Annotated in this window: 53 protein-coding genes; 26 read left to right on the forward strand and 27 right to left on the reverse strand. The window is 67.0% G+C overall.

Annotated features, from left to right (window positions below; translation table 11 throughout):
* The first annotated feature begins 204 nt into the window (after positions 1–204).
* Positions 205–1,146, forward strand: a complete 942-nt coding sequence (locus OXM58_17185) for a LysR family transcriptional regulator (protein ID MDE0150093.1) — start codon at positions 205–207, stop codon at positions 1,144–1,146.
* A gap of 52 nt (positions 1,147–1,198) precedes the next feature.
* On the opposite strand, the gene OXM58_17190 is transcribed toward OXM58_17185, so the two are convergent.
* Positions 1,199–2,164, reverse strand: coding sequence for a tyrosine-type recombinase/integrase (locus tag OXM58_17190; protein ID MDE0150094.1), 966 nt, complete (start codon positions 2,162–2,164; stop codon positions 1,199–1,201).
* Positions 2,165–2,773: 609 nt separating this feature from the next.
* Here OXM58_17190 and OXM58_17195 point away from each other — a divergent pair.
* From OXM58_17195 to OXM58_17210, 4 genes are all read left to right on the forward strand, one after another.
* Positions 2,774–3,724 (forward strand): LysR family transcriptional regulator, encoded by a 951-nt coding sequence (locus OXM58_17195; GenBank protein ID MDE0150095.1) that lies wholly within the window; start codon positions 2,774–2,776, stop codon positions 3,722–3,724.
* 11 nt (positions 3,725–3,735) lie between these two features.
* Positions 3,736–4,032, forward strand: coding sequence for a hypothetical protein (locus OXM58_17200; GenBank protein ID MDE0150096.1), 297 nt, complete (start codon positions 3,736–3,738; stop codon positions 4,030–4,032).
* Between the two features lie 799 nt (positions 4,033–4,831).
* The gene (locus OXM58_17205) at positions 4,832–5,674 is read left to right on the forward strand and encodes a hypothetical protein (GenBank protein ID MDE0150097.1); all 843 of its coding nucleotides are present in this window, start codon (positions 4,832–4,834) and stop codon (positions 5,672–5,674) included.
* Between the two features lie 118 nt (positions 5,675–5,792).
* Entirely contained in the window at positions 5,793–7,187 is a 1,395-nt protein-coding gene (locus OXM58_17210) for a surface lipoprotein assembly modifier (protein ID MDE0150098.1), read from the forward strand.
* Between the two features lie 35 nt (positions 7,188–7,222).
* Here the strand turns inward: OXM58_17210 and OXM58_17215 are convergent, their stop codons facing one another.
* Positions 7,223–8,398, reverse strand: a complete 1,176-nt coding sequence (locus OXM58_17215) for a site-specific integrase (protein MDE0150099.1) — start codon at positions 8,396–8,398, stop codon at positions 7,223–7,225.
* A 367-nt stretch (positions 8,399–8,765) separates the two neighbouring features.
* Positions 8,766–9,584, reverse strand: coding sequence for an IclR family transcriptional regulator (locus tag OXM58_17220; protein ID MDE0150100.1), 819 nt, complete (start codon positions 9,582–9,584; stop codon positions 8,766–8,768).
* A 217-nt stretch (positions 9,585–9,801) separates the two neighbouring features.
* On the opposite strand from OXM58_17220, the gene OXM58_17225 reads away from it, so the two are divergent.
* The 4 genes from OXM58_17225 to OXM58_17240 are packed head-to-tail and all read left to right on the forward strand — an operon-like array spanning position 9,802 to position 14,198.
* Positions 9,802–10,992, forward strand: coding sequence for an aminotransferase class V-fold PLP-dependent enzyme (locus tag OXM58_17225; GenBank protein ID MDE0150101.1), 1,191 nt, complete (start codon positions 9,802–9,804; stop codon positions 10,990–10,992).
* Entirely contained in the window at positions 10,989–11,975 is a 987-nt protein-coding gene (locus tag OXM58_17230) for a pyridoxal-phosphate dependent enzyme (protein ID MDE0150102.1), read from the forward strand. The genes OXM58_17225 and OXM58_17230 overlap by 4 nt, the downstream gene beginning before the upstream one ends.
* 10 nt (positions 11,976–11,985) lie before the next feature.
* Positions 11,986–13,149 carry a DSD1 family PLP-dependent enzyme gene (locus OXM58_17235; GenBank protein ID MDE0150103.1) on the forward strand — a complete coding sequence of 388 codons (1,164 nt, stop codon included), beginning with the start codon at positions 11,986–11,988 and terminating at the stop codon, positions 13,147–13,149.
* Complete coding sequence (locus OXM58_17240; protein ID MDE0150104.1) at positions 13,149–14,198, forward strand: ornithine cyclodeaminase family protein; 1,050 nt, start codon at positions 13,149–13,151, stop codon at positions 14,196–14,198. The genes OXM58_17235 and OXM58_17240 overlap by 1 nt, the downstream gene beginning before the upstream one ends.
* 67 nt (positions 14,199–14,265) lie before the next feature.
* Here OXM58_17240 and OXM58_17245 read toward each other — a convergent pair whose 3' ends face one another.
* From OXM58_17245 to OXM58_17275, 7 genes are all read right to left on the reverse strand, one after another.
* Positions 14,266–15,084, reverse strand: a complete 819-nt coding sequence (locus tag OXM58_17245) for a formate/nitrite transporter family protein (protein MDE0150105.1) — start codon at positions 15,082–15,084, stop codon at positions 14,266–14,268.
* An 8-nt stretch (positions 15,085–15,092) separates the two neighbouring features.
* Positions 15,093–16,457, reverse strand: coding sequence for a TRAP transporter large permease subunit (locus OXM58_17250; GenBank protein ID MDE0150106.1), 1,365 nt, complete (start codon positions 16,455–16,457; stop codon positions 15,093–15,095).
* Between the two features lie 59 nt (positions 16,458–16,516).
* Positions 16,517–17,104, reverse strand: a complete 588-nt coding sequence (locus OXM58_17255) for a TRAP transporter small permease subunit (GenBank protein ID MDE0150107.1) — start codon at positions 17,102–17,104, stop codon at positions 16,517–16,519.
* 83 nt (positions 17,105–17,187) lie between these two features.
* A complete protein-coding gene (locus tag OXM58_17260) occupies positions 17,188–18,249 on the reverse strand; it encodes a TRAP transporter substrate-binding protein (GenBank protein ID MDE0150108.1) in 1,062 nt (353 codons plus the stop codon).
* Between the two features lie 331 nt (positions 18,250–18,580).
* Complete coding sequence (locus tag OXM58_17265) at positions 18,581–18,994, reverse strand: cupin domain-containing protein (GenBank protein ID MDE0150109.1); 414 nt, start codon at positions 18,992–18,994, stop codon at positions 18,581–18,583.
* A gap of 291 nt (positions 18,995–19,285) precedes the next feature.
* Positions 19,286–19,936 carry a DJ-1/PfpI family protein gene (locus OXM58_17270; GenBank protein ID MDE0150110.1) on the reverse strand — a complete coding sequence of 217 codons (651 nt, stop codon included), beginning with the start codon at positions 19,934–19,936 and terminating at the stop codon, positions 19,286–19,288.
* Positions 19,937–20,026: 90 nt separating this feature from the next.
* Complete coding sequence (locus tag OXM58_17275) at positions 20,027–20,614, reverse strand: XRE family transcriptional regulator (GenBank protein ID MDE0150111.1); 588 nt, start codon at positions 20,612–20,614, stop codon at positions 20,027–20,029.
* A 507-nt stretch (positions 20,615–21,121) separates the two neighbouring features.
* On the opposite strand from OXM58_17275, the gene OXM58_17280 reads away from it, so the two are divergent.
* On the forward strand, positions 21,122–21,457 hold the full coding sequence (locus tag OXM58_17280) for a helix-turn-helix transcriptional regulator (protein ID MDE0150112.1): 336 nt from the start codon (positions 21,122–21,124) through the stop codon (positions 21,455–21,457).
* Positions 21,447–22,745: a type II toxin-antitoxin system HipA family toxin gene (locus OXM58_17285; protein MDE0150113.1), complete on the forward strand. Its 1,299-nt coding sequence runs from the start codon at positions 21,447–21,449 to the stop codon at positions 22,743–22,745. Before OXM58_17280 ends, OXM58_17285 begins: the two co-directional genes overlap by 11 nt.
* Positions 22,746–22,908: 163 nt before the next feature.
* On the opposite strand, the gene OXM58_17290 is transcribed toward OXM58_17285, so the two are convergent.
* Positions 22,909–23,325 (reverse strand): nuclear transport factor 2 family protein, encoded by a 417-nt coding sequence (locus tag OXM58_17290; GenBank protein MDE0150114.1) that lies wholly within the window; start codon positions 23,323–23,325, stop codon positions 22,909–22,911.
* A gap of 181 nt (positions 23,326–23,506) precedes the next feature.
* Here OXM58_17290 and OXM58_17295 point away from each other — a divergent pair, with 181 nt between their 5' ends.
* Complete coding sequence (locus OXM58_17295) at positions 23,507–23,755, forward strand: plasmid stabilization protein (protein ID MDE0150115.1); 249 nt, start codon at positions 23,507–23,509, stop codon at positions 23,753–23,755.
* A 93-nt stretch (positions 23,756–23,848) separates the two neighbouring features.
* On the opposite strand, the gene OXM58_17300 is transcribed toward OXM58_17295, so the two are convergent.
* The 4 genes from OXM58_17300 to OXM58_17315 are packed head-to-tail and all read right to left on the reverse strand — an operon-like array spanning position 23,849 to position 28,911.
* Complete coding sequence (locus OXM58_17300) at positions 23,849–24,424, reverse strand: hypothetical protein (protein MDE0150116.1); 576 nt, start codon at positions 24,422–24,424, stop codon at positions 23,849–23,851.
* A complete protein-coding gene (locus tag OXM58_17305) occupies positions 24,417–27,365 on the reverse strand; it encodes a sarcosine oxidase subunit alpha family protein (GenBank protein MDE0150117.1) in 2,949 nt (982 codons plus the stop codon). The genes OXM58_17300 and OXM58_17305 overlap by 8 nt, the downstream gene beginning before the upstream one ends.
* Entirely contained in the window at positions 27,362–27,649 is a 288-nt protein-coding gene (locus OXM58_17310) for a sarcosine oxidase subunit delta (protein ID MDE0150118.1), read from the reverse strand. The genes OXM58_17305 and OXM58_17310 overlap by 4 nt, the downstream gene beginning before the upstream one ends.
* Positions 27,650–27,660: 11 nt before the next feature.
* Positions 27,661–28,911, reverse strand: coding sequence for a sarcosine oxidase subunit beta family protein (locus OXM58_17315; GenBank protein ID MDE0150119.1), 1,251 nt, complete (start codon positions 28,909–28,911; stop codon positions 27,661–27,663).
* 86 nt (positions 28,912–28,997) lie between these two features.
* Between OXM58_17315 and OXM58_17320 the strand changes: the two genes are divergently transcribed.
* The 3 genes from OXM58_17320 (at position 28,998) to OXM58_17330 (ending at position 31,840) form a co-directional block, all read left to right on the forward strand.
* On the forward strand, positions 28,998–29,978 hold the full coding sequence (locus tag OXM58_17320; GenBank protein ID MDE0150120.1) for a GlxA family transcriptional regulator: 981 nt from the start codon (positions 28,998–29,000) through the stop codon (positions 29,976–29,978).
* Positions 29,979–30,183: 205 nt separating this feature from the next.
* On the forward strand, positions 30,184–31,539 hold the full coding sequence (locus OXM58_17325) for an ammonium transporter (protein MDE0150121.1): 1,356 nt from the start codon (positions 30,184–30,186) through the stop codon (positions 31,537–31,539).
* 82 nt (positions 31,540–31,621) lie between these two features.
* On the forward strand, positions 31,622–31,840 hold the full coding sequence (locus OXM58_17330; protein MDE0150122.1) for a hypothetical protein: 219 nt from the start codon (positions 31,622–31,624) through the stop codon (positions 31,838–31,840).
* 139 nt (positions 31,841–31,979) lie between these two features.
* Here OXM58_17330 and OXM58_17335 read toward each other — a convergent pair whose 3' ends face one another.
* Complete coding sequence (locus tag OXM58_17335; protein MDE0150123.1) at positions 31,980–33,329, reverse strand: FAD-binding oxidoreductase; 1,350 nt, start codon at positions 33,327–33,329, stop codon at positions 31,980–31,982.
* 139 nt (positions 33,330–33,468) lie between these two features.
* Here OXM58_17335 and OXM58_17340 point away from each other — a divergent pair, with 139 nt between their 5' ends.
* Complete coding sequence (locus OXM58_17340) at positions 33,469–34,455, forward strand: GlxA family transcriptional regulator (GenBank protein MDE0150124.1); 987 nt, start codon at positions 33,469–33,471, stop codon at positions 34,453–34,455.
* A 123-nt stretch (positions 34,456–34,578) separates the two neighbouring features.
* On the forward strand, positions 34,579–35,151 hold the full coding sequence (locus tag OXM58_17345) for a hypothetical protein (protein MDE0150125.1): 573 nt from the start codon (positions 34,579–34,581) through the stop codon (positions 35,149–35,151).
* A gap of 44 nt (positions 35,152–35,195) precedes the next feature.
* Here OXM58_17345 and OXM58_17350 read toward each other — a convergent pair whose 3' ends face one another.
* The 5 genes from OXM58_17350 to OXM58_17370 form a co-directional block, all read right to left on the reverse strand.
* Positions 35,196–36,506: a TRAP transporter large permease subunit gene (locus OXM58_17350; protein MDE0150126.1), complete on the reverse strand. Its 1,311-nt coding sequence runs from the start codon at positions 36,504–36,506 to the stop codon at positions 35,196–35,198.
* Between the two features lie 7 nt (positions 36,507–36,513).
* Positions 36,514–37,029, reverse strand: a complete 516-nt coding sequence (locus OXM58_17355; protein MDE0150127.1) for a TRAP transporter small permease subunit — start codon at positions 37,027–37,029, stop codon at positions 36,514–36,516.
* Between the two features lie 46 nt (positions 37,030–37,075).
* A complete protein-coding gene (gene dctP, locus OXM58_17360; protein ID MDE0150128.1) occupies positions 37,076–38,065 on the reverse strand; it encodes a TRAP transporter substrate-binding protein DctP in 990 nt (329 codons plus the stop codon).
* A gap of 220 nt (positions 38,066–38,285) precedes the next feature.
* Complete coding sequence (locus OXM58_17365) at positions 38,286–40,148, reverse strand: adenylate/guanylate cyclase domain-containing protein (GenBank protein ID MDE0150129.1); 1,863 nt, start codon at positions 40,146–40,148, stop codon at positions 38,286–38,288.
* Positions 40,149–40,196: 48 nt separating this feature from the next.
* The gene (locus OXM58_17370) at positions 40,197–41,627 is read right to left on the reverse strand and encodes an aldehyde dehydrogenase family protein (protein MDE0150130.1); all 1,431 of its coding nucleotides are present in this window, start codon (positions 41,625–41,627) and stop codon (positions 40,197–40,199) included.
* A 104-nt stretch (positions 41,628–41,731) separates the two neighbouring features.
* Between OXM58_17370 and OXM58_17375 the strand changes: the two genes are divergently transcribed.
* From OXM58_17375 to OXM58_17400, 6 genes are all read left to right on the forward strand, one after another.
* Complete coding sequence (locus tag OXM58_17375; protein ID MDE0150131.1) at positions 41,732–42,961, forward strand: ABC transporter substrate-binding protein; 1,230 nt, start codon at positions 41,732–41,734, stop codon at positions 42,959–42,961.
* 107 nt (positions 42,962–43,068) lie between these two features.
* Positions 43,069–43,941, forward strand: coding sequence for a branched-chain amino acid ABC transporter permease (locus OXM58_17380; GenBank protein ID MDE0150132.1), 873 nt, complete (start codon positions 43,069–43,071; stop codon positions 43,939–43,941).
* Positions 43,938–44,984: a branched-chain amino acid ABC transporter permease gene (locus OXM58_17385; GenBank protein ID MDE0150133.1), complete on the forward strand. Its 1,047-nt coding sequence runs from the start codon at positions 43,938–43,940 to the stop codon at positions 44,982–44,984. The genes OXM58_17380 and OXM58_17385 overlap by 4 nt, the downstream gene beginning before the upstream one ends.
* A 5-nt stretch (positions 44,985–44,989) precedes the next feature.
* Entirely contained in the window at positions 44,990–45,715 is a 726-nt protein-coding gene (locus tag OXM58_17390; protein MDE0150134.1) for an ABC transporter ATP-binding protein, read from the forward strand.
* Positions 45,715–46,419: an ABC transporter ATP-binding protein gene (locus tag OXM58_17395; GenBank protein MDE0150135.1), complete on the forward strand. Its 705-nt coding sequence runs from the start codon at positions 45,715–45,717 to the stop codon at positions 46,417–46,419. The genes OXM58_17390 and OXM58_17395 overlap by 1 nt, the downstream gene beginning before the upstream one ends.
* Before the next feature lie 353 nt (positions 46,420–46,772).
* Positions 46,773–48,353: an AMP-binding protein gene (locus OXM58_17400; protein MDE0150136.1), complete on the forward strand. Its 1,581-nt coding sequence runs from the start codon at positions 46,773–46,775 to the stop codon at positions 48,351–48,353.
* 1 nt (position 48,354) lies between these two features.
* Here the strand turns inward: OXM58_17400 and OXM58_17405 are convergent, their stop codons facing one another.
* Complete coding sequence (locus tag OXM58_17405) at positions 48,355–48,822, reverse strand: DNA starvation/stationary phase protection protein (protein ID MDE0150137.1); 468 nt, start codon at positions 48,820–48,822, stop codon at positions 48,355–48,357.
* Between the two features lie 288 nt (positions 48,823–49,110).
* Between OXM58_17405 and OXM58_17410 the strand changes: the two genes are divergently transcribed.
* Entirely contained in the window at positions 49,111–49,926 is an 816-nt protein-coding gene (locus OXM58_17410) for a hypothetical protein (GenBank protein MDE0150138.1), read from the forward strand.
* Positions 49,927–50,091: 165 nt separating this feature from the next.
* Complete coding sequence (locus OXM58_17415; protein ID MDE0150139.1) at positions 50,092–50,700, forward strand: hypothetical protein; 609 nt, start codon at positions 50,092–50,094, stop codon at positions 50,698–50,700.
* 29 nt (positions 50,701–50,729) lie between these two features.
* Here the strand turns inward: OXM58_17415 and OXM58_17420 are convergent, their stop codons facing one another.
* The 5 genes from OXM58_17420 to OXM58_17440 form a co-directional block, all read right to left on the reverse strand.
* Positions 50,730–52,085, reverse strand: a complete 1,356-nt coding sequence (locus OXM58_17420; GenBank protein ID MDE0150140.1) for an 8-oxoguanine deaminase — start codon at positions 52,083–52,085, stop codon at positions 50,730–50,732.
* Position 52,086: 1 nt separating this feature from the next.
* The gene (gene cobT / locus OXM58_17425; GenBank protein MDE0150141.1) at positions 52,087–53,946 is read right to left on the reverse strand and encodes a cobaltochelatase subunit CobT; all 1,860 of its coding nucleotides are present in this window, start codon (positions 53,944–53,946) and stop codon (positions 52,087–52,089) included.
* A gap of 25 nt (positions 53,947–53,971) precedes the next feature.
* Positions 53,972–54,949 carry a cobaltochelatase subunit CobS gene (gene cobS, locus OXM58_17430; protein ID MDE0150142.1) on the reverse strand — a complete coding sequence of 326 codons (978 nt, stop codon included), beginning with the start codon at positions 54,947–54,949 and terminating at the stop codon, positions 53,972–53,974.
* A 92-nt stretch (positions 54,950–55,041) separates the two neighbouring features.
* A complete protein-coding gene (locus OXM58_17435) occupies positions 55,042–55,653 on the reverse strand; it encodes a DnaJ domain-containing protein (GenBank protein MDE0150143.1) in 612 nt (203 codons plus the stop codon).
* 67 nt (positions 55,654–55,720) lie between these two features.
* Positions 55,721–56,668 (reverse strand): DMT family transporter, encoded by a 948-nt coding sequence (locus OXM58_17440; protein MDE0150144.1) that lies wholly within the window; start codon positions 56,666–56,668, stop codon positions 55,721–55,723.
* Positions 56,669–56,816: 148 nt separating this feature from the next.
* On the opposite strand from OXM58_17440, the gene OXM58_17445 reads away from it, so the two are divergent.
* Positions 56,817–57,095 (forward strand): BolA family transcriptional regulator, encoded by a 279-nt coding sequence (locus OXM58_17445; protein MDE0150145.1) that lies wholly within the window; start codon positions 56,817–56,819, stop codon positions 57,093–57,095.
* Positions 57,096–57,671 lie beyond the last annotated feature (576 nt).

Raw genomic sequence — 57,671 nt, forward strand, 5'->3', positions numbered from 1 at the left:
CCCCCGGTCGATCCCCCGGTCGATCCCCCGGTCGATCCCCCGGTCGATCCCCCGGTCGATCCCCCGGCCGTGACAGCAGCCGGGGCGGGCGTTGGTAGAGAAACCCGGTCGCCTTGTGAAACGCATTTTCTTGCGCAATTCGATAGCGAAACTGTTATGCTAACGAGAGACCGTGATCGTCCGTGAGGAAATCCCGATGCCGTCATGCTGAAGCATTCCGCCGGGCCGCTGCCCCGGATCGCCGCCCTGCGCGCGTTCGACGCCGCAGCACGCCATGTGAGCTTCGCCCGCGCCGCCGAGGAACTGGAGGTCCACCAGCCCGCCGTCAGCCGCTACGTCGCGGAACTGGAGCGCGAGATCGGGGTCCGGCTGTTCGAACGCGACCGCCGCGCCGTGGTCCTCACGCCGGCGGGGGAGGTCTTCCATCGCGCCGTCGCCATCGGCCTGGAGCGCATTGCTGCGGGCGCGCTTTCGGCCGCGAGCCTGGCGGAGGACGAGCGGGTCGTGATCGCCTGCGGCGGCGCCACCTCGGAGATGTTCCTGAGACCGCGGCTTAGGGACGTGCATCGGGAGCTGGGCGAGAACGCGGTCGTCCGCCTGCTGCATTGCGAGGAAAGCTATCTGGAGCGCCCGAACGTGATGGAAACCGACAGGATCGACCTGCTCGCGAGCTACCATAGCGTCGACGGCGTGCCCGGCGACGAGGTGGCGGTCTTCCCCGAAGCGATGGCGCCGGTGTGCTCGCCCGGCTTTGCCGGGGCGCATGAGGACATCCTGCGCCTGCCTGTCGCGGAGTGGGGCGCGCTGCCGTTTCTCAGCTTCGCGCGGCCGAGCCTCGGCTGGGCGACCTGGGACGACTGGTTCGAGGCCGCCGGGCGTCCGGAGCCCGCGCCGCGCTACCGCAACTACGACGACTATGTCTACATGATCGACGCGGCCATCGCGGGACAGGGTCTCGCCCTGGGCTGGCGGAACTTCGTCGGCCGCTATCTCGACGCGGGGACGCTGGTCGCGGCCGGGGGCGGCTTCGTCGCGTTCGGACGGCCCTTTGCGGTCAGGCTCACCGGGTATGGCCGCCAGCGCCCGGTCGCCCGCCGCTGCCTCGACGCCTTCGCCTCGCTGGCACTCGAAACCGCGCGCGGCTGAACGCGCCGGCCCGGCCCTCCGGGCGCTCCCGCCGCGCCCGAAACCGAGCCGCTCACTTCCGGCCCTGCTTGCGGGCGAGCTTGGCGGCGGCGCTGCGCTTCGCCAGCAGCCGCTCGCCGTAGCGGTTGACCATGGATGCCGACCTCCACCGCCCGGCCTGGAGGATCGCCGGCAGTTCGATCCCGGCGGCGATCATGTCCTGGGCCGCGCCGACCCTGGCGCTGTGCCCCGAGAGGCCCCGCACCACCGAGGCCGGCAGGCCGGCCCTGCGCGCCATGCGCTTGAAGATGCGCGCCACCTGGCCCGGCGGCAGGGCGCCAAGGACCGTCCCGCCCTTGTCGAGGGAGCGGAACAGGTAGCCGTCCCCGACGCCGGCGCGCTTGCGCCAGCGTTTCACCAGCCTGAGGCTGTCCGGCCCGACCCAGACGATCTCGCCCTGGCCCTCTCCGTCGGTCTTGGAGCGGCGCACCAGCAGCGTGCCGTGGCCGCCGACCTCCTCGAGCAGGTCGGAGACCTGCAACGAGGTCAGCTCCGAGCGCCGGAGCATCGCGTCGTAGGCGACGGCGAGCAGGGCGCAGTTGCGGTCGTCGATCAGCCGGTCCCCGGCGGCCTCCAGCATGCGCACCCGGAGGGGCCAGGTCAGCCCGAGCGCCTGGGCCTGGCGGCGGCCGTTGGTTTGGTGCATGCGCTTGAGGGCGAGCTTGACCGGCGGGCTCGCAACCGTGCCGCCGGCGCCCACGGCGCGGTGAGCCAAGGCGATGGTGGCGACGTAGCGGCGCACGGAGGCCGGCGCGCGGACCTCGGCCATGGCGTCGACGAAGGCCGCGACCGTCTCCGGTGCCGCCGGCAGCGCGCGCCTGCTCTCGCCGGCGCACCAGCCCGCGTAGATGCGGAGGTCGGAGCGAACTGCCCGCCCGGTGTTGCCGACGAGCGCGTCTGCGGTCTCCCGGACGAAGTCTCCGAGCCGCTCCCCGGGCGCAGGCGCGCCGTCCGCCGCCGGCGTCCCTGTAACGTTCAACGCGGACCCTCATGCATGGGCGGCCTCCGGGACGCGGTCGGACCCGCTCCCGGAGCCTGTGGCGGCGAACCGTAGACCGACCGCCTGCCGGCGCGCGTCCCCGACATTGGGGAGAGGCGGGAAGATTCCGGCCGGGTCCCGGTCGGACCGCGTCCGGATTTAGCCCCCCGGCGGGCGGAAGGGGAAATGCCGATCCGGGGAATCTGTATGCCGCCGGGGCCATGTCGGCGGGCGGGCCGACCGCGTCCGTGCCGCCGCCGCGAATGCAACCCGCCGGCGCGCCCCGCCCCGCAAAGCCTTGCTGTCCGCCGCCTCCGGCGCATCGGCCGGGTGCGTCCCGGACCGCGAATGGGCGCCTGCGTCCGGCAGCGCCCCGGCCCGCCATCCGATCCCATAAGGGGGAAGCTGTCCGCCCATAGGAAATTCCACTTGGACACAAGCGCCGGGCGTCCGCATGTGCCGGGCAGGCCATGCGAGAGGGCTCCGGAGAAAAGCAGACTGCGGCGTACCGAATGGAAGACCACGGAACACGGGAACGGACAGAAGCGGCAAGGCCACGAGGCGCGGCGGCCCGCCGGCCCGGACCGGGGCCGGACCGTTCCCGGACCGGTGCGCGCTGAGATGTTCGAGCGGCGCAGCGACCTGGTCCGGCTCCTGGCCGTCGCCGACGCCGAGAGGATCGTCGCCGCCGCCGACCGCCTCGCCATGACCCAGCCCGCGCTCAGCCGCATCCTCGCCCGCCTGGAGCGCGAGTTCGGCGCAAGCCTGTTCGAGCGCCTGCCGTCCGGCATCCGACCCACCCGCGTCGGCGCCCTGGCGATCGACCACGCGCGCCGCATCCTGCGCGAGGTCGAGGACGGCGAGGAGGCGGTGACCGCGGCGATCGCCGGGCGCACCGGCCGCTTCCGGGTGACCGCGCCGCCGCTCTGGATGCAGGCCGTGATCGCGCCCGCCGTCCAGGCGTTCCACGCCGCCTTCCCCGAGGTCGAGCTCAAGCTGCGCACCGCCGTCTGGCGCGAGGGCGTGCACCAGCTCATCGACGGGCGCAGCGATCTCCATTGCGGCGGCATCGACACCGGCGAAGCCCTGCCGGCGCATCTCCGGCGCGAGCGCTTCCCCGACGTGACCGCCGGCGTCGTCGCCGCCAACGGTCATCCGCTCCACGCCGCCGGGCCGCAACCCCGCGACCTGACCTCCTGGCCCTGGATCGACTTCGACGAGCCGGCCCGAGGCGAGGCCCGAGCAGACCTTCCCTCCCTGGCCGCAATCCTCGACGAGCTGCGCGAACTCACCGGCGGGCCTGCGCGCGCCGTCCTCCGCGCAGGCTCTGCCGGCCTGACCCTGCTGGCGGCCGGACCGTGGCTCGCCTGGCTGCCGCTCGATCTGCTCGACCGGCTGCCCGGAACGCCGCTTCGGGCCCTGCCGCTCGCCTTCGGCCGCCGTCGCTACCCCACCGGCTTGATCGCCCGGCGCTCGGCCGAGGACCTGGAGCCGTTCCGCATGCTTGAGGCGGCCTTGCGCGACGCCATGCCCGGCCGTAGCGGCGGTACGCCCGGGTAGGGCGCGCGGCGGTGACAAGCCCGCGTCCGACCGGCGCCGGCCGGCAGCGGATCGAAGCGCTGGAACGGGAGAACCGGGAGTTGCTCCGGGCCAACGACTCCCTGCTCGCCGCCCTGGAGGAGGTCATGCGCGGAACGCAGCCGGCGCCCGTGTCGCCGCGATCCGGCAAGGGCCACACCGTGGGCGCGCCGGCACCTGCGTCGATGGAGAGCCGCACCCGGCCGGACGAAACCGCGCAACGGGATGCGGCCCTCGACGGAGAGGCGCCCTGGGAGACCGTGCTCGTCCCGCGAGGCACGTCACGGTGACGAGCGATCGGGAGAGCCGCCAACGCCTCAGTGCGCCAGCCCGACGATCGCCCCGAGCCGAAATGCGGCGGGACATGCCGGTTGTGGATCAGTGGCTTTGGTCAGCGAGCTTGTCGGAGCAAAGACCGATCGGCGACGCAATCACCCCCGGCGTCCTGACCGCCGCCTTGCCCGGCTCCCGGCTCATGGCGAAATCCTCGCCGGGCCGGACCGCGCCCGTCTTCGCTGACAAGTCGCTGATATGGCCCCGTGCTGCGACCGCGTTTCCCGCCATCCTCGACTGCGCTACAGGAAGCAGTGTCCGGGCGGAATGACGCCGGGCGCGATGATCTCCAGCCGCCGCCCGTCGTCCCCGTCCCGGCAGAAGAGTCGGCGACGGGTCAGGCCCGCTGGCGGCCCGGCCGCACGATCTGCAATGCCGATCGGGGCAATCCGCACGCCGGTCGGGCCATCGCGGCGGGCCGGCCGGCCTCGCCGGCGCTCCGCTGCGGATGCCGGCGGCCGCCGTGCCGGCCCCGCGAAGCCCTGCTGTCCGCCGGGTCCGGAGCCCGGGCCGGGAGCGTTCCGGCGTCCGCGTCTGCCGGAACCCCGGACCGCCGTCCGGCCCCATAAGGCGAAGCTATCAGCCCATAGGAAAAACCTCTTGGACACAGCTTCCGGGCGTCCGCATGTGCCCGGCAGGCCAGCCGAGTGGGTTGCGACCGCAAAGCGGCCGACGGGCGGTGGCCAAGGCTGCGCAGGAGGATCGAAAATGCGGCGTTCACGGAATGCAGGAATCGCAATGGTTGCAGCGGCCGCCATGGCGGCGGCAGCGCTCTCCGGCTGCGGCGGCGGTTCGACCGTTTCGTCCGCCCAAGAGTCGGTTTCCAGCCCCTTCAGTCGGGGCGCCAGGGGGATTACGGTCGAGGTCAGCCGCGCGAGCGGCGAGCCGGCCGCCTTCGTGTTCTCGAAGGGTGGCGCGCCCTTGACTGCGATCCCCACCCAGGACACTCACCGGCTTCTCGGGTTCTCGACGTCGGCCACGAACACGGCCTGGCCCGGGTCTGTCCGGCGAAACGACGCCTCCGTCCGTCCGAGCGAACGCATCGTTGCGTATTCCGACATCGAGGCGGAATCGGGCGGCACGGCGGACGACGACTACCTCCTCTTCGGCTACTGGAACAGCATCGGCGGCACCCGTGAGGTCGCGCCCTTCTACTGGGGACCGATGCCTTACACCGCCGATCTGCCGACGGCCGGCGCCTTCAGCTACAGCGGCGGCGCGGCGGGCCAGTACAGGAGCAGCCAGGCGAACTCGGTCGGGCACTTCACTGCGGACGTCCGGCTGGCTGTGGATTTCGGCCGCGCGGGCGGGCCGGTCCTGGATCTGGCCTTCGACAACTTCGCCCTCAGGAAGATCACGGCCCTCGACCCCCCGAACGCCGCCAGCTGGTCGTTCTCGTCGCGCAGCGTCCCCCTGACCGGCCCGAGCTTCGACCGGGCGGCCTTCTCCGGCGACGGCGGCACGTGGAGCGCAAGGTTCTTCGGTCCGTCCCGGGCCGCGCCGACCGGCGTCGCGGGCGCGTTCCGGGACGTGCCGATACCCGCCAGCATCAACCCTTCCGGCTTTTCGATAACCGGCAGCTATGCCGCAACCAGGTAGCCGCGGGTCCTGCGGCGCCGGTACAAGGGGGAGGCGGCGGTCCCCCCGACACCGTTCCCGGGGTCATCCCGGCGCGCCGCCAGCGACCGGGCGGGCGGTTGGAGGCCCCCGCCGGACCTTGCGGCCGCTGCTCGCCGTCCTGCTCGCCCTGGCGCTGCTGCCGGCCGCGGTCGCGACCGCGTCAACGGACCGCCCGCACCTCTCCGTCGACCCGGCGGTGAACCGCGCCCGCACGCTCATCAAGGCCGGCAGCCACGAGGCCGCCCTGGCGCTGCTGCGCCCGCTCGCCGCCGCGGCGGCGGGCCGGGCCGACCGCACCGACATCCGCTTCCTCACCGGCCTCGCCGCTACCCGCGCGGCGCAGCGGCCGGGAAGGCCGGAGACGGACCGGGACGCCCTGCTCGACGAGGCGATCGCCGCCTTCCGGGCCATCCTGGTCGAGCGGCCCGGCCTGGCGCGGGTGCGCCTCGAACTCGCCCGCGCCTTCTTCCTCAAGCGCGAGGACGGGCTGGCGCGAGACCAGTTCGAGCGCGTGCTGGCCGGCAGGCCGTCGCCGGCGGTCGCCGGCAATATCCGCCGCTTCCTGAATACGATGCGCGCGCGCAAGCGCTGGAGCGCGCATTTCGGCATGGCGCTCGCCTCGGACAGCAACCTCAACGCCGCCTCGGCGGACGACACGATCCACCTCCCCATATTCGGGGTGACGCTCCCCTTCCGCCGCGCCGCGGACGCCGGGCCAAAGGCGGGCCTCGGCGTTGCCGTGCGGGGCGGTGCCGAATACCGCTGGCCGCTGGGCGATCCCGTATCGGGGCGTCTCAGGCTCCGGCTCGGCGGCGACTTCTCGCGGGCCGAACACGGCCACAGCGCATTCGACCGCACCACCCTCTCGGTCCATGCCGGACCGCATTGGCTGGCGGACGCGGACACCGAACTCGCCCTGCTCGCCAGCCTGCGCCGGCACTACGCCGCCGGCGAAGCCCACAGCCGGGAGGCCGGCCTGCGCTTCGAGGCCGGGCGCCGGCTCTCGCGCCGGCTCACCGCGCAGGCGCGGGCGTCGTGGCACCGCCGCGTCCACGCCGATGCCGGAAGCCGGGCCCTCGACGGGCCGGTGACGACGGCCTCGCTCGGGATCGCCTGGCTAGCGACGCCGCAGCTGCGCTTCGATGCCTTGGCAGGCTGGGCGCGCGAACGCGCCCGCTCGGAACGCTACCGCAACACGCGGCGCCGGGTTCGGCTCGGCGTCTCCGCCGCTTTGCCCTGGGGCTTCACCCTGGGAGGCGGGGCCGAGTGGCGCAGCACGGACTTTGACGGCCGCTGGTTCCTGCTCACGCTGGACAACGTGCCGCGCAGGGACCGTACCCGCGTCCTCTCCGCCTCGCTGTTCCACCGCGCCTTCACCCTGGGCGGCTTCAGCCCCCGGCTCACGCTGGTCCGGGAAACCCGCCGCTCCAACGCCCAGCTCCACGGCTACCGCCGCACCCGCGTCGATCTCGGCTTCGTGCGCCAATTCTAGGGCGGAGTGCGACCGTGAGGGAACCCGAGTTTGGATCACTCTGGTTGAGTCCGACTGAGGGCATCCAGTTTCGAAGCAAAGTGTTCCGCCGCTGCCCGGAGCGGTGCATCTGCTAAATGAGCGTAGCGCTTCGTCGTCGTCGGTGTCGTATGCCCCAGCAAGCGACCGACAATCTCCAGGCTCAGCCCGCTCGATACCAAGTGCGAGGCGTGCGTGTGCCGATTATCATGCAGCCGGTAGCCCTCGAGGTTCGCCTCGCGCTGCACTGAGCGCCAGAATTTCTTCAGCTCCGTAAGCGGCTTCCCAGGCACCTCGCCTGGAAAAAGGAACGGAACGTCCGGATCGGCATCGCGCCGCATCGACTGGAGCAGTGCAAGCGCCTGACCACTCAACGGCACATATTCGGTTCGCTTCTGCTTGGTGTGGTGCGATGGCTTTATCCAGACTCCACGATCGAAATGGATGTCGCGCCATTCCGCGTTGAGCACCTCGCCGATCCGCGCTCCTGTCAGGAGTTGCATTCGAACAGCGTCAGATGCACGCCTGTTGGGGTGCTCGCTCAACACGCGGAGCAGGCGCGCCAACTCCTCGTCGGAAAGCCAGCGCTCACGCCTGTACTCGACATATCTCGGCACACCCTTTGCCGGGTTATCGGCCCGCCAACCCCAGTCGACGGACAGCGAAAACATCTTTGAAAGCAGGGCAAGCAGTCGGTTGGCCTGATAAGGTCGATCTTTGAGCGATGCGTGCAGCACTGTGATATCGCGACGAGAAACACTCTCTACTTTCTTGTTGCCAAAATGGGGAAGGACATACTTGCTGATCAACCCCCGGTCGTGCCGGACGCTTTGTGGTCGCTTCTTCGGAATAGCGTGCCGGTCCATGTATTCTACGGTAAGCTGCGCCACCGTCGGCGCTTTACGTTTCTCCTGCCGGTCCCTTGCCATGTCTCCGCCACCAATGGCATCTCCAAGGACACGGCGGGCTTCCAGCTTTGCCTGATGGAAGGTCAACAGCGGACCGTGCTTGCCCAGGGTCATTCGTCGGGACTCACCCGTTTCGCGATTCCGATACTGGCAAACGTAGCTGCGCACCCCGGACGGCTTTACCCGTACCCCGAAGCCCGGCAGATCGATGTCCCAATGGATGACGTCGGCCGGCGCCGGTGCGATCCGATCCACATATGTCTTCGTCAGTTTCGCTTTGGGCATGGCATTTCGGGTAAGCACGGGGTAAGCATGGGGTAAGCATGAGATAGCGAAAATTAGCGCGTTCCTGTCGGCGTCGTCAATATGAATATCCAAACTAACTGACTGTTATTATTTGATAAATCACATTCTTGGTAACAGAGAGCGCAAGTCTGTCAATCGGTCCAAATGCGACTCTTAATCAGCGGGTCCGGGGTTCGAGTCCCCGATCGCCCTCCAACTAACTCAATGAAATCGACCTGAAACAGAAGGTTACAGGATATCGCCGGTCGGACGGCGGCTGGCGCGCCCGGCGCATCGGCCGGCGCTCGACCCCGGCGGCGCCGGGCGGTCCGGGCTTCCGTATCGCCTCGGCCACTGCGCCGCTGCGCTATGCCGACCCGCCGATGCGTTCGGTCAGATCGGCCGCGGCCCGGCGGACTGCGTTGCCGTAGAGGCCGATATCCCGGTCCGTAAAGCGGGCGGTCGGGCCGGAGACCGATACGCCCGCCACCGCGTCGCCCCGCGCATTGAAGACGGGCGCCGCGATGCAGCGCATGCCCTCATAGCGTTCCTCGTCGTCGAAGGCCCAGCCGCGGGTCCGGATCGTGTCGAGTTCGGCGAACAGGAGTTGCGGTTTGGTGAGGGTGTTGGGCGTGAACTCGGCCAGCCCCTTCCTCTGGAGCAGTTTCTCGATGTCCCCGGGCGCAAGCTGCGAGAGCAGCGCCTTGCCGGCGCCGCAGGCATGCATCGGGCTGCGGGCACCGGGGCGGAAGAAGGCCCTGATCGGGTTGGAGGTCTCGACCTGGCTTATGAAGACCATGTCGCCGTCGTCGGGGATCGCAAGGTTGGCCGTCTCGCCGGTCTCGCTCATCAGGCGCTGCATGATATCCCGGCTGGCCTCCACCAGGTCGATGCGCTTCAGAAAGCCGGAGCCGGCGCGGAAGGCCTCGACCCCGATCATCCACTCCTGGGCGTCCTCGTCGAATTCGGCAAACCGGTGTCTCTGGAGCGTCGTCAGGAGCCGATGGGCGGTCGACGGCGGCATCCCGGCCTGCATGGCGAGGCTGGTCAGCGCGATCCGGTTTTCGCGCGCGAGCAGGCGCAGCAACTGCAATCCGCGGTCGAGCGCCCGCACCGTTCCCGTATCGGCGTCGGATATGGCCTTGCGCGGGCGGCCACGCGGACGTTTCGGAGGAGCCCGATCCATGAGCGGCGTTTCTTCCTGGGCGAAACCGAGGCAGAATCCCAGTGTAAACGAAAAAAAAATTTCGGCAATTTTTTCCGACAGGAAATCTGGAAAATACAACGCATTGTTAATTAACGATATTCTAATATAAAATAAAAATGGAATATTTTTCTGAAAAAATTGACAAATTTGATGCACGCTCTAGATTTCACGGCAGCGGCGACGAGGAGGACGCGTCATGCCCGGACAGAATCCCGTCTTCATTCCCGGACCGACCAACATTCCGGACCGATTGCGCCGGGCGATGAACGTCCAGACGGCCGATCATCGCTCGCCCGGCTTCGCGGCGCTGCTCGGGCCGTTGCTGAGCGATCTCAAGACGGTCTTCAAGACGGCGTCCGGGCAGGTTTTCCTGTTCCCCGCCTCGGGCACCGGCGGATGGGAAGCGGCGATCGCCAACACGCTTTCTCCCGGCGACAAGGTCCTCGCCGCCCGCTATGGGACATTCTCCGACCGCTGGATCGACCTTTGCCGGCGGCACGGCATGGACGTCGAGGCGATCGAGTGCGACTGGGGCACCGGCGCACCGGCGGATCGCTTCGGCGCGCGGCTGGATGCCGACCGGAGGCGCGAGATCAAGGCCGTCCTGGTGACCCACAACGAGACGGCGACCGGCGTCAGGTCCGATGTCGCCGCGGTCCGCCGCGCGATGGATGTCTGCGGCCACCCGGCGATGCTCTTCGCGGACTGCGTCTCCTCGCTGGCCTCGATGGATTTCCGCATGGACGAGTGGGGCGTGGATGTCGCCGTTACCGGCTCCCAGAAAGGCTTCATGCTGGCGACCGGCATGGCGATCCTGGGCGTCAGCCGGAAGGCGCTCGAGGCCGCCGGAACGGCCGGGTGCGCCCGCTCGTTCTTCGATTTCAGCGAGATGGCCGCCGCCAACGCGGCGGGCGGCTTTCCCTACACGCCGCCGCTGCAGCTCATGCACGGCCTCCGCGAGAGCCTGGACATGCTTTTCGAGGAAGGGCTGGACAATGTCTTCGCCCGGCACCGGCGCATCGCCGAAGGCGTCCGGCAGGCGGTTCATGCCTGGGGGCTGGACCTGTGCGCCCGATCGCCGGACCTCTACTCGGATACGGTCAGCGCGATCCGCGTACCCGAGAGTTTCGACGCCGAGGCGCTGACCGACCACATCCGCGAAACCTACGCCGTGTCGTTCGGCGTCGGTCTGGGCCCGCTGGCCGGCAAGGTCTTCCGGATCGGCCATCTCGGCGCCATGACCGACGTGATGGCGCTGTCGGGAATCGCCGCCGTCGAGATGGCGATGGCGGATCTCGGCTATCCGGTCGAAACGGGTTCGGGCATCAGAGCGGCCCAGGAATACTACCGCCGGACCGCCCGCCCCGCGCTGCGGGCGGCGGCGTGACGGCGCGCATCATGAAGGAGGCCGGCGACATGGACATTCCGACCTACGACGACGTCGCCGCCGCGCACGAGCGGATCGCGCCGCATATCCACCGGACGCCGGTCATGACGTCGAGTTGTATCGACCGGCTCGCCGGGGCCGCGCTGTTCTTCAAGTGCGAGAACCTCCAGAAGGCGGGCGCGTTCAAGGTTCGCGGCGCGTCGAACGCGGTGTTCGGGCTCGACGACGCGCGGGCCGGGCGCGGGGTCGCCACCCACTCCTCCGGCAACCACGCGCTCTCGCTCTCCTACGCCGCCGGCCGGCGCGGCATCCCGTGCAACGTGGTCATGCCGCATACGGCGCCTGAGGCGAAGAAGAGCGCGGTGCGCGGCTATGGCGGGATCATCACTGAGTGCGAACCCTCGACATCGTCGCGCGAAGCCACGTTCGCCGAGGTGCAGGCCGCCACCGGTGCGGAATTCGTCCATCCCTACAACGACGCCCGCGTCATCGCCGGCCAGGCGTCCTGCGCAAAGGAGCTTATCGGCCAGGTCGACGGGCTCGATGCAGTGATTGCGCCGATCGGCGGCGGCGGCATGGTTTCGGGCACCTGCCTTGCGCTGTCGAGCCTGGCGCCCGGCACCGCGGTCTACGCGGCCGAACCGGAGCAGGCCGACGACGCCTGCCGCAGCCTCAGGGCAGGCCGCATCATCGCGGACGACGCGCCGGAGACCGTCGCGGACGGGCTGAAGGTGCCGCTCAAGGAGCTGACCTGGCACTTTGTGGCGAACCACGTCACCGACATCCTGACCGTGAGCGAGCGGGAAATCGTCGACGCCATGAAGCTCGTCTGGAAGCGCATGAAGCTCGTGATCGAGCCGTCGAGCGCGGTAACGGTCGCGGCCATTCTCAAGCACACGGATACGTTCGCCGGCCGCCGGGTCGGCGTCATCCTCACGGGCGGCAACGTCGATCTCGACGCCTTGCCGTGGACGCAACAATAGGAGGACATCCATGGACATGCCCATCGGAACCAAACACCCGGAAGTCGGCTACGACCTGCCGGCCACGGTCGGGATGGACGAAAGCGAGATCCAGACCCCCTGCCTCGTGCTCGATCTCGACGCGCTGGAGGACAATATCGTCAAGATGGGCGAATTCGCGAAACGGATGGGCGTGCGCCACCGGATCCACGGGAAAATGCACAAGTCGGTCGATATCGCCCTGCTGCAGGAGAAGCTCGGCGGCAGTTGCGGCGTCTGCTGCCAGAAGGTGAGCGAGGCGGAAGTCTTCGTGCGCGGCGGCATCCGGGACGTGCTGGTTTCGAACCAGGTGCGCGATCCGGCCAAGATCGACCGGCTCGCGCGGCTGCCGCGCCTGGGCGCGCGGATCGTCGTGTGCGTCGACGACATGGCAAATGTCGCCGAACACTCCGTCGCGGCGGCGAAACACGGCACGCAGATCGAATGCCTGGTCGAGATCGATTGCGGCGCCGGCCGATGCGGCGTCACGGAAACGTCCGAAGTCGTCGCGATCGCCAGGGCGATCGACGCCGCCCGGGGCCTGAAATTTTCCGGGCTCCAGGCCTATCAGGGCGCGATGCAGCATCTCGACCTGTATGCCGACCGCAAGGCGAAGATCGACATCGCGGTCGACATGGTCCGGGCCGCGGTCGAGGCGCTGAAGGCCGAGGGGCTCGACTGTGACATCGTCGGCGGCGGCGGCACCGGCTCGTATTATTTCGAGGGCAGTTCCGGCGTCTACAACGAGCTCCAGTGCGGCTCCTACGCGTTCATGGATGCCGATTACGGCCGCATTCTCGACAAGGACGGAAACCGCATCGACCGCGGCGAATGGAAGAACGCCCTGTTCATCCTGACATCGGTCATGAGTCACGCCAAACCCGACAAGGCAATCTGCGACGCCGGCCTGAAAGCGCAGTCGGTCGACAGCGGCCTTCCCGTGGTGTTCGGCCGCGATGACGTGACATACGTCAAGTGCTCGGACGAGCATGGCGTGATCGAGGACCCGGCCGGCGCGCTCGCGATCAATGAAAAGCTGCGCCTCGTGCCCGGCCATTGCGATCCGACCTGCAACGTCCACGACTGGTATGTCGGCGTGCGCGGCGGCAAGGTCGAGACGGTCTGGCCGGTGAGCGCCCGCGGCAAGGCCTACTGATGCCGCCGGAACCGGCCACGCGGGCCGGCCGGCCGGATCCCGCGGGACACGCCGCGGCTGCGGGCGCCGCAGCGAAGGTCCGGATCCCGGTCCTCTCGGACGAGGTCTGCGCCCGGCTGGTCAGCCGGCAGGACGCGTTCGAGGCGGTCGAGGCGGTCTTCGCCGCCACCGCGGCGGGCGCGGCCCGGAACTTTCCGGTCGTGCGCGAGGCGATCGGCCATGGCGATGCGCTCTACGGCTTCAAGTCCGGCTTCGACCGGTCGCGGCTCGTCCTGGGCGTCAAATCCGGCGGCTACTGGCCCGGCAATTCCGACCGGGGCCTGGCCAGGCACCAGTCGACGGTCTTTCTGTTCGACGCCGATACCGGGCAATTGAAGGCATTGGTCGCCGGCAACCACCTGACCGCGATCCGGACGGGCGCTGCTTCGGCCGTTTCCATCGCGCAGCTGGCCCGCAAGGATGCCCGTGTGCTGGGCATCGTCGGCGCCGGCCACCAGGCGCCCTTCCAGCTGCGCGCCGCGGCCGAGCAGCGCGATTTCGAGCGGGTGGTCGCCTGGAGCCCCCATCGCAGGGCGTTGCCGGAGCTGGCCGGGGTTGCGGAGGAGGCCGGCCTGCCGTTCGAGGCGGTCGGCGCCGAGGAGCTTGCCGCCCTGGCGGACGTCATCGTCACCATAACCTCCTCCTTCGCCCCGCTCCTGAAGGCGGACTGGATCAGGCCCGGAACGCATCTGGCCTGCATGGGGACCGACACCAGGGGCAAGCAGGAAGTCGAACCGGCGCTGCTCGCAGCCGCCTCCGTTTTTACCGACGAGGTCGCCCAGTCCGTCTCGATCGGCGAGGCGCAGCACGCCTTCGCCGCGGGGACGATCGCCGAGAGCGCCATCACGCCGCTCGGCGCCGTGATCGACGGGACGCATCCCGGCCGTACGTCGGACGCGGAGATCACCCTGTTCGACGGCACCGGCGTCGGCTTGCAGGACCTGGCCGTCGCCGATCTTGCGCTGAGACGGAGCGCCGGCCAGGGCGGCATCGCGTTCGTCGAATTGTAGATCCGTAAAGCGCGCTACGGGACAGCGCCCGCCGCCGGCGCTCGCTCCCGGGCCAGCCAAACCGCCGTTAAAGCCGGTTCCTGTCGCCGACGGGAACGACCGCAACCGGGGCCCGGCACCGCGCCACCCGCCGGTTCGCCAGCCAGTAGCAGAAACTCACGAAGACGCATCCGGAGACGATGTTCCCGAGCGTGACCCAGAACAGGTTATGGGCCATGCCGGCGAGCGGATCGGAAACCGCCGGACCGGTCAGCAGCGCGATGCCGAAGATCGCCATGTTGGCCACGGAGTGCTCGAAGCCGCTGGCGATGAAGGCCAGCAGGCACCAGAAGATGACGATGCATTTTGCCGTATCGCTGGCCGTCCGGACGCTCATCCACAGGGCGAGGCAGACCAGCCAGTTGCACAGGATCGCGCGCGCGAAGAGGGCGAGCGCAGCGCCGTTCATCTTGTCGGCGGCGACGCCGTTCAGATAGTCGGCGCCGGCGGTCGCCACGGTCGTCCCGCCGGCGACCAGCAGCACGCAAAGAACGAAGGCGCCGGCGAGGTTTCCGGTCCAGGTCACGGCCCAGGACGCCGCCAGGTCGCGCAGCGGAATTCTGCGCTGGAGAACGCCGATGGTCATGTACATCACATGACCGGTAAACAGTTCCGCGCCGGCAAAGACGACCAGTGTCAGCGCAATGCCGAAGCAGGCGCCCATCGCCAGGCTTCGCCATGACGGATCCGCGACATGCCCGATCGTGAAGATCAGGGCAATGCCAAATCCGATGTAGCTGCCCGCCAACATCGAAGACACGAAAAATCCCAGAGGATTGGACCTCAGGAAACCGATCTTCGTAACGGCGACATCGGATAGCTGCTCAATCGTATTCTGCTTGGGCATCGCCAATCTCAATCAAGTATCGTGTTCGGCAGCCAAAGGGCGATATCGGGGAGAGCGATGACCAGCAGGAGTCCGATGATCTGCAACAGAACGAAGGGGATAATGCCCTTGTACACATCCGTTATCGCGATGTTCGAAGGCGCGCATCCCTTCATGTAGAAGAGCGTTATTCCGAATGGCGGCGTGAGAAAGGACGTTTGCAGATTGATCGCGACGAGAAGCGCGAACCAGTGCATCATGTTGGCTTGCGGAACATGACTGCCGAAATCCAGCTGCGCGATGATCGGCGCGAAAATCGGGAACACGATCAGGGTTATTTCAATCCACTCAAGGAAGAATCCGAGAATAAAGATGATCGCCATGATAATAAAAAGGATCGACCAGGGTCCGAGTTCCGCGGAGCCGACGAAGTCTTCGAACAGGAAGTCGCCGCCCAACGACCTGAAGACGTAGGCGAACGCCGTCGCGCCCAGGAAGATCAGGAACAGCATCGCGTTCGTCAGCATCGAGCGGTGCAGGACGCTGGTCAGGACGGAAAGGTTCAGGCGTTTGTTGAGGATTGCCAGCAATGTTGCCCCGAACGCGCCGACCCCTGCCGCCTCGGTCGGAGTCGCCCAGCCGAACCCGATCGATCCGAGAACGAGGAACATGAGAAGCAGCGGCGGCAGGAAGCTTTTCAGGACGAGGAGGGCAATGTCGCCGATCTCGGTCGGCCCTTCGTCCCGATGCATCATCGGCGCCTGTGCCGGTTTCAATGCGCCGATCGAGAAGATGTAGATCAGAAAGAGACCGGACAGCATGAGGCCCGGAAGCAGGGCCGCGACGAACAGCGTGCCGACCGACGTGGACAGAAGGTCGGCCATGATGACGAGCATGATGCTGGGCGGAATCAGGATGCCCAGCGTCCCGGCCGCGCCGATCGTCCCGGTTGCCAGCGGCGCCGAATAGCCCCGGTTCAGCATCACGGGCAGCGCCATCAGCGTCATCATCACGACCGTGGCGCCGACGATCCCCGTCGTGGCGGCCATGATCGTGCCCATGATGGTGACCGCAAGGGCCAGCCCTCCGGGGACGCGCCGCAGAAGAACCTGGAGACAGTACAGCAGGTCCCGCGCGACGTTGCTGCGCTCCAGCATCGTGCCCATCAGGATGAACATCGGAATCGCCGTCAGAACGAGATTTTCTCCGACACCGCCATACAGTCTGACGAGGATGTTGAAGAACTCCTTGGTCGAGAACACGCCCAGCAGGTTGCCGACGCCGGCGAAGAGCAGCCCCACGCCACCGAGAACGAATCCGACCGGAAAGCCACTGAACAGCAGGACGGCCAGGGCCATGAACATGAAGGCGGGCAACAGATCGACGAAGGTCATGGCTTGGTTCGCTTTTCCGGCTGTCGCGTGACGTACGCGTGGTGAATCCGGCGCTCGCTTCAGTGTCCCGGAGCGTCGGTTTCGTCCGCGAGGCGCCCGGCGTCCCTGTGAAGACTTTGTGCGATGGCAGCTTCGGCTTCGGCCGGTCCGAACAGGATAAGGAACTGCCGCAGCGCGACCGATATTCCGGCCAGCATGAGCATGCCCAATCCGATTGCGAGGGCGGACTTAATGATCCAGCGGTCGGACAGCCCGGTGCCGGCCGACGACACTTCATTGCTCACAAAGGATTCAACCGCGAACCCGATTCCGTTGTAGACCAGGATTCCGCAATAAGGGATTACGAAACAAAGACATCCAACCAGTTCGATCCAGGACTGCATCCTGTTCGAAATCCGGCTTCGAAACAGATCGATCCGGACATGGGCGTTGGCGAGGAAGGCGTAACCGAGGCAAAAAATGAAAAGTACGGTGTGAAGATGCCATTCGAGTTCCTGGAGCTTTGTCGATCCGAGTACGAAAAAGCGCCGGGACACCACATCGAAGATAATGACGATCATGAGGGCGAGCGCCATCCACGTCGCCGCCCTGCCGACGTAACAGATGATGCGATTGAGTCCGATGCACGCTATTTGCAGAATAATCATCGTCCGGTCTCGTTCAGGCATGAATTAAAAAAATCGGAGCTCCGAAATGCCGGAGCTCCTTAATTTTCCTGTGCCGGAGATCTCTAGCGGTCCAGATAGCCGATATTCAGCCAGGTGCTGTATCTCTTCTGCCACGCCGTCAGGGAGGTGTAGGCGTGTTTGAAGGTCTCGTCTCTTTCGGAGAGATCCCGCGCCACGTCGCGCCACGTCGATTCCAGAGAAGCCAGGATTTTGGGGCTCCATCTGCGAATCTTGACGCCCTTGCCCTTGTGGCGCGTCAGGGCGGCCGGCTGCATCGCCTCGCCCTGGGCGATCGCCTGCCGGACGTTGTCGCCACAGACCATTTCGAGCTGCGCTTTCTGGGTATCGCTGAGCGCGTTCCAGCGGTCCAGGTTGATCATGATGTCGTAGATCGTCGCCGGCTGATGCCAGCCGGGGAAATAGTAGTTCTTCACGATCTGGTAGAAGCCGAGGTTCCAGTCGACCGAAGGCGCGGCGAACTCCGTCGCGTCGATCGTGCCCAGTTCCAGCGCCGGAAAGATGTCGCCACCGGCCAGCAGCTGCGTCGACGCGCCGAGGCGGTCGAGAACCAGCGCGCCCAGTCCGAGAAAGCGGATCTTCATGCCCTTGAAGTCGTCCACGGACGTGATCTCTTTCTTGAACCAGCCCGACGCTTCCGGAATCATCCCGCCGCAGTGGATCGCGTGCATGTTGTGCTTGCGATAGAGCTTTTCGTATATCTCCTTGCCGCCGTGGTAGTTGAACCACGCCAGAAGCCCCGGCCAGTCCGGACCGAAGGGCGCGGCCGAAAAGAGCGCGAACGCCGGCTCCTTGCCGTACCAGTAGGCCGGCGTCGACCAGCAGGCGTCGACCGATCCGTTCTTCACCGCATCGAAACATTCGGCGGGCGGAATCAGGGCGCCCGGCTCGAAGAACCGGATCCGGAACTTGCCGCCGGAAACCCGCTTGATTTTCGTCTGGATGTCCTTGCCCGTCGATCCGGCATGAGGCGCTTTGCTGGGGAACCAGCTTTGCATCTTCCACCGTACGGACTTTTCGGCGGCGGGCGCCGCAGTCGCAAACGCTGCCGCGAAAAGGACGATTGCGCCGACTGCCGTCAACGCTCTGGAATTCGAACTCGTCATGGGTGCCTCCCACTGGCTCCGGCGCCCTCGGCCCGCAATCCGGCCCCTGCGCCGATTTCGATTGGCATGTTGTCCCGACCGGCCGGCGCCGGGCTCGCGCCCGCATTTGACCCGGCACGGTCATTTGGTCAACATAGTTTCTTAATATGACACAAAAGAAATGTATAATTCAACATATTTTCTTTATTAGCAGAAAAATTCAGTAAATTGGGAAACATCAAGGGGTTGCGGGGCGGGACGGCGCCGGGACACCGCTCGTCGAGCAGGTCCCGGACCGGCCGGCGGTCCTGCCCGCCGGAGCGCCCGTCCCCGCCACCACCGTTCCGGCCGGTCAGCCGTCTCCGAAGCCCTTGGCCGCGGAATCCTTGTAGAAGCCCGCCGTATTCTGGAAGACGTTGGGCTTGCGGTAGACGGCAAGCAGGACGCAGCCCTCGTCGGTATGGGTCTGGTGAAACGACCCGGGATGCCGCCAGACGAACTCGCCGGCGCGGCAGATCCCGTCGTGATCGTAGAACGACCCCTCGATGACGTAGGACTGCTCGATCTCAGGGTGCTTGTGAAACGGCAGGGATGCGCCCGGCTGCCACTTGAGCAGGCAGGTCATCTCCCCTTCCGCCTTGTTCTCGTAGAGAACCTTGATCTCGATGCCGTCGAACTGGCTCGGCGCCCATTCGATCGTCTTCGGGTCGACATATACCGAGCCGCCGATCGTCGGTTCGACCTTGGGCTTTCGTTTTGCAGTCATCGCGCTCTCCGATAGCTAAGTTGTGCAACATGGTTTCCCATGAAAGCCTGAATAGGCAACATATTTAAGAAAGTCAACTATGTTTCCCAAATAGATGCTGCAGACGGGGCACGCGGCAGGCGACGGCGGGCGGACGGCGCGCGCACCGTTCCCCTCCTCGGAGGCAGCGAACGATGCGCGGCCCGGCGCCGCCGGGGCGGATGCCGGCAGCCCGCTCGAACACGCCTTACGGGGTGGAATTCCTGCGCCGATCCTGCCGCCGGCGCGGTCTGGACGGGAAAATGCCCGGGCTTATGCGGCGCCCGGCTGCGCAGCCGGACTCTCGCGGACCACGTCGAGATGCCGCGCGTTCGCCGCCAGGGCCCGGTCGTATTCCATCAGGGCCGCCGTCCTGTCCCGGAGCCCGGTGCCGAAGAAGCGCTCCAGAAGGTGAAAGGTGACGTCGATGGCCAGGGTCACCCCGCCGCCGGTGACGACGCTGCCGGTGTCGACCAGCAGCGCCTCTCTCGGTCTGGCGGCCGGCGCGCGGTCGGGCAGCAGGTCCAGGGGCGCCGTTTCGCCCGGCCCGCTCCGGCGGCGCGTTGTCACCGCGCGGCCGTCGGCGAGGCCCGCGGCCGCCAGGATCATCGCGCCGGTGCAGACCGATACGACGGTGGCGCGCCGGCTCGCCCGTTTGACGAAGTCGACCGTTGCCGGGGTCCCGGCCTGCCGGATCCATCCGGGCCCGCCCGTCACGATCAGGACATCGAAGTCCGGGCAGGTGTCGTAGGCATAGTCCGCGATTGCGCGCACGCCGCCGGCGAGACGCACCTCGCCCGCCTCTTCGGCAACGCACAAGATCTCGATGCTGTCCTCGAAGCGGCGCGCCATGGAGAGGACTCCCGCCGTCCCGCCAATGTCGATCGGCTCGACGTCGTCATAGATCAGGATCGCGAATTTCATGGCGTGGCTGTCCCTGGCAGCGTCCGGTTCGGCCCGGCGGCCGGCCCGTCGGGGAAACAGGCGGCGCGCCCTTCGTGGGGTTTCGTTCCTTCAGGATTCGGCGTTTGGCTGAAAGATCACGACCAGGGCCTTCGCTTCGCCGCCGACCGCGCGACCCCGATGTTCGACGATGGCGTCCATGTAGATGCAATCGCCGGGAGACAGGATGGCGCTCTTGCCCCCGACCTCGAATTCGACGGTGCCGCTCAACACGAACACCATCTCTTCGCCCTCGTGGGAAAAGTGGGTGTCGTCGTCGAAGGATTCGGGAAACGTGAAGACGAAAGGCTCCATCGACTTGGCGATTTTCTTGTACGCGATGCTCTCGTAGTCGTAGCCGAAGGACGTGCCGCCCCGGACGATACGCTTGCGCTCCTGCGCCCGCACGATGGAGAAGCTGTCGTCGTCGTCCTCGATATCCTCGTCCTTCTGGAAGAAATATGCGATGTCCGTGTTCAGGGCGCTGGCGATGCGTGACAGCGTCCCGATCGGCGGCAGCTTTCGCCCGTTTTCGATCTTCGAAAGATAGCCCTTCGTGAAACCCGTTTGCGCGGCGAGGCTTTCCAGGGTCGCGCCCCTGATTGCACGCAACTCCTTCAGGTGCCTGGCGATCAGTTCTTCCAGGTTTGCGTCGCTCACTTCGCTTGCCCCGTTCGCAGGATTGGCTCGGCAGATCCCGGTATCGGACTTGCCGCCCGGATCGAATTGCGGTCCGGCCGCATCCGACGCTTACATTCAGCCCGGTAAATATGGTATCCCTTTTCGGATCATATTATAGCGGTCAGGGAAACCTGCCGTCAACTATCGAGCGGCGGGCGCAAACGGACATGGTTCCGGAGTTGCTCCGCAAGCAGCGGAACGTGGCGTATCGGATGGGGGATACCGGGACTCGCACCCCCGAGACCGACATTACACCGGGAAGGCGTTCTCCTTCGGTCTCGTTCGGGACGCGGGGGCAAAGCGGGCCGGGATGTCATCGATCCGGCCTCGAAGCCATTGTTGAGACAGGTGCAAGTGCCACGAGCCCTTGGACACGATCCGGAGTGCAGCCTGGCAGCCTCCCGCAACAACAGAATTTGATAAGTTATTGACCGATAAAACAGTCAAATATATCTTTATGACCGATTTTACAGTCAATACATTGCCATGCCGAACACGCCGCGCTCCTACTCGCGTCTTACAGAAGAGGCGCTCCTTCTCCTGGGCAAGCAGATCAGGCTCGCCAGGAAACGCCGGCGCATGTCCGAACACGATCTTGCGGCCCGCATAGGCATCGCCAGGAGCACGTTGCAGCTCATCGAGAAGGGCAGCCCCTCCGTGGCGATCGGCCTCGTGCTGGAAGCCGCCACCCTGGCCGGCGTCGATCTGTTCGTTCCGGAAGCGACGACTCTCGCGCCGCAGGTAGAGCGGACCGACGACAAGCTCGCCTTGATGCCCGGCTCAATCCGCAAGCCCCGCTACGAGGTCGACGATGACTTCTGACGCGGCTCAGCCCGGCGAAGCGTTCGTCTGGATCTGGCTGCCGGGGAGGACCGCGCCAGTGGTTGCGGGCCGCATTCACGCGGAACACGACCACTTCGTCTTCACCTATGGCCGTTCCTATCTCGCCAGAGACGACGCGATCCCGATCTATGCCCCCGAATTGCCCCTGCGCCGCGGCGCCATCGTGCCCGAGCCGCCGCTTGAGATCGCCAACGCCCTGCGCGACGCCTCACCCGATGCCTGGGGCCGTCGTGTGATCGCCCATCGCCTCGCCGGCGGCCACGGCGGAACGAACGGGTTCGCCGATCTCGACGAGCTCACCTTCATGCTTCGGTCCGGCTCCGACCGCACCGGCGCGCTCGACTTCCAGGCATCCCCCGGGGAATACGTTCCCCGCGAGGCCGACAACGAGACTCTCGAACGCTTGCTTGACTCGGCCGACCGGGTCGATCGCGGCCTGCCGCTGGCGCCGGATCTGGCCGAAGCGTTGCAGCACGGCACGGCGATCGGGGGAGCGAGACCGAAAGCGCTCATCCGGGACGGAGACGCCAAATATGTCGCCAAGTTCTCGTCCTCGACCGATACCTACAGCGTCGTCAAGGCCGAGTTCATAGCCATGCGCCTTGCAGCCCTGTCAGGGCTGAACGTTGCGCAGGTCAGTCTCGCCCGGGCGATGAACAAGGATGTGCTGCTGATCCGGCGCTTCGACCGTGAGCGTGCAGCGAACGGATGGACACGGCGTGCCCTGGTGTCCGCGTTGACCCTGCTCGGCCTCGACGAGCGCATGGCGGCTCACGCATCCTACGAAGCGCTCGCCGATATCGTGCGGGCGCGCTTCACCGACCCTGCCGAGACCTTGAGAGAACTGTTCGCGCGCATGACTTTCAACATTCTCGTCGGCAACACGGACGACCATGCCCGGAACCACGCCGCCTTCTGGGACGGCGACGGCCTCACGCTCACGCCGGCCTACGACATCTGCCCGCAGTCGAGGACCGGACGCGAGGCCTCTCAGGCCATGCAGATCCACGGCCTTGAGCGGCGCAGCCAGCTCTCGTTGTGTCTCGCCGCAGCAAACAAGTTTCTTCTCTCGGAAGAACGCGCCCTGGCGATCATGGCGGACCAGGTCACGGCGATCGTGGCCAACTGGCAGGCGGTCTGCTCCGAGGCTCAAGTCAACGATAACGACCAACGTCTGATTTGGCGGAGGCAATTCCTGAACGGTCTCGCATTCGAGGGGCTGGAGAGTGTGCTCAGCGACGCGATCGTGAGTCTGCCCAATGCGTAGCCGGAACAGCATCCTCTCCCGCTGTACCCGACACCCGCGGCAGTCCCGTCCGCTCAGGTGGCGATAACCGCCTCGTCGCCATACCGGCGGAACTCTGTGTCCGGTCCCCGGCTGCGGCCGATCGGGATAAAGTCAAGAGACGCTGCGGCCCGGCAAGCAGCCGCTACGCCCAGCCGAGTTGTCCAAACGCCCAGCCGTCGTTCCAGATCTTGGTCATGTGGGCGATCTTGCCGTCGCGCATGTCGGCCACGTAGACATAGTCGGATTCGGTCTTCTTGCCGGTCGGCGGAACCGGGCCGCCGTCGGCCGTGTGCGTTCCTGTGAAGACGCCGTAGATCGTGACCCTGCCGTTCTCCTTGTCCGTCCCGACCGCTTTGAGGTCGTAGTCGGCGTCCGGCATGATCGTCACGACGCCCGCCATCCAGTCGCAATAGGCCTCGAGCGTGTTCATCTCCGCAATGGCGCCGGCCTGGGCGGAAAACCCGGCGTCCGGATGACAGTATTCGGCGCAGGCCGACCAGCCCTTGCCGGCTTCACAGGCGTGGTAGAACGCCAACGCCGTATCTTTCGAATCACCCATGAAACCCTCCCTGTTTCTGGAGCAAAAATGTATCGGTGAGTGTAGGTCGGCGGCCCCGCCGGTACAATCGCATTCGGGCGGCGCCATCCGGGCCGGCCTGCGGACCTCATTCCGTTACAACCGCGCGACTGACTGCAACGCAATCAATGCTTAATTCTTCAAAAATGCGAGGAAGCAAGCACTGCCCAAGACGAGCATCACGATCAGCAACCTCGACGACGGGCTGAAACGCCGCCTGCGCGTGCGCGCCGCCGAGAACGGCCGCTCGATAGAGGAAGAAGCCCGCGACATCCTCCGGCGCGCGGTCGGCGAAACGCCGCCGCCCAGAAATCTGGGCCGCGCCATTCACGCCCGCTTCGCCGCCTTGGGCGGCGTCGACCTGGAGCTTCCCGAACGCGGCCCGATGCGACCGCTACCCGACTTCGGATGATCGGGCGGGCGTGGTCTCGGCAGCGATGCGGCTGACCCCGGACCCCGCGGTCATGGCCTCATTCTCCAGACAGGACAGCCCCTTAAACCCGCCCTACCCCGCTACATTCCGGATCGACACCTCCACCGCGTGCAGGAAGGAGCGGGCGGAGGAGCGCGGGCTCATCAGCAGGAAGCTGTCGGCGCCGTCACGCAGGATGATGACGGCGAGATGCTCCATGACCGTGCGCGCCACCCGGCCTTCGGGGAAGGCGGCATCGTCGAGGTCGAGCATGCAGATGCGCTCCAGCGCCGGTCGGACGCCGGCGCCCGCGATGCGCAGCATGGCCCAGCTGTCCGACTGGTCGGTGACGTAGGCGTCCGGGCCCAGCGCGTCCGCGACGGTCTCCGCCGCCCGGTCCGGGTCCGGCGCCTCGAACAGGATGAAGATCTGGTCCGGCTGCATGCCGAGCAGGCACGCGCCATAACGGTCGCCGGCGACGGAATCGCCTGTAACCGGCCGCGCCGCGCCCAATCCTTCCGCCAGCGCCGCGGCGAAGGCGTCGTCCCCGCCGTTGGGAACCGCCGCCGACACGAGCGCCAGGCCGGTCACCTCGGCAAGGGTGACGCTGCCGAAGGTTTCGGCGTAGCCGCCGAGCGGCGAGCGGGGCGCCAGCGCGAATTCAGCCACGGAGCCGCTCCCCGTCCGGATCGAGGAAATGGGCCGAGACGATCTCGACCGGCACGTCCCGGCCGCGCACGCCGTCCCAGGCGCGCACCGTTTCGCCGATCCGCGCGTGCCCGTTCCGGATGAAGCCGAGGCCGATCGCATGGCCCAGTTCCGGCGACCAGGCGACCGACGTCATCCAGCCCTCGTCGTTCGCCGTCGCCGGCTCGGCGCCGGGCGCCAAGAAATGCGCGCCGGACGGCAGGTCGTGCGACCGGTCGAGCGGCCGGAAGCCCATCAGCTCCAGCCCGTCCTCCCGGTTCATCCCGGGCCGTTCCGACAGGATATTGCCGATACAGTCCTTCTTCTTCGACACCATGCGCTGCATCCCGAGCATGCGCGCCGTGGTCTGGCCGATCAGTTCCGGACCCGCGGCATGGCCCTTCTCGACCCGCATGACGCCGAGCGCCTCGGTGCCGTAGGCGACCGCGTCGAACTCCTCGCCCGCCGCCATCAGCGCCGCCATCAGGGCTTCGCCGTAGCGCGCCGGCACCGCGATCTCGTAGGCCAGCTCGCCGGAGAAAGAGATGCGGAACAGCCGCCCCGGCGTGCCGCCGCACACGTTGACCGCGCCGCAGGCCATGAAGGGGAACGCCTCGTTGGAGATGTCGTATTCCGGATCGACGATCTTGCGCAGCAGGGCGCGCGAATTCGGGCCGGCGACGGCGAACTGCGCCCACTGCTCGGTCGCGGAGATCAGGTGAACGTCGAGGCCCGGCCACAGGCACTGGCGCGCGAATTCCATGTTGCGGAAGACCAGGACGGCGTTCGCCGTCGTTGTCGTCATGACGAAATGGGTCTCGCCAAGCCGCGCCGTCGTGCCGTCGTCGTAGCAGATGCCGTCTTCGCGCAGCATCAGCCCGTAGCGCACCTTGCCGACCGCCAGCTTCGCGAAACCGTTGGCGTAGACCTTGTTGAGGAATTCCGCCGCGTCCCGCCCCTGGATGTCGATCTTGCCCAGGGTCGTGACATCGCAGATGCCGACCGAGCCGCGGGTCTGCAATACCTCCCGGTCGACCGACTGGCGCCAGTGGGTCTCGCCCGTGCGCGGGAACCACTGGGCGCGCAGCCACATCCCGGCCTCGACGAAGACGGCGCCCCGTTCCGCCGCCCAGTCGTGGCTCGGCGTCAGCCGGGTCGGCCGGAATTCCCTGCCGCGCGACCGGCCGGCGAAGGCGGCGATCGGCACCGGCGTGTAGGGCGGGCGGAACACGGTCGTGCCGGTGTCGGCAATGGTCCGGCCCGTCTGCTCGGCCATGATGGCGAGCGCCGCGACATTCGCCGTCTTGCCCTGGTCGGTCGCCATGCCGAGCGTCGTGTAGCGCTTGAGATGCTCGACCGAGCGGAAACCCTCGCGGTGCGCCTGCACGACGTCCTTGACCGTCACGTCGTTCTGATGGTCGAGCCAGGCCCGGCCGCGGCTTTCCCTGACGTGCCAGAACGCCGAAACCTCCGTAGCCTCGTCGCTCGCGCGCGGCGGGTCGCCGGCGTCGGCGGAATAACCGAGTTCGCCCACCGCCGCCACGGCCGCGCCGTGCCCATCGTTCAGCGCCGCCGCGGTCATGAAATTGCCGTTGGCGGCGCCGGCGACGGTCATGCCGGCCGGCAGGTTGCCGCCGGGCACGAAGGCGGCGATATCCTCGCGCCACACCGGCTTTCCGCCGTGATGGCAAGTCAGGTGGACGTTCGGGTTCCAGCCGCCGGAAACGGCGAGTCCGTCCAGGGCGATCCGCTCGCCGGTCGCCAGCTCGATCCCCTTCAGGCCGCGGCGGCCCCAGGTCGCGGCCACCTTCCCGCCCATCAGGATCCGCGCGCCGGGAACGCCGGCAGGCGGTGCGCGATCGCGAACGTCGACGACCGCCGCGACGTCGACGCCCGTGTCTGCGAGGTCGGCCGCGGTGCGCCAGCCGTCGTCGTTGTTGACGAACAGGCCGATGCGCCGCCCGGCGCCGACCGCGAAGCGGTTGGCATAGGCCCGCACCGCGCCGGCCAGCATCACGCCGGGCCGGTCGTTGCCGCCGAAGGCGATCGGCCGTTCGGTCGCCCCGGCGGCGAGGATCGCCCGCCTGCTGTAGATCCGCCACAGGATCTGGCGCGGATTGCCTCCGCTTTCCGCCAGATGGTCGGTCCGGCGCTCCATCGCGCCGTAGACGCCGTGATCGTAAGCGCCGATGACCGTGGTCCGCAGGAGGAGACGGACCCGGTCCATCGAGGCCAGTTCGCGGACGGCGTCTGCCGCCCAGTCCGCGCCGGACCGACCGTTCACTTCATGGGTTTCGGCGTTGAGCCGCCCGCCCATGACAAAATCCTCGTCGGCCAGGATGACCCGGGCGCCGCTGCGCCCGGCCGCCAGCGCCGCGGCAAGGCCGGCCGGACCCGCGCCGACGATCAGCAGGTCGCAATGCAGGAAGCCCTTGTCGTAGCTGTCCGGATCGGTGTCGCCGGACAGGCGGCCGAGGCCGGCCGAGGCCCGGATCGCCGGCTCGTAGACCTTCTCCCAGAAGGACTTCGGCCACATGAAGGTCTTGTAGTAGAAGCCGGCCGACAAGAAGGGCGCGATCAGGTCGTTTGCCGCCAGCAGGTCGTGGCGCAGCGAACCCCGGTAGTTCTGGCTGAACGCTTCCAGCCCGTCGAACAGTTCGGCGACGGTCGCCCGCGTGTTCGGCTCGCGGTGGGCGCCGGACCGCAGCTCGACCAGCGCGTTGGGCTCTTCCGAGCCGGCGGTGAAGACGCCGCGCGGCCGATGGTATTTAAAACTCCGGCCGACCAGGCGGACCCCGTTGGCGAGCAGGGCCGAAGCCAGAGTATCGCCAAGATGGCCGATCATCTTCCTGCCGTCGAACCGGAAAGAAAGGATGCGGCTGCGGTCGAGCGCGCCGCCGTCGAGCCGGAACGGGCCGCTCACCGGTCCCGCCCCCGCGCAATGGCGACGTCGCGCGCCAGTTCGACCTTGACGACCTCGTGGGTCAGCGTGTTGCGGGTCACGACCAGCCAGGAGCGGTCGCCCTGTTCGTGGAACCACAGTTCCCGGTGTTCACCGGCGGGATTGTCGCGCAGATGCTGGTAGTCGTGGAACCGCTGCGCGGCGTCCTCGGCCTGCCAGTCCGGCCGGTCGATCAGGGACGCGTCGCCGAGGATGACGAATTCCTGCGCGTCGCGCGGGCCGAGGAGCGGATGGTCGATGAGCATCCTGCGCGCCCCTAGTGCAGGTTCGGCTGGGCGCCGACGCCCTTTTCGTCGATCGCGGCGCCGCGCGCGAACCGGTCCAGCCGCATCTCGGCGGCGACCGGGTGGGGTGTGCCCGTCGCGATCAAATGGGCGTAGCAATAGCCGCTCGCCGGCGTCGCCTTGAATCCGCCGTAGTTCCAGCCGCCGTTGAAGAAGAGGCCTTCGACCGGGGTCCGGTCGATGAAGGGCGAGCCGTCCATCGACATGTCGACCAGGCCGCCCCAGATGCGCAGGACGCGCGCCCGGCCGATCATCGGCATCAGCGCCATGCCGCCCTCGCAGACGTCTTCCAGGGTCGGCAGGTTGCCCCGCTGGGCATAGGAATTGTAGCCGTCGATATCGCCGCCAAAGACGAGGCCGCCCTTGTCGGACTGGCTGACGTAGAAATGCCCGGCCCCGAAGGTCATGACGCCGGGGACGGCCGGTTTCAGCCCTTCGGTCACGAAAGCCTGCAAAACGTGGCTCTCGATCGGCAGGCGCAGCCCGGCATAGCCCATGACCCGGCCGGAGGAGCCGGCGACGCAGACTGCGACCCGGTTCGCCGCGATCGTGCCGCGGTTCGTCTCGACGCCGTGGCAGACGCCGTTGCGGATGTCGAAGCCGGTGACCTCGCAATTCTGGATCAGGTCGACGCCGCGGCTGTCGGCGCCCCGGGCATATCCCCAGGCCACCGCATCGTGGCGCACCGTGCCGCCGCGCGGCTGCCACAGGCCGCCCTTGATCGGGAAACGTTCGTTATCGAAGTCCAGGTAGGGGCATTTCTCCTGCAGCGCGTCGCGCTCCAGCAGCACCGCGTCCGCCCCGGCCAGGATCATGGCGTTGCCGCGCCGGGCGGCGGCGTCGCGCTGGGCGTCGCTGTGGTACAGGTTGATGATCCCGCGCTGGGAGACCATGGCGTTGTAGTTGAAATCCTGCTCCAGGCCTTCCCAGAGCTTCATCGAGAGCTCGTAGAAGGGCTGGTTGCCCGGCAGCAGATAGTTGGAGCGGATGATCGTCGTATTGCGGCCGACATTGCCGGAGCCGAGCCAGCCCTTTTCCAGCACCGCGACATCTCTCAGGCCGTGCACCGTGGCCAGATAGTAGGCCGTGGCCAGCCCGTGCCCGCCGCCGCCGACGACGATAACCTCGTAGCGGCGCTTCGGATCGGGCTCGCGCCAGACCGGCTTCCAGCCGCGGTTGCCGGTCAGGCCTTCCTTGAGAATTCTGAGAGCGGAATAGCGCATGGCGTGCTCAGGGGAACGCCGGATTGATGCGCCCGATTTCATTTTCGCGCTTTCCGGAACGGGACGTATTCTTATAAAATCAAGACATGCCCGATTCGACCTTCCCCACCCACCGCATTGCCATCCTTCTGGTCGAGGAATTCGCGCTGATGTCCTTCGCGGCGGTTACGGAACCCCTGCGCGCCGCCAACCTGCTGGCCGGGAGGCGGATCTACGACATTTCCTTTTTCGCCGCCGGTCCGGCGGCATCGGCGCTCGTGAACAGCTCGTCGGCAGCGTCGGTACGGGTCCGGGATCTCAGCGACGCGAACGGACCGTTCGACCTTGCTCTCGTCGTGGCTGGTGGCGATCCCGTCGGCTTCGAAGACCCGGTTACACTGCAATGGCTGCGGCGCCAGGCGCGCCACGGCGGCACGATCGGCGGCGTCTCCGGCGGCCCGGCGATCCTTGCCAACGCCGGCGTCATGGCGAACCGGCGCATGACGATCCACTGGGAGCACGCCGCCGCCCTCGCCGAGCGCCATCCCGGCCTCCTCCTCGAGCGGACGCTCTATGTCGTGGACCGGGATCGCCTGACCTGCGCCGGCGGCACCGCGCCGCTCGACATGATGCACGCCCTGATCGCCGAGCAGCACGGGCCGGATTTCGCCCGCAAGGTCAGCGACTGGTTCATGCATACCGAAGTCCGGCCCGCCGGCGGCCCGCAGCGCGCCGGCCTGGCCCAGCGCTACGGCACCAATCGCCCCGCCGTGCTCTCCGCTATCGAGGCGATGGAAAACCATATCGCCGATCCGCTGCCGCTCGCCGACCTCGCCGGGGTCGTCGGCGTCAGCGCCCGCCAGCTGAACCGGCAGTTCCGGGCCGGGCTCGGCCGCAGCGCCGGCGCGTTCTACCGGGACCTGCGGCTCGACAAGTCCCGGGAACTGGTGCGCCAGACCGACCTCGGCCTCGTCGATATCGCGCTCGCGACCGGTTTTGCGAGCGCAGCCCATTTCGCCACCGCGTTCAAACGGCGCTTCGGCGACTCGCCGTCCCGCCATCGCCTGCGGCCGGCCAAACCGGTCTGATTCGGGGAAGATCGAAAAACCAATTCAAACCAATAACATGCATATACATCCAAGCTTGTTGACAGCGATTTGCAGATAGCGCCATGCTGCGCAGGCGCGGACAGGTGCCGGCCGATTTTCGGCCGGATGACGGCGGCATTGTTGCCGTCCCGGTCCGGTCCGGCGCCATCACATACTGTTTGGAGTGTCCAGGGGAGCCAGAGCCATGGAAGGCAACCTTAACGCCATTACGACGGTGTTCACCGAGTTCTATTACTGGGCGACGATACCGTTGATGTTTTTCATTCATATCGGATTCTGCATGTACGAAGTCGGCGCCAGCCGGCGGCGCAACCACATGCACACGCTGATGAAGAACACGATGCTGATCCCGCTGGTCACCATCACCTTCTTCTTCTTCGGCTGGTGGATTTACTGGGCCGTGCCGAACGGACCGTGGATCACCGGCGGGCTCCTGCTCGGAGACGCCGCACCCAACGCGCCCTGGTCGGAAACCATGGGGCCGAATACGAGCGACCGGATCACCGGCGTGTTCTGGGCGGCCTTCCTGCTGTTCTCCTGGACGGCGGCCTCCATCGTCTCCGGTTCGGTGATCGAGCGGATCAATTCCGGCGCGTTCTGGATTCTCGCGGTCGTCATCGGATCGGTCGCCTGGATCATCGACGCGGCCTGGGGCTGGCACTATGGCGGCTGGATGGTGCAGCTGCTCGGCTATCACGACGCCTACGCTTCCGGCGTGATCCACGCGATCGCAGGCGGCTTCGCCCTCGGAATCCTGGTCGTGCTGGGTCCGCGGCTCGGCAAGTTCGCCAAGGACGGCACGCCACGGGACATCAATCCGCACAATCCGTGGATGGTGTGCCTCGGCCTGTTCTTCATTTATGCCGGCTTCTGGGGCTTCTATGTCGCGTGCAACGTGCCGCTGATCGGTCCGGAGGGAATCGACGGCCAGATCAAGGGCGATACCTGGACGGCGACGACGATTTACCTGACGCCGACGACGCTCGGCGCGATCACGGTGAACTTCCTGATGTCGCTTTCGGGCGGCCTGCTGGTCGGCTACCTGGTGTCCAAGGGCAATGCCTTCTGGACCTACTCCGGCGGCCTTGCCGGCATCATCACGGCCTCGGCGGGCAACGACCTGTACCACCCGATCCAGGCCATGATCATCGCCGGCTTCGGCACCTGGTGCGCCTACAAGCTGCACTATTGGGTGGAGCGGAAGTTCAAGATCGACGATGCGGTCGGCGCCGTGGCGGTCCACGGCTATGCCGGCTTCATCGGCCTGGTGATCTGCGGCTTCGTCCTCTGGGGCCACCCGAGTTCGCCGTATGAGGGCTATGCCACGATCAACCCGCTCGGCCAGTTCGTCGGCGCGATCATCATGTTCTTCGTGCTCGGCATGCTGCCCGGCTGGGTCGTCGCCAAAATCCTGGCGGCGGCGAACGTACTGCGCATCCCGAAACAGGTCGAATTGCTGGGTCTCGACTTTGCGACCAACCGGGACGAGCAGGCCGCGGCGGACGATGTCCGCGCCACCGAGAAGGCGGCGGCCGCCTGACCGGCCGGTACCGACCCGATACGCCCGAAAGCCCGCCGGCCGGACGATGCCGGCGGGCCGACGGCAGAAAGGAGAATGAAGCATGTCAACGACAGGCATCGAGAGTTGGGCGGTCGACCTGAAGGATGTCGGCGCCATTTACCCCTTCCAGGGTGCGGAAGGACTGTTCGTGATCGTGGGCGTCGTCCTGTGGATCGGCTGGCACGTTCTGCAGATGCGGGCCGAGAACAAGGACTACGAAGACCAGATCGGCAAATTCGGCGACGACGCCACGATCGCCGAAGCCCTCGACGGCGATTAGCCGCGACCCGAGTACGATAACGGGGGGCGCGATAACGGGGCGCGATACTCCAGCGCCCTGCCAATCGCCTGAGTAAAGAAAAGCCCCCGCCGGTTTCCGGCGGGGGCTTTCTCGCGCCCGTTGCATGGAGGGGGGAGGGTCAGCTCCAGGGGAACGGGCTGTTGCTCAGCGGATGCAGCCTGCCTTCGGCGTAGCGGCTGAACCGGAACGGTTCGAGCAGGGCCTGCTTCTCGCCCAGCATCTCGTCGGCGACCAGATGGCCGACGCCGATCATCTTGTAGCCGTGGTTGCTGTCGGCGACGATGTGGACATTCTCGCAGAAGGTGTCGAAGACCGGAAAACTGTCCGGCGTGAAGCAGCCCAGGCCGCCCGACGGCTCCTTCCTGAACTTGCCGATCTGGCCGGAAAACCGCTCCTGGCAGAAGGCGAGCGCCGAGCACCACATATGGGCGAAATCGTCCCCGACGATGAATTCGGGCGATTCGGGTCCGTAGGGGTCGATCGCCACGTCGTCGGCCGGGGTCTTGACTTCGTAGGGCATAGCGCCGCCCTGGACGCCGCCGAAATGGAAATCCGGCTTGTAGTAGATGCCCCAGGGTTCCTCGGTGATGACCGAGCCGTCGACGTCGGAGTGCAGCGGCGCATCGGTATCGACATGGATGACCGGCGGCATGCCGCCGTCGTTGAGCTTCTGATAGTCCGGGTCGACGCCGACGACGCCCTCCTCCAGGCACCAATAGCGCCAGGTCGGGATGCCGTCGTGCATCGCGCCGTCGGGGCCCTTGATCGAGACTTCGCGGGGCAGGTCGAGCATGTCCCAGATCGTCTTGACCCAGGGCCCGACCGCGACGACGACCTGATCGCACTTGATCGTTCCCCGGTCCGTGACGACGCCGGTGACCGCGTCGGAATTGCTGCCGCGCTCGAAGCCCGTGACCTCCACGCCGGTCATGATGCGCACGCCCTGGGCCTCCGCCTTGCCGGCCAGGCCGTAGACGGAAGCGGTATTGTTGGCGTAGCCGCCCTTCTTCTCGTGCAGGACGGAGGTGATGCCCTCGGCCCGCCAGTCGGACAGCAGGCCCTTCATGTAGGCCATGCAGTCCTTCCCGCCCTCGATGAAATCGGACTCGTAGCCGATCGCCTTCTGCTGCTCGTAGATGCTGGTCACATCCTCGCGCATCGCCTCGTGGCTGATCTGCATGTAGCCGACCGGGTGGTAGCTGAACGCCTTCGGATCGGATTCCCAGACCTTGACGCTGTGCGCCATCAGCTCGCGCATGGCGGGCTGGAAATAATTGTTGCGCACGACGCCGCAGGCGATGCCGCTGGCGCCGGCGGCAATCGCGGTCTTGTCAAGCACCAGGATGTCGGCGCCGCTGCCCCGGCCGTTGCTCTTCGCTGCAAGGCGTTCGGCCAGCCGCCACGCGGTGGACAGGCCGTGGATTCCCGCGCCGATGACGACATAGCGGGCGTGTTTCGGGAAACTCATCGGAAGCCTCTCGATAGAGGATGACCGTCACGATTTCGGGCGCATCCTGCGCTTTTCAATCCGGCCGAAAAACAATATACCGGACGGAAAAGAGCATTATTCCGACGCAAATCGCGCGCATTCCCGGAAAGTCCCAAGAATGGCGATGAGGGAGCCTGTTCCGGTCGAATTCTTTCTGGTGCCGGGCTTTTCGCTGCTGGCCCTGTCGTGCGCCGTGGATGCCCTGCGGGCGGCCAATTTGGTGCTCGGCAGGCGCGCCTACGACTGGCGCCTGACGGCCGATCCACGCGACCTGAGCGATTCGCCTTCGGGAGACGGGGTGGCCTCCTCCAGCCATATCCGGCTGCCGGCCGAGCCCCTGCCGGACGGCGGCGCATCGGCCGCCGGGCCCGACCTGTTCGCGGTGGTCGGCGGCGAACGGTCCCATACCTACAAATCGGCGGCCCTCGACGCATCTCTGGCGCGCGCCGCCGGCCGCGGCGCCCGCATCGGCTCGATATCCGACGGCGCCTTCCCGGTCGCCGCCGCCGGACTGTTCGACGGCTACCGCTCGACCATCCACTGGAAATGCCTCGACGCCTACCGCGAACGCTTCCCCGGCCTCGATATCCGCACCTCGATCTTCGAAATCGACCGCAACCGGTTCAGCTGCGCCGGCGGCACCACGAGCCTCGACCTGATGCTCACCTTCGTCATGGCCGCCCACGGCGCGGAAACCGCCTCGTTGGTCGCGGAAAATTATGTCCACGACAGAATTCGCGAGGCGGCGCAGGAACAGCACGTCACCGCCGCCATCCGCATGGCCGGCCGGAACCGGCACCTTGCGGACGCCATCCTCCTGATGGAACGGCATCTGGAGGACCCGTTGCCCGTGGACCGGATCGCCGATGCGGCCGGCCTGTCCGGCCGGCAGCTCACCCGCCTGTTCCGCAGCCATCTGCGCCAGCCGCCCGGGCGGTTCTATCTCGACCTGCGGATCGACCGCGCCGCCAGCCTGCTGCGGCAGACCGGCATGAGCGTCTCCGAGATCGCCGTCGCCTGCGGCTTCCAGTCCGCGTCCCACCTCGGCCGCCATCTCAAGCGCCGCCACGGCGCCACGCCCGGCCAGTGGCGGCGTGGCGCCTAGCCTGCGGGTTCCATCGGTTTTGTAGGGGAAGGTTTCAAACCCTCCGCTACAGTTCGGGCGACAGAGCGCAGGCCGTGACAATCGCCGGAAATCCGGTCTAACGTCTCCGCCGGCAATCGAAACATGTCCGAAATCGTGACCCCCGAAACCCTGCGCCAACAGTTTCTCACCTGGCAGTGCCGCATACGCCAGATCGCCATGCGCGAGGACGGCGGCCGGCCGGCCGAGGGCATGCGGCCGAAAATCCTGGCGGCGGACGGGCGGACGCTTTCCGAGGGCACGATCGTCCTGCTGGTGCGCAGCGACCCGGAAGAAAGCACGGATTTCTTCGAATTCCAGGTCAGGAAGAACCACGATCCCAACGAGGTCTACCAGAAGGGGCTGACCTTCCTGCAATCGACCCATTATCACCGCGCCAACCGCTTTTCCGACGAGATGACGGCGCTGTTCCTGCCGGAATCCCGGCTCGCGGCGCTGCTTGTCGATATCGGGGCCTGCCGCCTCGATTTCCGCCAGTTCAGCCAGTCCTGGCGCCTGCCCTGCGCGGTGCGCGCGATGGCGCCGGACGAGCCGGCCTACCGCAACACCCTCTGGCACAACCGGCTGTTCAACACCCGGCTCTCCGACGATGTCGCGATACTCGGCTTCAAGCCGGACTGGATCGCGGCGGCTTCGCTCCTGCTCGAGGCGGATTGACCGGGCTCATGGAATGATCGGGCGGCGCGCGCCCGTCCGCCGGATCACTCCATCAGGCCGGGCAGGAACAGGGCGATGGACGGGAACACGACCAGCAGGACGAAGAGGATCAGGTCGCAGACGACGTAGGGCGCGGCGGCTTTCGCGACGTCGCCCAGGGTCGTGCCGCGCGGCGCGACGCCCAGCATGACGAACAGCCCGAGCCCGAAGGGCGGCGTGACCATGCTGATCTCCAGGGTGAGCAGCATGACCAAGCCGAACCAGACCGGGTTGTAGCCGAGCGACTGGGCGAGCGGGAAGAAGATCGGGATCGTCAGCAGCATGATCGAGACCACGTCCATGAACATGCCCATGACGAGCAGGATCAGGAACATGACCAGCAGCAGGAGCAGCGGCGCCAGCTCGATCGTGGCCACCGAATCGACCAGGGTGCGCGTTGCGCCCGACAGCGCGAGGATCTGGGTGAAGGCGTAGGAGGCGATGACGATGAAGAGCACCATGCATGTGACGCGCAGCGCGCCGGTGAGCGCCCGGATCACGGCGCGCAGCGTGAGCGTGCGGAAAACGGCGGCCAGCACCAGCACGCCGAGCACGCCGAAGGCCGCGGACTCCTCCGGTGTGGCGATGCCGAGCACGATCAGCCCGATCACGGCGAAGATGACGACGCCCATCGGCAGGAGCTGGCTCGCGATCAGCAGGAGCTTGCGGCCGAGCGAAACGGGCACGACCTCATATTGCGGCGCCGCCTCCGGATCGATCCGGACCTGGATGGTGATCAGCAGGGCATAGAGGCCGGCCAGGATCAGGCCGGGAAAGACGCCGGCGATCAGCAGCTTGCCGATATCGATCATGGCGAGGCTGCCGAGCAGCACGCCCAGGCCCGACGGCGGGATGATCATCGCCAGTCCGCCGACGCCGAGGATCGGGCCCATCGACATGTGCTTCTTGTAGCCCCGCCGGGTCATTTCCGGCACCAGCAGCGAGCCGAGCATCGCCGTATTGCCCATCGAGTTGCCGGAGAGCGCGGCGAAGGCCGTGCCGCTTGCCACCGTCACATAGGAGAGCCGGCCCGGTAGCCGGCCGAACAGCGCGTCGAAGGCGTCGAAGACCCGGCGGGCGACCCCGGTGTGGAAAAAGAGCTCGCCCATCAAAAGGAAAAGCGGGATCGGGACGAAGGCGTAGGAGGAGATCGACGCCGGCGCGTTGACGGCGATCTGCTCCAGCCCCGGTTCGCCGGAAACCCAGAGGGCGCCGAGGGCGCTGACGGTGAAGAAGGCGATGGCGACCGGTACGGACAGCCCCATCAGCAGCACGACGAGGCCGATGGCGATGGCGGCGGTCCAGTACCACTCCATCGGCCGGTCAGATGCCTTCCGTATCGATGTCCGGCCCGCGGTCGTACATGTCGTCGACGCCGAGCAGGAAACGGCCGAACTCGACGGCGCACAGGAAAAAGCCGACCGGCAGGGGCGCATAGAACGCCCATTTGGCGATCACGATGGACCGGATATCGAGCTCGCCGCGCTCCCAGTAGTCGAGCGCCGCGCGCAGGCCGTAATAGGCGAGGCCGAGGCAGACGACGATGCAGAGCACGTAAATGCTCCGCCGGAGGCCCCGGCGCACCTGTCCCGGCAGGCTACCGGCCAGGAATTCCACGAACACATGGCCCTTCTTGCGCAGCACCCAGGGGGCGGCCAGCAGGGTCATGTAGAGCATGGCGTATTCGCTGAGCGCGCTGGTATGCGCCGGCGGCTGGTAGCCGAGCGCGCGCACCGTCACCTCGTAGACGATCATGACGAACACGCCGGCGAGCATGGCGCCGGCGACGGCCGCCAGCGCCACGATCAGCCTGTCATAGAGCCGGACGAGGTGGCGCACGCCCGCTGCAAGGCGTCGGCGTTGCTCCGCCGTCCAGTTGACCGGCCTAGTTGACCGGCGACGGCGGGAACTTCTTGCGCAGCTCGTCGTATTCGTTCGGCGCCAGCTTCTTCACCTGGTCCCACTGCACCTTTTCGGCCGCCGCGATGTAGCGCCGGGCTGCCGCGCCGGTGAGTTCGAACGACTTGACGCCCTGCTCGCCGAGCTTGGCCCAGCGCTCGGCGACCAGCTTTTCGTAAAAGACGTGCGCAATCGGCTCGTAGGCGATAACGGACGTCGTCATGGCATCGCGCTGCGCCTGGGTCAGCGAATTCCACTTGTCGAGATTGATCCAGATCAGGTTGTCGAACTGCCAGACCATCGGGTCGACCCGGAAGTTGACGAACTTCTGGAAGCCGAAGCCCATAATGCCCAGGCCGGGCCAGGCGGCGCCGTCGACAAGGTTGCGCTCGAGCGCGTTGTAGATGCCGGGTGCGGGGACGCTGATCTGGGTCGCGCCCATGGCCTTGAGCCATTCGCGGTGCAGGCCGGCGATGCCGCGGATCTTCATCCCGCTCAGATCCGGCGTGCCGTCGGCCTTGACCTTGGGCTTCTTCTTCAGCCACAGGTTGACGCCGACCCCGCCGGCGACCCAGCCGAGCACATGGGCGTTGGCCTTCTTGCGATAAATTCGGTTGAGCAGTTCGAGGCCGCCATTCTTGCGCGCTTCCATCGGCGTGATCTTGGAGCCGTAGATGGCGAAGGACTCCGGCACCGCGCCGAGATAGTAGCCGGCGGCGCCGAACAGCATGTCGAAAACGCCCTTGCGCAGCGCGGTCAGCTGCTGCAACGGCGGCGTCACCTCGCGCCCGCCGATATACTTGATGCTGATCTTGGCCGCCCTGGCCGCGGCGCTCTTGTTGAATTCCTCGGACCACTCGATGGTGCGTTTCACCGAATAGAGGTTCTTGCCCCAGTTGGAGACGAAGCGCAGTTCGGCCTCCTTCGCCGCCGCCGGCGCGGCGAGACTCGCCGCCAGCAACCCGGCCGCGGCCATAATCGAAGTTCCGGACAAATGAATTGCGCGCATGGTTCCCTCCCACAGATTAAGCGCTATGGGTCGATTCCTGCGCCGGATGCTGACGCCGACCGCCGCTCTTCAGCTCAGGATCGACGCTTCGGAGTGTAAGGGCCCGGCCGATTGATTGCACGCACACATTTTCGGCAAGGTCCGGCTGCCTGCTTAAATCTGCGGAAGGCGGCATAGGCGGCGCGGATCAGCCCTGCGTGCCGAGCAGCCGGTAGACCTCCACCGGCGCGGCGCGGCCCTTGACCGCCATTTCGCCGACCGGCTCGAAGGCGAAGGCCGGGCCGGCGTCGGCGGCCGTCGCGGCGCCGACGACGATGGCGACCTCGTCGTCGGGCGAGACCTGCTTGCCGAGCTGTTCCAGCCGCTGGGCGATGTTCACGGTATCGCCGATCACCGTGTAGTTGAGCCGGCTGCGGCTGCCGATGTTTCCCGCCGTCGCCTCGCCGGACTGGATGCCGATGCGCACCCGCACGGGCTGCTCGCCGGCGGCGGCGCGCTGTTCGTTGTCCGCAGCGATGCGGCTGCGGATCGCCAGCGCCGCGCGGCAGGCATGGACGGCGCGGTCCTTCTGCTTTTCCGGCGCGCCCCAGAACGCCATGACGCTGTCGCCGATGAACTTGTCGACGGTGCCGCCTTCGGCCTCGATCTCCTCGGTCAGGATGGAAAAATGCCGGTTGAGCAGGGCGGCGATCCCGGTCGCGCTCTTGCCTTCCGATATCGTGGAATATCCGGCGATATCCGTGAACATCACGGTGACGTTGCGCCGGTCCGATTCCAGGCCGGCCAGGTTCCCCGCGCTGAGCAGCTGGCGCACCAGCGCCCGCGGAACGTAGGCCTCGAACCACCGCAACGCGCCGTTCATCGCATTAAAGGCGCTCGACTGCTGGTCGAGTTCGCGCACCCGGCTGGGCGGCAGGTCGCGGATGTCGTCGAGGTTCATCTGACCGATCAGCCGGGCGGCGGCGGACAGGCGCATCACCGGCCGGGCCAGCCGCCGGCCGATGAAGACGGCGAGGAGGATCGAGGCGGCGATGGCCGCGAGCCCGACGACGATCGCATCGCGCAACCGTTCGAGTTCGCCGGCGACGACCGCACTCCTGAAATGGGCGCCGGCAAAGATCGGCACGGCGGTAAAGGCTTCGATCTTTCTGTAGACGAAGACGTGATCGGCGCCATCGATTTCGGCCGCGTGCCCTTGCAGCGGCGGCTCCAGATCGATCCTCAACGGCCGGATCGAATCGGACTTCCACATCGCCGCGAGAATCGGATCTTCGAACCCGGCGACCGGGGGAAGCGGATTCTCGACCGTCAGACCGGGATACCCCTCCGCCATCAGGCTGTGGGCGAGAACCCTGTCCTTGCCGTAGAGCACGAAGACGTTGCTTCCGAGAGTCCCGAAGGCGCTCTTCAGGCGCTCGGACAGGCTGCCGACGCTGATGACCGACGCCAGCACCCCAAGAAACTCTCCGTTTCGCCGGATCGGCCGTTCCAGGGTGAGGATCGTCCGTTCGATGTCCGGGCGATAGGCCGGCGGAAGCCAGACGGGCCGGACATTGCTCCGTCCGTACCGGAGGCCGCGTCGAACCAGCGGGTCCGCACCGAGCTGCGCCCTGTAGTGCCGCGCCGGATCGGCCAGCCGGTCGACGACTTCGGCTTCGCCGTCGGGGAAGACAAATGCGATGGCGCCGATCGCCGGATCGGCCGCCATGGCGCCGAACATCAGGGTTGCCAGCCGGTCCCGGTCCGCGACGTCGATCCGGCCGCTCTCGACCATGCCGGCGACGAACGATGCCTGGTTCCCGGCTGCCTGGAGATGGGTATCCACCTCCTTCGCGATCAGGGCGATGCCGAGTTCCGCACGTTCGCGCAGCAGATTGACCGTATTTCGGGTCGCACCGACGATGGTGAAGCCGAGGACGAGCAACAGCGCCACGGCGATCAGCGAGCCGAAGCTGAGACTCAGGATCGACGACATCGACAGCCGCCAGCGCGGCGAGGCCTCCGTGGCGGGCGTGTCGGGTTTCGGATCGGGTCGTTGCAGATCGGCCATGGACGGTTTGGGATAACGCTCTGCGGCCAGGCGCGCGGCTGGCCCGGCCTAGGGGAAATGCAGGATTTTCGTTTCCTGATAATCCTCCAGCCCCCAGATGCCGCCTTCGCGGCCGACGCCGGATTGCTTGTAGCCGCCGAACGGCGAGCCGTACTGGTAGACGCCGCCGTTGATATGGACGGCGCCGGCCCGCAACCGCGCCGCAACGCGCTCCGCCCGCGCGGCATCGCCGGTCTGGACGAAGGCGGCGAGGCCGTAGGGCGTGTCGTTGGCGATTGCGATGGCCTCGTCCTCGTCGTCGAACGGCATCATCGCCAGCACGGGGCCGAAGATTTCCCGGCGCGCGATCGTCATGTCGTTGCGCACGTCGCAGAAGACCGTCGGCCGGACATACCAGCCGGTCTCCAGGCCCTCGGGCCGGCCGGGCCCGCCGGTCAGCAGCGTCGCGCCCTCCTCGATCCCTTCGCGGATCAGCGCCTGGACCCGGTCGAACTGGATGCGGTCGAACAGCGGGCCGAGGCGCTCGCCCTCCTCGCCGGGATCGCCGACGACCGTGGCCTCTGCCGCGGCCTTCGCGATCGCCTTCGCCTCCTCGTAGCAGCCGCGCTCGACCAGCATCCGGGTCGGCGCGTCGCAGGACTGGCCGGTGTTGTAGAAGCATTCCATCACCGAATTCACGACCCTTTCCTCCAGGTCGCAGTCGGCGAAGACGAGGTTGGGCGACTTGCCGCCCAACTCCAGCGTCACCCGCTTCACGGTGTCGGCTGCGTCCTTCGTCACCGCAACGCCGGCCCGGGTCGAACCGGTGAACGACATCATCTGGACGTCCGGATGGCGCGACAGGGCGGCGCCGGCGACCGGCCCTTCGCCTTGGATCAGGTTGAAGGCGCCGGGCGGGAACCCGGCGGCATCGATGATCTCGGCATAAAGGACCGCCGACAGCGGCGTGTGCTCCGACGGCTTCAGGACGCAGGTGCAGCCGGCCGCGAGCGCCGGAATGACCTTGAGCGCGATCTGGTAGATCGGCCAGTTCCACGGCGTGATCAGCCCGCACACCCCGATCGGCTCGCGCACCAGGATTTCGCCGTTCGGCAGGGTCTCGCGCTCCTCCTGCTTCTCCAGCGCCTCGATGAAGGCCTTGAGATGGCCGACCGCGGCATCGGCCTGCGCCTCGCGCGACATGGTAATCGGCGCGCCCATCTCGGCGGTCATCGCCCGGGCCAGATCTTCCAGCCGGGCGGCCGATTCCGCCAGCAGCCGGTTCAGGAGCGCCAGCCGCTCCGCCTTCGTCGTCCGCGAATAGCCCTCGAACGCGGCGGCGGCGGCGGCGACGGCGCGGTTCACGTCGGCCTCGTTGGCCAGCACGATCGTGCCGATCCGCGCCTCGCTTGCGGGATTGAAGACGGGAAATTCCGCGGTACTGTCCGGCTGCACCCATTCGCCGCCGATGAAGAAGGCGCGCAGGTCGCGATCCGACATCCGGTTTCCTCCTGTCCCGCGTCTGTCGCCGGTCTATAGACCTACCAGAGGCGACCGGATACACTCAATTCGTCCGGGAATTGCCTTGCACGAGGGAGGAAATGATGACGACGAAGAAAACATCGGCGGTGAGCCGCCGCACCGTTCTGGCCGGCGCGGGCGCCGGCGCCGTCGCCGCGGCCGTCCCGCTGCGTCACGGTCTGGCAGCGAGCAAGATCAAGGTCGGCATCCTGCTGCCGAGGTCGGGACCGCAGGCGCAGATCGGCATCGATTGCCAGCGCGGCGCGGACGTGGCGCCGGAAGTGCTCAGCGCAATGGGCTATCCCGAAATGGAATACATGCTGGGCGATACCGAGACCAAGGTGGACGTCGCCCGCGCGCAGGCGGAGAAGCTCATCAATGCCGGCGCGCACGTTATCGTCGGCGCCTTCGATTCCGGCCAGACCATGGCCGCGGCCCAGGTCTGCGAGCAGAAGAACATTCCGCTGGTGGTCAATATCGCGGCGGTCACGAAGCTGACGGAGCTCGGCTACAAGTGGGTCTTCCGTAATTTCCCGACCGGCCCGATGATCGTCGGCGATGCGTTCAAGAACCAGAAAAAGCTGTTCGCCATGGGCGGCGCGACGCCCAAGACCGTGGCCCTGCTGCATGTCAACGACACCTTCGGCACCAGCCTGTCCGGCGCGTTGATGGCGCTGACGCCGAAGTTCAAGATGCCCTACAAGATCGTCGAAAAGATTCCCTACGATCCCTACGGGCGCGATTTCTCGGCCGAGGTGCGCAAGGTCAAGGGCGCCAAGCCCGATGCCCTGTGGGCGGTCAGCCGGCTCAACGACGCCATCGCCATCACCAAGGAGCTGGTGCGCCAGCGCGTCGACCTGATGGGCGTCCTGTCCACCGGGCCGGGCTGGTACGAGGACCCCTATCTCAAGGCGACCGGCAAATACGGCGACGACGTCGTCAACCTCGTGCCGTGGGTCGACTACAAGAAGGAAATGGCGCGCAAGATGCGCGACGCCTATCAGAAGAGGTTCCCCGGCCGCAGCATCACGGCGAACCAGGGCTATACCTTCGATGCCATGCTGATCGTCGCCGACGCGTTCAAGCGCGCAGGCTCGACAAAGAACACCGACCTGCAGGCGGCGCTGCGGGCGACGAATATCAGCAATAACACGACGATCGGCCACGGCATCAAGTTCAACGAGAAGGGCCAGGTACCCTATGTGCCCTGCGGCGCGGTGCAGAACCGCGGCGGCAAGACGCTGGTCGTGCTGCCCGAGTTCGCCGCGGTCGCCAAGCCGATCTGGCCGATGCGGCCCTGGAACAAACGCTAGCAGGCTGCAACCGCCCCCGCCGGCTGCAAAACACGCCGGCGCGGGCGGCGGGACGGCACGCGAAACCCGGTCTGCTCTCCCCTTAGGCCGGGTCGGGGGACTCTGACTTGGATTTCTGGACCCTGGCCAATGCGGTCGCGAGCGGTCTGCTGATCGGGCTGGTCTACGGCCTCAGCGCGCTCGGCCTCTCGGTCATTTTCGGCGTCATCCGCATTGTCAACTTCGCCCATGGCGAGATCATGGTCATGGGCATGTTCTTTGCGCTGCTGATGTTCCGCTGGCTCGGGCTGGACCCGCTGCTGTCGGTGCCGCTGGCGGCGGCGCTCATGTTCGGTTTCGGATACGTCCTGCAGCTTGTCGTGGTCAGCCGGGTCTCGCACCTGCCCGAGCACATGCAGTTCCTGCTGCTGGCCGCCATTGCGATCATGATCGTCAGCGCCCTGCTGCTGATCTTCGGGCCGGACGCTCAGGGCGTGGAAGTCGATTATGCGTGGGACAGCTTCGCGGTCGGCGAGCTGATTATCGACTATCCCAAGATGTTCGCCGCGATCGGTGCCGTCATCGTCGCCTCCCTGCTGCTCGCCTTCTTCAAATACACCGCGACCGGCAAGGCGATCCGCGCCTGCGCCGACAACCGCATGGGGGCGCAGGTCGTCGGCCTCAACGTCAGCCGGCTCTATGCGCTCACCTTCGGCATCGGCGCGGCCTGCCTCGGCGCGGCCGGCGCGATCATCCTGCTGCTGTTCGAGGTCCATCCCTACCTGGCGCCCGGTTACACCCTGCTCGCCTTCGTGATCGTCATCATCGGCGGCCTCGGCAGCCTGTTCGGCGCGCTGGTCGGCGGCATCCTGATCGGGGTGTCGGAAGCCCTTGCGGCAGTCCTGTTCCAGCCGTCGATGAAGACCGCCTTCAGCTTCGGCCTGCTGATCCTGATCCTGCTGCTGCGGCCCCAGGGCCTGCTGGGCAAGGCCGTCCGATGACGCCGGTCCGCCGCTTCTTCGGTCCGCTTTCGCCGGCCGGGCTCTGGCTCGGCGGGGCGTTCCTCCTGCTGCTCCTGCTGCTGCCCTTCTGGGGCGGGTCCTATGTCATGACGGTCGCCATAACCGTTTTCTACCTGGCGTTGATCGGCCAGTCCTGGAACCTGATGCTCGGCTTCGCCGGGCTGCTCTCGATCGGCCACGCCCTGTTCGTCGGCATCGGCGCCTACACCGCGGCCTACCTGTTCGCGGCCATCGGCCTGCCGCCGGTCGTCGGCATCGTGCCGGCGGTCGGTCTGGCGGTCCTGATGGGGCTGCTCATCGGCTATCTGGGTTTCCGCTTCGCCATCGGCGGGGTCTATTTCGCGCTGCTCACCATCGCCTTTGCCGAGTTCGTGCGCATCGTGATCGACCATGTGCCGTGGCTCGGCGCCACCGAAGGCTTCTTCCTGAAAGTGTCGGAGGCGGACCGGCACGGCATCGACCTGGCGAACCTGCGCGGTGCGCCGGAGATGTACTACTACCTCATCATGGCGCTGGCCCTGGGCGCGCTCGTCCTGTGCCGTTTCCTGCTGCGCAGCCGGCTCGGCTACTACTGGCAGGCGATCCGCGACGATGCCGAGGCCGCCCAGGCGCTCGGCGTCAACATCCTGCGCTACAAGATGTACGCGGTGGCGATCTCCTCCGGCATGGCGGGCGTGGCGGGCGTCTTCTACGCCTTCTACCAGAACAGCCTGTTCCCGGAGATCGTGTTCAACATCGAGCGCTCCATCGAGGCCACGCTCGGCTCCATCGTCGGCGGGGTCGGCACCCTGTTCGGCCCGATTTTCGGCACCTTCATCCTGACGCCGCTGGGCGAGATCGTGACCGAGGCGATCGACCTGCTGAAACACTGGGGCGTGATCGATCCGCAGATCAAGCTGGACGGGCTGAAGCTGCTGATCTGGGGCTTCATCGTCGTGCTGATCGTGCTGTTCAAGCCGAAAGGCCTGTGGCCCTGGGTGTGCGCCCGGCTGCGCCTGACGCGGCCCGGGGCGGAGGGCTGAGCGGCATGGCTGCGCTGCTCCGGGTCGACGGCGTGAGCAAGAGCTTTCGCGGCCTGCTGGCGTTGAACAACGTCTCCTTCGAGGTGTCGGAGCGCGAAATCGCCGCCCTGATCGGGCCGAACGGCGCCGGCAAGACGACCCTGTTCAACGTGATCGCCGGCGTGTTCCACCCGGACAGCGGATCGGTCCAGCTGGGCGGCGCCGACATCACCGGCCGGCGGCCCGACGAAATCTGCCATGCCGGGATCGGCCGCACCTTCCAGATCGTCAAGCCTTTCGCCCAGATGACGGTGCTGGAAAATGTCACCGTCGCGGCCCTGCACGGCGCCGGCACCGTCGCGGAAGCCACGGCGGCGGCGCGCGGTTTCCTGGAAATGCTCGAACTCGATACCCGGGCCGCCCAGCACGCCGCCAACCTGACCCTGCCCGACCGCAAGCGCCTGGAGGTCGCAAGGGCGCTCGCGACCGGCCCGCGCCTGCTGCTGCTCGACGAGGTGATGGCCGGCCTGCGGCCCTCGGAGACCGACCGCATGGTCGCGACGCTGCGCCGGCTGCGCGACGATACCGGGCTCACCATCCTGCTGATCGAGCATGTCATGCGCGCCGTGATGGCGCTGTCGGAGCACATCACCGTGCTGCATCACGGCGAGAAGATCAGCGAAGGTGCGCCGGAGCGGATCGTGCGCGATCCGGCGGTGCTGGAATGCTATCTCGGGGACCAGGACCTGTGATTCTGAGCATCAGCGGCCTGAACCTGTTCTACGGCGACGCCCAGGCGCTCGACGACGTGTCGCTGGAAGTCGATGCCGGCGACATCGTCGCGGTCGTGGGCTCGAACGGCGCCGGCAAGAGCTCGCTGATCCGCACCATCGCCGGGATCGAGAAGCCGCGCTCCGGCACCATCGTCTACAAGGGCGAGGACATCACCGGCTGGCCCAGCCACAGGATCTGCAACCTCGGCGTCGGTCAGGTTGCCGAGGGCCGCCAGATCTTCGCCGGGCTGACGGTGCGGGAGAATCTGGAGGTCGGCGCCTATCTGGAACGCGGCCGGCGGAAAAGTGCGGAGACCATGGAGCGGGTCTTCGCCATGTTCCCGATCCTGCTCGAGCGCGCCGAACAGCAGGCCGGCACCCTTTCGGGCGGCGAGCAGCAGATGCTGGCGATCGGCCGCTGCCTGCTCGGCCAGCCCGAGCTGATCATGTTCGACGAACCGTCGCTCGGCCTGGCGCCGACCATCGTCCAGGAAGTCTTCGGCATCGTCGAGCGGCTCAATGCCGACGGCACGCCGATCATCCTGGTCGAACAGAATGTCGCCGTCTCGCTCAAGATGGCGAACCGCGCCTATGTGCTGGAGAACGGCCGCATCGTGCTGAGCGGCCCCGGCGAGGACCTGCTCCAGGACGACCGCGTCCGCGAGGCCTATCTGGGGCTTTAGCGCCTGAATGCCGGGGTTGGCTTCTCAGGCGCCTTATAAAGCCGGAGACCGGGAACCCACCCCGAGCCTGTCGAAGAGGCCACAGGCAGAGGACTGGCGGTTCGGCCCCCAAACCTCGACCCACCCTCGATTGTCACCCCGGACGGAGCGCAGCGGAGATCCGGGGACCAGGAGCCACAGGCAATCGCCTTGCGGGTCGGCCCCTGGGCCCCGGATCGGGGTCCGGGGCGGCATAATTGGTTATATTGACCATCGGCGAACGAGCGGTGTTTGCGGGAGGGGCGGCGCAGACGGGCTTGGCAAGCCTGGCGGGGCCGCCGCATATTCGGGCCGAACCGCAGGGAGCTGCACCGATGAAACCCGGCTATCCGCACTTCGATTACGTCGAGGGCGACCCGCGCTATCGGACCGTCGTCGATGCGCTGGACGCCGCCGCCGAACTGGAGCCGGACCGCATCGCGCTGATCTGCGGGGACCGGCAGATCACCTTCGCCGAATACCGCCGGGCCGTCGCCGGCATGGCGCATCACCTGGCGGGGCGCTACGCGCCGGGCGACCGGATCGCGATGGTCATGGGCAACGGGATCGAGACGGCGGTCGCCCTGATGGGCGCCTATGCGGCGCGCATGCAGACGGCGCCGCTCAACCCGGGCTACACCGACCGCGAGCTCGGCCGGCTGATCGCCGATGTCGACCCCGCGGCGATCGCCTGTTCGCCGCCCTTCGCGGAGCGGCTCCGGGCGCTTGCCGGCGACGGACCGGAGGACGGGGGGCCGGACGTGCTGACCGTCGGCGACGGCGGCATCGACATCTGGCCCTGGGCGGCGGACGAAAGCCTGTCGCTACCGGAGGAGCGGCCGCGGCCCGAGGACCGCTGCCTGATGTTCTTTACCGGCGGCACGACCGGCCTGCCCAAGGGCGCAGAGCATATTCACCGTTCGCTGGATTTCTTCTGCCGCCAGACCCGCACCATGTGGCAACTGGAATATGGCGGCGAGACCGTGCTGAACGTCGCGCCGATGTTCCATATCTGGGGGCACGATTTCACCCTGGTGTTCCCGCTCTACATCCGGGCGACCATGGTGATCGTGCCGCAATACCGGCCGGACCTGGTGATCGACGAACTGGTCCGGCATCGCGTCACCGTCTTCGCCGGCGGGCCCGCGGCGATCTTCCTCGGCCTGCTCGGCTCGGAGGCGATCGCCGACGCCGACCTCAGCGCGCTGCGCCACAGCATGGGCGGCGGCTCTCCCCTCCCCGCCGACCTGCTGGAGCGCTGGCACGCGCGCACCGGCAACGAGATCATGGAAGGCTACGGCATGTCGGAGGGCGCGCCGATCTGCCTGAACCCGACCCACGGGACCAAGAAGCGTATGTCGGTCGGCGCGGTGCCGCCCGAGACGCGGATCGAGATCGTCGACCTGGAAACCGGTACGCAGGTCATGCCGGTCGGCGAGCGCGGCGAAGTCCGGCTGCGCGGCCCCCAGTTCACCATCGGCTACCGCAACCGGCCGCAAGAGACCGCCGAGGCGATCCGCGACGGCTGGCTCTACACCGGCGACGTCGGCTACCTGGACGAGGACGGATACCTGTTCCTGGTCGACCGCAAGAAGGAGATGATCCTGGTCGGCGGCTTCAACGTCTATCCGCGCGAGGTCGACGAGGTGATGATGAGCCACCCAGCGGTCGCCGAAGCCGCCGCCATCGCCGTGCCCGACGATTTCCTTGGCGAGGCCGTGTGCGTCTATCTCGCCCTGCAGCCCGGCGCGAAGGCCGGCGTCGAGGACCTGCTGCGCCACGCCGAGGCCAACCTGGCGAAATACAAGCGGCCCAAGATCGTCCGCATCGTCGAGGCCCTGCCCAAGACCGGCCCCGGCAAGATCAACAAGCTCGGCCTCAAGGCGATGGAGGCTGAACGGGCGGAGGCACCCTGACCTACGACACCATGCTGCGCAGCATCCAGGCGGTCTTCTCGTGGACCTGCATGCGCTGGGTCAGCAGGTCGGCTGTCGGCTCGTCGCTCGCCGCCTCGGCCGCCGGAAAGACCGAGCGGGCCGTGCGGACGACGGCTTCCTGGTCCGCCACGAGCTGCCGGATCATGTCCTCCGCCGACGGCACGCCGGTCTCCTCGCCGATCGAACTCAGCGCGGCATATTGCGAATAGCTGCCCGGCGCCGGCTCGCCCAGCGCGCGGATGCGCTCGGCGATCTCGTCCACCGCGGTCGCGAGCTCGGTGTATTGCTGCTCGAACATCAGGTGCAGTGTGTTGAACATCGGGCCCGTCACGTTCCAGTGGAAATTGTGGGTCTTCAGGTAGAGCGTGTAGGTGTCGGCCAGCAGCCGGGACAGGCCGCCGGCGATCTCCCTGCGCGCTTCGTCGTCGATGCCGATGTCGATCTTCATCGGGGATGCTCCTAATTTAGAAAAGTTCTAAGATAAAGGATATATGGGTATCGCGGTTGTCATTTCAAGCCCTGTTCGCCTCTCGCAGTATGCGACGGTCTGGCCTCCGAGTGTCTAGCATGACTGGGGGGTTCCTACCCGGAGTTTCCCGAGGCCGCGGTGCGGCTCGAAGCTTCGCGCGCCGCAAATCGGATCGTTCTCGAATCCGGCGATCGCTTTCGTCGGTTAGGCGGCTGACTGACCGAACTGAACAAGGGTATTCTCTGTGACAGGGATAGGAGAATCCTTGTGTCAAATCCCGGTTATCTGCACGAGAAGTGGAAAAGAACGACCGGTCTCGCCGCTTACATCGCCGGGATCGACGTGAACGCACTCTGCCGCGAATACGAGAAGATCGTTGGGAGTGCGCCCCAGCGGTCCGCCCGAAGCAAGAGTTATTTTGTTGGGCACAGCGGCGTCACATCCTCAGGAAAATCGAGCAACCGGAGGGAGGAGCATTACGCGATCGCCCTCCGGAACATTGATGTGGCGTGGCCTCAACCCGGTGGAGGAGAGTTCCGCCTGCTCGACTACCAAGTTCCTCTCAACGCCCGGCAATCCGATCATGGGGTCGGCAAGATCGACCTCGTTGGCGTTACCGACCGCGGACGGCTCATGGTCATTGAGGTGAAAGTCGCACCGGATCGCGGCAGCGGCCGAGGCGACACGCCGGTTCTGGCGCTGATGGAGGGGTTGCGGTATGCGGCGATCGCCTGGGCGAATGTCGATGCGATCGCCGCGGAAGCGAAGAAATGCTTCGGGACGGCGATCGTGAAGGAGCCGCCGGTCGTTCAAATCTTGGCCGACAGCGCTTGGTGGCGCGGCTGGCTGCATATGGCCGGGAGCACGCGGAACGCTGCCGGCGATTGGGAGGCTCCTTTCGCCCACCTCGTTCGGGCCTCGAACGACAGGCTGGGCATTGAGATTCAATGCTTGGCGCTGGAAGATGCTAACCTGACCCTGGGGCTTGAGGGCCGTCCCCCAGTCCTCGACCGGGACCCCGCAGCCCACGCAGTTGACATCGAGCGGCGGGTCATCGGCGCGAAGCTTCACAGGCCGGGGTAGACGATGACCGGACGGTTCCTGCCCGGCGTTCCGGGACCGGAGATCGAGGCCACTTTCAATGCGGCCCCCGGAAACGAGATCGAGTCCGGGAAGTTCGACAGTCCGGAATCGTCCGCCGCCCTGGCCGCCAACGCCTTCGGTTTCTTTCTCCTGCGACCGTCGGAATTGCCGGCGCTGCCGGGTTGCGAAGGCCAAATCTGGCCCGCCCGGTCGCTGAATCTCGAAACGACTGTCCGCTTCCCGTGGTCCGGCGGGCGGCATCCCGTTCTCGACTGCCTCGTGACGACTCCGTCGGCGCTTATCGGCATCGAGTCCAAACGATTCGAGCCGTACCGGACGAAGCGTGCGCCTTCGTTGAGCGACGCCTACTGGCACCCGGTCTGGGGCGAAAACATGAAAGGATACGAAAGCATCCGTGACTATCTGCGGAGCGAGCCGATGCTGTACAACCACCTGGACGCCGCGCAGTTGTTCAAACACGCCTTCGCGCTTCGGACCGCAGTTCACAGCGACGGCGCCTACAAGGGCCTGACGCCAGTCCTGTTTTATATCTATGCCGAGCCGGCCGTATGGCCGAAAAGCGGAAATCCCGTGAACAACGAAGCGAAAGCCCGGCACCGGCAGGAAATCGGCCGTTTCGCCACCGCGGTTGCCGGAGACGAGGCGATCTTCGTTTCCTGCCCCTATCGGCGCCTTCTCGATTGGTGGCGAAACCACGATGACGATGACATTCGCGCCCACGCGGACGCCGTGGCTGCACGTTTTTCGCCCTGAAAGCCCTGCCGATCCGGCCGGGCGGCCCCTCACCGCCCGTCGATCAGCTCCCGCGTCAGCCGGCGGTGCTCCGCGAGCGCTTGGGCCATGTCGACCGTGGCGATCCGGCCTTCGCGGACGACCGGCTTGCCGGCGATGACGGTCCAGGCGGCGCGCGGCGGGCGGCAGAAGACCAGGGCCGCCAGCGGATCCCACTCCGCCCCGGCCATTGCCGGCTGGTTCAGGTCGTAGGCCGCGAAATCCGCCGCCCTGCCCGGCTCCAGGCTGCCGATGTCGTCGCGGCCGAGGACCGAGGCGCCGCCCCGCGTGGCGACGCGCAGGGCTTCGCGCGCGGTGAGTTCCGCAGCATTCCCCTTGACCCGCTGCAGCAGCATGGCCTGCCGCGCCTCGCCCAGCAGATGGGCATCGTCGTTGGAGGCCGAGCCATCTACGCCGAGGCCGACCTTCACCCCGGCATCGAGCCAGGCGCGCAATGGCGCGATGCCGCTGGCGAGGCGCATGTTGGAGCCGGGGCAATGGGCGATGCCGGTGCCGGTCCGGGCGAACAGCGCGGTCTCGGTCTCGTCGAGCCGGACGCAATGGGCGTGCCAGACATCCTCGCCGGCCCAGCCGACATCCTCGATATAGTCCCCCGGCCGCATGCCGAAGCGTTCGAGGGAATAGTCGATATCCTCGACATTCTCGGCCAGATGGGTGTGCAGGCGCACGCCGTATTGCCGGGCGAGGACGGCCGATTGGCGCATCAGGTCCTGGCTCACGGTGAAGGGCGAGCACGGCGCGACGGCGACGCGCACCATCGCCATCGGCTCCGGATCGTGGAAGCTCTCGATGACCCGGATGCTGTCCTTCAGGATGAAGTCCTCGTCCTCGGTCAGGCTGTCCGGCGGCAGGCCGCCCTCGCTCTCGCCGATGCTCATGGCGCCGCGGGTGGCGTGGAAGCGGAAGCCGAGGTCCACCGCCGCGCCGATCTGGTCGTCCAGCCGCGCGCCGTTGGGAAAGAGATACAGATGGTCCGACGAGGTCGTGCAGCCGGAAAGCGCCAGCTCCGCCAGCCCGACCAGGGCGGAGATCCGGATATGGTCCGGCCCCATGCGCTGCCAGATCGGATAGAGGGTCTGCAACCAGCCGAACAAGGGCGCGTTCTGCGCGGCCGGCACCGCCCGGGTCAGGTTCTGGCACAGATGGTGGTGCGTGTTGACCAGGCCGGGAACGACGACATGGTCGCTCAGGTCGATGATTTCGTCCGCCGTCTGCGGCAGGTCGGAGGACGGCCCGACCTGCTCGATGACGCCGTCGCGGCAGAACAGGCCGCCGTCGGGAATTTCCGTCCCGGCGTCGTCCATGACCGCCAGGACGCGCGCATTGCGGGCCAGCAGGGTCGGCACGTTACGCCGCCCGGCGCCGCGTCCGTACCGGCGCCGCAGAATCCTCGTCGAACAAGGCCGTCAGCTCGTCCATGATGGTGCCGCCGAGTTGTTCGGCATCCACCAGCGTCACCGCCCTGCGGTAGTAGCGGGTGACGTCGTGGCCGATGCCGATGGCGAGCAACTGCACCGGCGACATGGCCTCGATCCACTGGATCGTGTCGCGCAGATGCTTCTCCAGATAGTTGCCGGGATTGACCGACAGGGTGGAATCGTCGACCGGCGCACCGTCGGAAATCACCATCAGGATCTTGCGCCGCTCGGGCCGGCCGATCATCCGGTTGTGCGCCCACAGCAGGGCCTCGCCGTCGATATTCTCCTTGAGGATGCCCTCGCGCAGCATCAGGCCGAGATTCTTGCGCGCCCGCCGCCACGGCGCGTCGGCCGCCTTGTAGACGATGTGGCGCAAATCGTTCAGGCGACCGGGATTGGCCGGCTTGCCGGCTGCGAGCCACGCCTCGCGCGCCTGTCCGCCCTTCCACGCCCGGGTCGTGAAGCCGAGAATCTCCACCTTGACCGCGCAGCGCTCCAGGGTGCGCGCCAGGATGTCGGCGCTCACCGCCGCCACCGAGATCGGCCGGCCGCGCATCGAGCCCGAATTGTCGATCAGCAGGGTGACGATGGTGTCGCGGAACTCGATATCGGTCTCCTGCTTGTAGGACAGCGGATCCATCGGGTTGATGACAACCCGGTCGAGCCGCGCCGTATCCAGGATTCCCTCCTCGAGGTCGAACTCCCACGACCGGTTCTGCTTGGCGAGCAGCTTGCGTTGCAGCCGGTTGGCCAGCTTTGCGATGACGGTCTGCAGATGCTGGAGTTGCTGGTCCAGATTCTGCCGCAGGCGGGCCAGCTCCTCCGGGTCGCACAGATCTTCGGCGGCGATGACCTCGTCATGCGCCGTCGACCACACCCGGTAGGCGTTCCGGTCGTCCGGGTTGAGGTTGTGGTCGTGGCGCGGAACCTGGCTCGGGCCCGCCGGCTCGTCGTCGCCCTCGTCCGACATGTATTCGGCGTCGGCGCCGTCGGAGGTGCCGTCGGCGTCGTCGGTCTCGTCCGACTCCATCGCTTCGGTCGGAATGCTGGCATCGGCCGAATCGTCGCCGTCGTCGCTGCCCTGGCTGTCGCTCTCGCCGCCGCCCTGTTCCTGCTCGTCGTCGTCCTCGCTGTCCTGATCCCGGTCGGACGGCTGGGCGTCGTCCTCCAGATGCAGGTCGCTGATCAGCTTGCGGACCAGCCGGGCGAACTCGTCCTGGTCCTCGACCAGGTCCGAGAGCCGGTCGAGGTTGCGGCCGATCTGCCGTTCCAGCGTGGCGCGCGCGAGATCGACCATCGTGCGCGCGGCCGGCGGCGGCGGCTGGCCCGTGAAGGCCTCGCGCGCCAGATAGCCGAGCACTTCCGGCAGGTCCTCTTCGCTGCGCTCGGTGATCCGGTCGAAGCCTTCCTCCCGGCAGCGCTGCTGGTGGGCCGCGGCCAGATTCTCGCGCAGGCCGACCATCCGGCGCGCGCCGATCGCCTCGCAGCGCGCCCGTTCCACGCAATCGTAGACCTGCCGGGCCACGTCGGTGCGCGGCATGCGGCGGATGTGGGTCTCTTCGTCGTGATAGCGCAGCCGCAGGGCGATCGAATCGCTGTGGCCGCGCATTTCCGAGACGTCGATATAGTTCAGGTCGCGCGGCGGCGGCGCCAGGCGCACCTGGTGGCCGGACGCCTGCGGTCCGTCCTGCGCAAAGGTGACGTTGAGCTCCGGTTCCCGGGAAATGGCGCGCATCGCCGCGCCGGTTACCTGGAGCAGGACGTCAAGCGGTTCGTTCGGATCTCGCACGGCTTCCGGCTCGCATCCCGGCTGTCTAGGCCAGCCCCGCCTTGACCGCGCTCTCCGGCAGTTCCGAGCCGAAGCAGCGCTGGTAGTATTCCGCGATAGTCGGGCGCTCGACCTCGTCGCACTTGTTGAGGAATGTCACCCGGAAGGCATAGCCCAGGTCGCCGAAGATGGTGGCGTTCTGCGCCCACATGATGACCGTCCGCGGCGACATCACGGTCGAGATGTCCCCGGCCATGAAGCCGGAGCGGCTGAGGTCGGCGACCGCCACCATCGCGCCGATCTTCTCCCTGCCCTCCTTCGTGTCGTACTCCGGCGCCTTGGCGAGGACGATCTTCACCTCCGCCTCGTGCTCCAGGTAGTTCAGCGTGCCGACGATCGACCAGCGGTCCATCTGGCCCTGGTTGATCTGCTGGGTGCCGTGATACAGGCCGGTCGTGTCGCCGAGGCCGACCGTGTTCGAGGTCGAGAACAGGCGGAACGAGCGGTGCGGGCGGATCACCCGGCTCTGGTCGAGCAGGGTCAGCTTGCCCTCGACCTCCAGCACCCGCTGGATCACGAACATGACGTCCGGCCGGCCGGCGTCGTATTCGTCGAACACCAGAGCGGTCGGCCGCTGGATCGCCCAGGGCAGGATCCCTTCGCGGAACTCCGTGATCTGCTTGCCGTCGCGCAGCACGATGGCATCCTTGCCGACGAGGTCGATCCGGCTGATGTGGCTATCCAGGTTGATGCGGATGCACGGCCAGTTGAGGCGCGCCGCGACCTGCTCGATATGGGTCGACTTGCCGGTGCCGTGATAGCCCTGGATCATGACCCGCCGGTTGTGCGCGAAGCCGGCGAGGATCGCGAGCGTCGTCTCGTAATCGAAATAGTAGGCGGGGTCGATGTCCGGGACGTGGGAATCCTGCTGGCTGAACGCCGGCACCTCCCAGTCGATGTCGAGTCCGAAGGTCTGCCGGACATGCACCTTGATGTCCGGGTCGGAAACGACGATCTCGCTCATCGGCGCGGCGTCGGCCGTGCTGGCGGGGGCGTTGCTCACTGTTTCGCCTTTCGTTGGTGGCGTCGGCTCCGGCCGGGGCGGCGGGGCGGTCGTCAGCGGCCGCGCGGCGCGCCCAGGCTGTTCTTCAGAACCGTATAGGCCTCGTTGATGGCCTTCAGCCGGTTTTCCGCGGCCGCGTCGCCATCGTTCGCGTCGGGGTGATATTTCTTGGCGAGCGCCTTGTAGCGCGCCTTCACCTCTGTCATATCGGCCGCGCCGGTCAACTGCAAGGTCTCGAGCGCGCGCTGTTCTGCCGTACCCCGGGCGCGGCGCGCGGCGGCGGATCCCGCCCTGCGCCGGCCGTTCGGGCCGATAAATCCGGCCGTTTCGCCCAGCGTGGCGTCGACGGCGTCGAACCCGTCCGCCATGCGTCCGACGCGCATGCCGAGCGGCCAGGTCGGCCGGCGGCCCAGGGTATCGCGCTGGATTTCGCGCTCGATCTGCTCCTCGCTCAGGCCTTTGTAATAGTTCCACGCCTTGTTGTATTCGGCGGCGTGCGGGAAGCAGAACCAGTAGTAGTCGTCGAGCGCGGCCGGCGATTTGGGCGCCCGGTGCCCGGCGGCCTCGGTACAGGTCGGGTGGTCGCAGATCCTGCCCGGCGCCGGTTTCCGCAAACCGAGCGATTCGCCGAGATTGTCGAAGGTTTCGAGCGGGATTTTGCGCATGCTGCACTATGGCGCGCAGCTTCGCCCGGCACAAGGAGAGGAAGGCCGCGGCCCGGCGGCGGCGCGGTCAGGCCCCGGTCGCGGTGAGGGTTTCCCTTCGATCCGACCAGGCGACGATGGCGACGCCGCCGGCAATCAGCGTGAGGCCGAGCAGCAATGAAACGGTCACGGGTTCGTCCAGTATCAGGGCGCTCAGCAGCAGCCCGCCAGCCGGGACTCCGAGCATGGCAAGCGAGGTCGTGACCGCCGGCAGCGCCCGGTTTATCGAAATGACGGCCCAGACCGCGAGCGCCGTCGCCAGCGACCCGTTGTAGAGCAGGACCAGAACGGAGCCGGCGTTCCACTCGATCGCGGCGCCGCTGTCGCCCGCCAGGGCGATGACCAGCCCGATCACCGCGGCGATCAGCAACTGCCACGGCACGGCGTCCATCGGCGTGCAGCGCCAGACATGGCGCTTGACGACAACGATTCCCGTCGCCCAGCACAGTGCGCTGGCAAGCAGCATTGCGTTGCCGATCACGACCCGGACATCGGACCAGTCGAAGGACATGGGATTGAACAGCACCGCGAGGCCCGCCAGGCCCGCCAGCAGGCCGAGCGCGCGCAGCGCGGTCAGCCGTTCGCCGAGAAACAGGATGGCGCCGGGCACGACCCAGATCGGCGTCGTATAGGCCAGCAGGGCGGCGCGGCCCGCCGGTACGAATTGCAGGCCCCAGTGAACCAGGGTCATGAACAGTCCGATCTGGATCGTCCCGACGACCGCGATCATCGGCCAGTCGTGGCGCGGCGGGACCCTGAGGCGTCCCAGCAGCGCAAGCAGGATGAACAGCGTCGCCGCGCCCAGCCCGAGGCGCAGGAAGGTGAACCAGAAGGGCGGCAGCCAGACCAGGCCGATCTTCATTATCGGCCAGTTGACGCCCCAGAAACACACGACCACGCCGAGCAGGCCATAGGCGGCGGCCGCCGAATGGGGGGCCGGCCGGTCGGCCGGCGGAGTGTCAGCAGGGTCGGTCATATAACGGGGCAGGGAAGCGGCGGGCGGGCCGCGGTGAATGGACGGGGCGAACGGAACGTCTTGACCGGGCGGCCGGACAGGCGCCACTTGTGCCGCTGTGGCGGTGCCGCCGTCCACAACCTGTTTGTCTCAAGCGGAGGATCCGCCGATGAGCGTCGCCGAGAGGATCCGCGCCAAGCTCGCCGAAACCTTTGCGCCGGCCGCGCTCGACGTGGTCGACGAATCGCATATGCACAGGGGCCATGTCGGGGCGCGCCCGGGCGGGGAGACGCATTTCCGCGTTTTCATGACCGCGGCGGCCTTCGACGGCCTGAGCCGGGTCGAACGGCAGCGCCGGGTCTACGACGCGCTGGCGGAGGAACTGGCCGGACCGGTCCACGCGCTGGCGCTCAAGCTGGACGCGCCGGCCCCTCCGAACCCCAAGTAGCCCCTGACGTTCCTCACTCCGGCAAAAAAGGATTGTCCGTATTGCTGTGTGGTGCCGGACGACTCTGGACCCCGGATTTCCGCTTCGCTCCATCCGGGGTGGCACTGAGGAATAGGTAACGGCGGCGGCAATCGGAACGACAGTGGGCCGCAAATCTATAGTCTCGGATATAGTCCCAAAAAAGGGGCGGCCGTGAGGCCGCCCTTGGAGTCGCTGATGAGGAGTGACGGAAAAAACGCCCTGTGGGCGTTGGTTCCAACGGCGATCTGTCCATAGACAAAATCACCAAACTAATGAGACTGAATGAGTGTTCATTCAGGCCCGACTGGTGATTTATACAGATTTTCAAAACGTTGTCAAACAAAAATGAGTAAAACTTGAATTAAATTATCTAACTCATTGAGAAATCTTGAATATTTTAACAATCTATTTTGCGGAATGGACGAAATCATTCCGTCGGACCGTGCAGTTCCGCCCAATTTCCCGCGTCACCGCTCGACCTGGAATCCTCCGGAAAGCCACGGTCCGCGCGGCGCCGTAGAGCCGGCGCGGCAGCAAGGCCATGCGTTTCGGCGG

Source organism: Rhodospirillaceae bacterium (assembly GCA_028819475.1).
GTDB lineage: Bacteria > Pseudomonadota > Alphaproteobacteria > Bin65 > Bin65 > Bin65.

What these genes read in the sequence shown, in the direction of transcription:
- OXM58_17405 (MDE0150137.1), bottom strand. Translation starts at nt 48,822, where the DNA reads ATGAAGATCGACATCGGCATCGACGACGAAGCGCGCAGGGAGATCGCC.
- OXM58_17250 (MDE0150106.1), bottom strand. Translation starts at nt 16,457, where the DNA reads ATGACCTTCGTCGATCTGTTGCCCGCCTTCATGTTCATGGCCCTGGCC.
- OXM58_17390 (MDE0150134.1), top strand. Translation starts at nt 44,990, where the DNA reads ATGGCTGCGCTGCTCCGGGTCGACGGCGTGAGCAAGAGCTTTCGCGGC.
- OXM58_17440 (MDE0150144.1), bottom strand. Translation starts at nt 56,668, where the DNA reads ATGACCGACCCTGCTGACACTCCGCCGGCCGACCGGCCGGCCCCCCAT.
- OXM58_17245 (MDE0150105.1), bottom strand. Translation starts at nt 15,084, where the DNA reads ATGCCCAAGCAGAATACGATTGAGCAGCTATCCGATGTCGCCGTTACG.
- OXM58_17265 (MDE0150109.1), bottom strand. Translation starts at nt 18,994, where the DNA reads ATGACTGCAAAACGAAAGCCCAAGGTCGAACCGACGATCGGCGGCTCG.
- OXM58_17335 (MDE0150123.1), bottom strand. Translation starts at nt 33,329, where the DNA reads ATGAGTTTCCCGAAACACGCCCGCTATGTCGTCATCGGCGCGGGAATC.
- OXM58_17325 (MDE0150121.1), top strand. Translation starts at nt 30,184, where the DNA reads ATGGAAGGCAACCTTAACGCCATTACGACGGTGTTCACCGAGTTCTAT.
- OXM58_17240 (MDE0150104.1), top strand. Translation starts at nt 13,149, where the DNA reads ATGCCGCCGGAACCGGCCACGCGGGCCGGCCGGCCGGATCCCGCGGGA.
- dctP (MDE0150128.1), bottom strand. Translation starts at nt 38,065, where the DNA reads ATGGCCGCGGCCGGGTTGCTGGCGGCGAGTCTCGCCGCGCCGGCGGCG.
- OXM58_17365 (MDE0150129.1), bottom strand. Translation starts at nt 40,148, where the DNA reads ATGGCCGATCTGCAACGACCCGATCCGAAACCCGACACGCCCGCCACG.
- OXM58_17235 (MDE0150103.1), top strand. Translation starts at nt 11,986, where the DNA reads ATGGACATGCCCATCGGAACCAAACACCCGGAAGTCGGCTACGACCTG.
- OXM58_17370 (MDE0150130.1), bottom strand. Translation starts at nt 41,627, where the DNA reads ATGTCGGATCGCGACCTGCGCGCCTTCTTCATCGGCGGCGAATGGGTG.
- OXM58_17285 (MDE0150113.1), top strand. Translation starts at nt 21,447, where the DNA reads ATGACTTCTGACGCGGCTCAGCCCGGCGAAGCGTTCGTCTGGATCTGG.
- OXM58_17445 (MDE0150145.1), top strand. Translation starts at nt 56,817, where the DNA reads ATGAGCGTCGCCGAGAGGATCCGCGCCAAGCTCGCCGAAACCTTTGCG.
- OXM58_17220 (MDE0150100.1), bottom strand. Translation starts at nt 9,584, where the DNA reads ATGGATCGGGCTCCTCCGAAACGTCCGCGTGGCCGCCCGCGCAAGGCC.
- OXM58_17435 (MDE0150143.1), bottom strand. Translation starts at nt 55,653, where the DNA reads ATGCGCAAAATCCCGCTCGAAACCTTCGACAATCTCGGCGAATCGCTC.
- OXM58_17225 (MDE0150101.1), top strand. Translation starts at nt 9,802, where the DNA reads ATGCCCGGACAGAATCCCGTCTTCATTCCCGGACCGACCAACATTCCG.
- OXM58_17375 (MDE0150131.1), top strand. Translation starts at nt 41,732, where the DNA reads ATGACGACGAAGAAAACATCGGCGGTGAGCCGCCGCACCGTTCTGGCC.
- OXM58_17315 (MDE0150119.1), bottom strand. Translation starts at nt 28,911, where the DNA reads ATGCGCTATTCCGCTCTCAGAATTCTCAAGGAAGGCCTGACCGGCAAC.
- OXM58_17320 (MDE0150120.1), top strand. Translation starts at nt 28,998, where the DNA reads ATGCCCGATTCGACCTTCCCCACCCACCGCATTGCCATCCTTCTGGTC.
- OXM58_17290 (MDE0150114.1), bottom strand. Translation starts at nt 23,325, where the DNA reads ATGGGTGATTCGAAAGATACGGCGTTGGCGTTCTACCACGCCTGTGAA.
- OXM58_17260 (MDE0150108.1), bottom strand. Translation starts at nt 18,249, where the DNA reads ATGACGAGTTCGAATTCCAGAGCGTTGACGGCAGTCGGCGCAATCGTC.
- cobS (MDE0150142.1), bottom strand. Translation starts at nt 54,949, where the DNA reads ATGAGCGAGATCGTCGTTTCCGACCCGGACATCAAGGTGCATGTCCGG.
- OXM58_17340 (MDE0150124.1), top strand. Translation starts at nt 33,469, where the DNA reads ATGGCGATGAGGGAGCCTGTTCCGGTCGAATTCTTTCTGGTGCCGGGC.
- OXM58_17215 (MDE0150099.1), bottom strand. Translation starts at nt 8,398, where the DNA reads ATGCCCAAAGCGAAACTGACGAAGACATATGTGGATCGGATCGCACCG.
- OXM58_17385 (MDE0150133.1), top strand. Translation starts at nt 43,938, where the DNA reads ATGACGCCGGTCCGCCGCTTCTTCGGTCCGCTTTCGCCGGCCGGGCTC.
- OXM58_17255 (MDE0150107.1), bottom strand. Translation starts at nt 17,104, where the DNA reads ATGATTATTCTGCAAATAGCGTGCATCGGACTCAATCGCATCATCTGT.
- OXM58_17205 (MDE0150097.1), top strand. Translation starts at nt 4,832, where the DNA reads ATGGCGGCGGCAGCGCTCTCCGGCTGCGGCGGCGGTTCGACCGTTTCG.
- OXM58_17185 (MDE0150093.1), top strand. Translation starts at nt 205, where the DNA reads ATGCTGAAGCATTCCGCCGGGCCGCTGCCCCGGATCGCCGCCCTGCGC.
- OXM58_17270 (MDE0150110.1), bottom strand. Translation starts at nt 19,936, where the DNA reads ATGAAATTCGCGATCCTGATCTATGACGACGTCGAGCCGATCGACATT.
- OXM58_17350 (MDE0150126.1), bottom strand. Translation starts at nt 36,506, where the DNA reads ATGGAGTGGTACTGGACCGCCGCCATCGCCATCGGCCTCGTCGTGCTG.
- OXM58_17280 (MDE0150112.1), top strand. Translation starts at nt 21,122, where the DNA reads ATGCCGAACACGCCGCGCTCCTACTCGCGTCTTACAGAAGAGGCGCTC.
- OXM58_17345 (MDE0150125.1), top strand. Translation starts at nt 34,579, where the DNA reads ATGTCCGAAATCGTGACCCCCGAAACCCTGCGCCAACAGTTTCTCACC.
- OXM58_17400 (MDE0150136.1), top strand. Translation starts at nt 46,773, where the DNA reads ATGAAACCCGGCTATCCGCACTTCGATTACGTCGAGGGCGACCCGCGC.
- OXM58_17330 (MDE0150122.1), top strand. Translation starts at nt 31,622, where the DNA reads ATGTCAACGACAGGCATCGAGAGTTGGGCGGTCGACCTGAAGGATGTC.
- OXM58_17310 (MDE0150118.1), bottom strand. Translation starts at nt 27,649, where the DNA reads ATGCTCATCGACCATCCGCTCCTCGGCCCGCGCGACGCGCAGGAATTC.